Origin of the sequence: Mycolicibacterium moriokaense, assembly GCF_010726085.1 — a bacterium.
Classification (GTDB): Bacteria; Actinomycetota; Actinomycetes; order Mycobacteriales; family Mycobacteriaceae; genus Mycobacterium; species Mycobacterium moriokaense.
The window spans coordinates 5,971,332-6,028,872 of record NZ_AP022560.1 but is presented as its reverse complement, the minus strand read 5'-3'; the positions used below and the strand labels follow the sequence as shown (position 1 = coordinate 6,028,872).

General features: G+C 65.7%; 53 protein-coding genes and 3 pseudogenes (2 of these 56 only partly in view). 24 read left to right on the top strand and 32 right to left on the bottom strand.

Annotated features, from left to right (window positions below):
* On the bottom strand, positions 1-64 hold the 5' portion of the coding sequence (locus tag G6N43_RS29425; RefSeq protein ID WP_083156490.1) for a Na+/H+ antiporter subunit A. 2,822 nt of this gene lie to the left of the window's left edge; 64 of the gene's 2,886 nt are visible here — the first part of the coding sequence; it begins with the start codon at positions 62-64; its stop codon lies beyond the left edge, outside the window.
* Between the two features lie 130 nt (positions 65-194).
* Here G6N43_RS29425 and G6N43_RS29420 point away from each other — a divergent pair, with 130 nt between their 5' ends.
* Entirely contained in the window at positions 195-1,619 is a 1,425-nt protein-coding gene (locus G6N43_RS29420) for an FAD-dependent monooxygenase (protein WP_083156373.1), read from the top strand.
* Here G6N43_RS29420 and G6N43_RS29415 read toward each other — a convergent pair.
* Together G6N43_RS29415 and G6N43_RS29410 are read right to left on the bottom strand one after the other, a co-directional pair.
* Entirely contained in the window at positions 1,610-2,896 is a 1,287-nt protein-coding gene (locus G6N43_RS29415) for an ArsB/NhaD family transporter (protein ID WP_083156374.1), read from the bottom strand. The genes G6N43_RS29420 and G6N43_RS29415 overlap by 10 nt on opposite strands.
* A gap of 12 nt (positions 2,897-2,908) precedes the next feature.
* Complete coding sequence (locus G6N43_RS29410; RefSeq protein WP_083156376.1) at positions 2,909-3,367, bottom strand: CBS domain-containing protein; 459 nt, start codon at positions 3,365-3,367, stop codon at positions 2,909-2,911.
* 210 nt (positions 3,368-3,577) lie between these two features.
* On the opposite strand from G6N43_RS29410, the gene G6N43_RS29405 reads away from it, so the two are divergent.
* A complete protein-coding gene (locus G6N43_RS29405; protein ID WP_083156377.1) occupies positions 3,578-4,432 on the top strand; it encodes a sensor histidine kinase in 855 nt (284 codons plus the stop codon).
* Entirely contained in the window at positions 4,432-5,088 is a 657-nt protein-coding gene (locus G6N43_RS29400; protein ID WP_083156379.1) for a response regulator, read from the top strand. The genes G6N43_RS29405 and G6N43_RS29400 overlap by 1 nt, the downstream gene beginning before the upstream one ends.
* Here G6N43_RS29400 and G6N43_RS29395 read toward each other — a convergent pair.
* The 6 genes from G6N43_RS29395 to G6N43_RS29370 form a co-directional block, all read right to left on the bottom strand.
* Positions 5,055-5,465 carry a DUF1707 domain-containing protein gene (locus G6N43_RS29395; protein WP_083156380.1) on the bottom strand — a complete coding sequence of 137 codons (411 nt, stop codon included), beginning with the start codon at positions 5,463-5,465 and terminating at the stop codon, positions 5,055-5,057. The genes G6N43_RS29400 and G6N43_RS29395 overlap by 34 nt on opposite strands.
* Positions 5,466-5,621: 156 nt before the next feature.
* A complete protein-coding gene (locus G6N43_RS29390) occupies positions 5,622-7,835 on the bottom strand; it encodes an AAA family ATPase (RefSeq protein WP_083156382.1) in 2,214 nt (737 codons plus the stop codon).
* Position 7,836: 1 nt separating this feature from the next.
* Positions 7,837-8,688, bottom strand: coding sequence for a CDP-diacylglycerol--serine O-phosphatidyltransferase (pssA, locus tag G6N43_RS29385; protein WP_083156383.1), 852 nt, complete (start codon positions 8,686-8,688; stop codon positions 7,837-7,839).
* Complete coding sequence (locus G6N43_RS29380; RefSeq protein ID WP_083156385.1) at positions 8,685-9,416, bottom strand: phosphatidylserine decarboxylase; 732 nt, start codon at positions 9,414-9,416, stop codon at positions 8,685-8,687. The genes pssA and G6N43_RS29380 overlap by 4 nt, the downstream gene beginning before the upstream one ends.
* A 40-nt stretch (positions 9,417-9,456) precedes the next feature.
* Positions 9,457-10,665, bottom strand: a complete 1,209-nt coding sequence (gene moeA, locus G6N43_RS29375) for a molybdopterin molybdotransferase MoeA (protein ID WP_083156386.1) — start codon at positions 10,663-10,665, stop codon at positions 9,457-9,459.
* Positions 10,665-11,585 carry an SDR family NAD(P)-dependent oxidoreductase gene (locus G6N43_RS29370; protein ID WP_083156388.1) on the bottom strand — a complete coding sequence of 307 codons (921 nt, stop codon included), beginning with the start codon at positions 11,583-11,585 and terminating at the stop codon, positions 10,665-10,667. The genes moeA and G6N43_RS29370 overlap by 1 nt, the downstream gene beginning before the upstream one ends.
* A gap of 53 nt (positions 11,586-11,638) precedes the next feature.
* On the opposite strand from G6N43_RS29370, the gene G6N43_RS29365 reads away from it, so the two are divergent.
* From G6N43_RS29365 to G6N43_RS29340, 6 genes are read left to right on the top strand one after another with little or no spacing between them, the layout of a single operon-like run.
* Positions 11,639-12,115 (top strand): PH domain-containing protein, encoded by a 477-nt coding sequence (locus G6N43_RS29365; RefSeq protein WP_083156389.1) that lies wholly within the window; start codon positions 11,639-11,641, stop codon positions 12,113-12,115.
* Positions 12,112-13,584 carry a PH domain-containing protein gene (locus G6N43_RS29360; RefSeq protein ID WP_407664860.1) on the top strand — a complete coding sequence of 491 codons (1,473 nt, stop codon included), beginning with the start codon at positions 12,112-12,114 and terminating at the stop codon, positions 13,582-13,584. Before G6N43_RS29365 ends, G6N43_RS29360 begins: the two co-directional genes overlap by 4 nt.
* Positions 13,585-13,609: 25 nt before the next feature.
* Positions 13,610-14,425 carry an HAD-IIA family hydrolase gene (locus tag G6N43_RS29355; protein WP_083156391.1) on the top strand — a complete coding sequence of 272 codons (816 nt, stop codon included), beginning with the start codon at positions 13,610-13,612 and terminating at the stop codon, positions 14,423-14,425.
* Positions 14,426-14,427: 2 nt separating this feature from the next.
* Positions 14,428-14,709: an addiction module protein gene (locus G6N43_RS29350; RefSeq protein WP_234810233.1), complete on the top strand. Its 282-nt coding sequence runs from the start codon at positions 14,428-14,430 to the stop codon at positions 14,707-14,709.
* 36 nt (positions 14,710-14,745) lie between these two features.
* Positions 14,746-15,237 (top strand): SRPBCC family protein, encoded by a 492-nt coding sequence (locus G6N43_RS29345; RefSeq protein WP_083156392.1) that lies wholly within the window; start codon positions 14,746-14,748, stop codon positions 15,235-15,237.
* Positions 15,238-15,291: 54 nt separating this feature from the next.
* Positions 15,292-16,425 carry a BTAD domain-containing putative transcriptional regulator gene (locus tag G6N43_RS29340; RefSeq protein WP_083156394.1) on the top strand — a complete coding sequence of 378 codons (1,134 nt, stop codon included), beginning with the start codon at positions 15,292-15,294 and terminating at the stop codon, positions 16,423-16,425.
* A gap of 2 nt (positions 16,426-16,427) precedes the next feature.
* Here G6N43_RS29340 and G6N43_RS29335 read toward each other — a convergent pair whose 3' ends face one another.
* The 3 genes and pseudogenes from G6N43_RS29335 to G6N43_RS31160 all read right to left on the bottom strand — a co-directional run.
* A complete protein-coding gene (locus tag G6N43_RS29335) occupies positions 16,428-18,101 on the bottom strand; it encodes a DEAD/DEAH box helicase (protein ID WP_083156395.1) in 1,674 nt (557 codons plus the stop codon).
* A 96-nt stretch (positions 18,102-18,197) separates the two neighbouring features.
* Entirely contained in the window at positions 18,198-18,704 is a 507-nt protein-coding gene (locus G6N43_RS29330; protein WP_083156397.1) for a cupin domain-containing protein, read from the bottom strand.
* A gap of 109 nt (positions 18,705-18,813) precedes the next feature.
* Positions 18,814-19,053 (bottom strand): annotated as a pseudogene (locus G6N43_RS31160) (hypothetical protein); the annotation flags it as partial.
* On the opposite strand from G6N43_RS31160, the gene G6N43_RS29320 reads away from it, so the two are divergent.
* Positions 19,032-19,595 carry a TetR/AcrR family transcriptional regulator gene (locus tag G6N43_RS29320; protein ID WP_083156400.1) on the top strand — a complete coding sequence of 188 codons (564 nt, stop codon included), beginning with the start codon at positions 19,032-19,034 and terminating at the stop codon, positions 19,593-19,595. The pseudogene G6N43_RS31160 and the gene G6N43_RS29320 overlap by 22 nt on opposite strands.
* Positions 19,596-19,775: 180 nt before the next feature.
* Positions 19,776-21,401, top strand: a complete 1,626-nt coding sequence (groL, locus tag G6N43_RS29315) for a chaperonin GroEL (protein ID WP_083156401.1) — start codon at positions 19,776-19,778, stop codon at positions 21,399-21,401.
* Between the two features lie 115 nt (positions 21,402-21,516).
* On the opposite strand, the gene G6N43_RS30975 is transcribed toward groL, so the two are convergent.
* From G6N43_RS30975 to G6N43_RS29295, 4 genes and pseudogenes are all read right to left on the bottom strand, one after another.
* Positions 21,517-21,954 carry an endonuclease domain-containing protein gene (locus G6N43_RS30975; protein WP_308206526.1) on the bottom strand — a complete coding sequence of 146 codons (438 nt, stop codon included), beginning with the start codon at positions 21,952-21,954 and terminating at the stop codon, positions 21,517-21,519.
* A 474-nt stretch (positions 21,955-22,428) separates the two neighbouring features.
* A complete protein-coding gene (locus G6N43_RS29305; protein WP_083156495.1) occupies positions 22,429-22,803 on the bottom strand; it encodes a hypothetical protein in 375 nt (124 codons plus the stop codon).
* A 199-nt stretch (positions 22,804-23,002) separates the two neighbouring features.
* Positions 23,003-23,222, bottom strand: a pseudogene (locus tag G6N43_RS30970) (carboxymuconolactone decarboxylase family protein); the annotation flags it as partial.
* 48 nt (positions 23,223-23,270) lie between these two features.
* The gene (locus G6N43_RS29295) at positions 23,271-24,998 is read right to left on the bottom strand and encodes an N-acyl-D-amino-acid deacylase family protein (RefSeq protein WP_083156405.1); all 1,728 of its coding nucleotides are present in this window, start codon (positions 24,996-24,998) and stop codon (positions 23,271-23,273) included.
* A 22-nt stretch (positions 24,999-25,020) separates the two neighbouring features.
* Between G6N43_RS29295 and G6N43_RS29290 the strand changes: the two genes are divergently transcribed.
* From G6N43_RS29290 to G6N43_RS29265, 6 genes are all read left to right on the top strand, one after another.
* On the top strand, positions 25,021-25,410 hold the full coding sequence (locus tag G6N43_RS29290; protein ID WP_083156406.1) for a VOC family protein: 390 nt from the start codon (positions 25,021-25,023) through the stop codon (positions 25,408-25,410).
* Positions 25,411-25,428: 18 nt separating this feature from the next.
* Entirely contained in the window at positions 25,429-25,944 is a 516-nt protein-coding gene (locus tag G6N43_RS29285; RefSeq protein ID WP_083156408.1) for a mycothiol transferase, read from the top strand.
* Positions 25,941-26,495, top strand: a complete 555-nt coding sequence (locus G6N43_RS29280) for a phosphatase PAP2 family protein (RefSeq protein WP_234810234.1) — start codon at positions 25,941-25,943, stop codon at positions 26,493-26,495. The genes G6N43_RS29285 and G6N43_RS29280 overlap by 4 nt, the downstream gene beginning before the upstream one ends.
* 27 nt (positions 26,496-26,522) lie before the next feature.
* Complete coding sequence (locus G6N43_RS29275; RefSeq protein WP_083156409.1) at positions 26,523-28,034, top strand: aldehyde dehydrogenase family protein; 1,512 nt, start codon at positions 26,523-26,525, stop codon at positions 28,032-28,034.
* Between the two features lie 122 nt (positions 28,035-28,156).
* Positions 28,157-29,011: a hypothetical protein gene (locus G6N43_RS29270; RefSeq protein ID WP_083156411.1), complete on the top strand. Its 855-nt coding sequence runs from the start codon at positions 28,157-28,159 to the stop codon at positions 29,009-29,011.
* Positions 29,012-29,030: 19 nt separating this feature from the next.
* Positions 29,031-30,017, top strand: a complete 987-nt coding sequence (locus tag G6N43_RS29265; RefSeq protein WP_083156412.1) for a DUF2889 domain-containing protein — start codon at positions 29,031-29,033, stop codon at positions 30,015-30,017.
* On the opposite strand, the gene G6N43_RS29260 is transcribed toward G6N43_RS29265, so the two are convergent.
* Both G6N43_RS29260 and G6N43_RS29255 read right to left on the bottom strand, forming a co-directional pair.
* Entirely contained in the window at positions 30,004-30,906 is a 903-nt protein-coding gene (locus G6N43_RS29260; protein WP_083156414.1) for a crotonase/enoyl-CoA hydratase family protein, read from the bottom strand. The genes G6N43_RS29265 and G6N43_RS29260 overlap by 14 nt on opposite strands.
* A gap of 56 nt (positions 30,907-30,962) precedes the next feature.
* Positions 30,963-33,050 (bottom strand): acetate--CoA ligase family protein, encoded by a 2,088-nt coding sequence (locus G6N43_RS29255; protein ID WP_197745397.1) that lies wholly within the window; start codon positions 33,048-33,050, stop codon positions 30,963-30,965.
* Between the two features lie 152 nt (positions 33,051-33,202).
* On the opposite strand from G6N43_RS29255, the gene G6N43_RS29250 reads away from it, so the two are divergent.
* The 5 genes from G6N43_RS29250 to G6N43_RS29230 all read left to right on the top strand — a co-directional run bounded on the left by G6N43_RS29250 (position 33,203) and on the right by G6N43_RS29230 (position 40,502).
* Positions 33,203-33,871 carry a GntR family transcriptional regulator gene (locus tag G6N43_RS29250; RefSeq protein WP_083156417.1) on the top strand — a complete coding sequence of 223 codons (669 nt, stop codon included), beginning with the start codon at positions 33,203-33,205 and terminating at the stop codon, positions 33,869-33,871.
* A gap of 166 nt (positions 33,872-34,037) precedes the next feature.
* Positions 34,038-35,639, top strand: coding sequence for an acyl-CoA carboxylase subunit beta (locus G6N43_RS29245; protein ID WP_272937668.1), 1,602 nt, complete (start codon positions 34,038-34,040; stop codon positions 35,637-35,639).
* A gap of 8 nt (positions 35,640-35,647) precedes the next feature.
* A complete protein-coding gene (locus G6N43_RS29240) occupies positions 35,648-37,645 on the top strand; it encodes an ATP-binding protein (RefSeq protein WP_083156420.1) in 1,998 nt (665 codons plus the stop codon).
* Between the two features lie 13 nt (positions 37,646-37,658).
* On the top strand, positions 37,659-39,404 hold the full coding sequence (locus G6N43_RS29235; protein ID WP_083156422.1) for an acyclic terpene utilization AtuA family protein: 1,746 nt from the start codon (positions 37,659-37,661) through the stop codon (positions 39,402-39,404).
* 51 nt (positions 39,405-39,455) lie between these two features.
* On the top strand, positions 39,456-40,502 hold the full coding sequence (locus G6N43_RS29230; protein WP_083156423.1) for a TIGR03617 family F420-dependent LLM class oxidoreductase: 1,047 nt from the start codon (positions 39,456-39,458) through the stop codon (positions 40,500-40,502).
* A gap of 6 nt (positions 40,503-40,508) precedes the next feature.
* On the opposite strand, the gene G6N43_RS29225 is transcribed toward G6N43_RS29230, so the two are convergent.
* The 11 genes from G6N43_RS29225 to G6N43_RS29175 all read right to left on the bottom strand — a co-directional run bounded on the left by G6N43_RS29225 (position 40,509) and on the right by G6N43_RS29175 (position 51,606).
* Entirely contained in the window at positions 40,509-41,678 is a 1,170-nt protein-coding gene (locus G6N43_RS29225) for a CaiB/BaiF CoA transferase family protein (protein WP_083156425.1), read from the bottom strand.
* Between the two features lie 8 nt (positions 41,679-41,686).
* Positions 41,687-42,091 (bottom strand): VOC family protein, encoded by a 405-nt coding sequence (locus tag G6N43_RS29220; RefSeq protein WP_083156426.1) that lies wholly within the window; start codon positions 42,089-42,091, stop codon positions 41,687-41,689.
* The gene (locus G6N43_RS29215; RefSeq protein ID WP_197745396.1) at positions 42,088-42,873 is read right to left on the bottom strand and encodes an SDR family NAD(P)-dependent oxidoreductase; all 786 of its coding nucleotides are present in this window, start codon (positions 42,871-42,873) and stop codon (positions 42,088-42,090) included. The genes G6N43_RS29220 and G6N43_RS29215 overlap by 4 nt, the downstream gene beginning before the upstream one ends.
* A 67-nt stretch (positions 42,874-42,940) precedes the next feature.
* Positions 42,941-43,690 carry an SDR family NAD(P)-dependent oxidoreductase gene (locus G6N43_RS29210; protein ID WP_163658262.1) on the bottom strand — a complete coding sequence of 250 codons (750 nt, stop codon included), beginning with the start codon at positions 43,688-43,690 and terminating at the stop codon, positions 42,941-42,943.
* 65 nt (positions 43,691-43,755) lie between these two features.
* Positions 43,756-44,682, bottom strand: coding sequence for a cyclase family protein (locus G6N43_RS29205; RefSeq protein WP_083156431.1), 927 nt, complete (start codon positions 44,680-44,682; stop codon positions 43,756-43,758).
* A 36-nt stretch (positions 44,683-44,718) separates the two neighbouring features.
* Positions 44,719-45,489, bottom strand: coding sequence for an enoyl-CoA hydratase-related protein (locus G6N43_RS29200; protein WP_083156432.1), 771 nt, complete (start codon positions 45,487-45,489; stop codon positions 44,719-44,721).
* 16 nt (positions 45,490-45,505) lie between these two features.
* Positions 45,506-46,336 carry a phytanoyl-CoA dioxygenase family protein gene (locus tag G6N43_RS29195; RefSeq protein ID WP_083156434.1) on the bottom strand — a complete coding sequence of 277 codons (831 nt, stop codon included), beginning with the start codon at positions 46,334-46,336 and terminating at the stop codon, positions 45,506-45,508.
* Between the two features lie 86 nt (positions 46,337-46,422).
* Positions 46,423-47,910 carry a long-chain-fatty-acid--CoA ligase gene (locus G6N43_RS29190; protein WP_234810235.1) on the bottom strand — a complete coding sequence of 496 codons (1,488 nt, stop codon included), beginning with the start codon at positions 47,908-47,910 and terminating at the stop codon, positions 46,423-46,425.
* 124 nt (positions 47,911-48,034) lie between these two features.
* Positions 48,035-48,769: an SDR family oxidoreductase gene (locus G6N43_RS29185; RefSeq protein ID WP_083156437.1), complete on the bottom strand. Its 735-nt coding sequence runs from the start codon at positions 48,767-48,769 to the stop codon at positions 48,035-48,037.
* A 51-nt stretch (positions 48,770-48,820) separates the two neighbouring features.
* On the bottom strand, positions 48,821-49,897 hold the full coding sequence (locus tag G6N43_RS29180) for a nitronate monooxygenase (protein ID WP_234810236.1): 1,077 nt from the start codon (positions 49,895-49,897) through the stop codon (positions 48,821-48,823).
* Positions 49,898-49,938: 41 nt separating this feature from the next.
* Positions 49,939-51,606 carry a flavin-containing monooxygenase gene (locus G6N43_RS29175; RefSeq protein ID WP_083156499.1) on the bottom strand — a complete coding sequence of 556 codons (1,668 nt, stop codon included), beginning with the start codon at positions 51,604-51,606 and terminating at the stop codon, positions 49,939-49,941.
* Between the two features lie 202 nt (positions 51,607-51,808).
* Between G6N43_RS29175 and G6N43_RS29170 the strand changes: the two genes are divergently transcribed.
* Positions 51,809-52,525, top strand: coding sequence for an IclR family transcriptional regulator (locus G6N43_RS29170; protein WP_083156440.1), 717 nt, complete (start codon positions 51,809-51,811; stop codon positions 52,523-52,525).
* A gap of 38 nt (positions 52,526-52,563) precedes the next feature.
* Here the strand turns inward: G6N43_RS29170 and G6N43_RS29165 are convergent, their stop codons facing one another.
* The 3 genes and pseudogenes from G6N43_RS29165 to G6N43_RS29155 form a co-directional block, all read right to left on the bottom strand.
* Positions 52,564-53,670: an acyl-CoA dehydrogenase family protein gene (locus G6N43_RS29165; protein ID WP_083156441.1), complete on the bottom strand. Its 1,107-nt coding sequence runs from the start codon at positions 53,668-53,670 to the stop codon at positions 52,564-52,566.
* A gap of 31 nt (positions 53,671-53,701) precedes the next feature.
* A complete protein-coding gene (locus tag G6N43_RS29160) occupies positions 53,702-54,862 on the bottom strand; it encodes an acyl-CoA dehydrogenase family protein (protein WP_083156443.1) in 1,161 nt (386 codons plus the stop codon).
* 99 nt (positions 54,863-54,961) lie between these two features.
* Positions 54,962-55,713: pseudogene (locus G6N43_RS29155) on the bottom strand (acyl-CoA dehydrogenase family protein).
* 439 nt (positions 55,714-56,152) lie between these two features.
* On the opposite strand from G6N43_RS29155, the gene G6N43_RS29150 reads away from it, so the two are divergent.
* On the top strand, positions 56,153-57,541 hold the 5' portion of the coding sequence (locus G6N43_RS29150) for a flavin-containing monooxygenase (RefSeq protein WP_083156444.1). It continues 264 nt past the right edge of the window; only the first 1,389 of its 1,653 coding nucleotides appear in the window; its start codon is at positions 56,153-56,155; its stop codon lies off the right edge, out of view.

The window sequence follows — 57,541 nt, the reverse complement described above, 5'->3', positions numbered from 1 at the left end:
ACCTGTACACAAGCAGGGGCGCCAGCGCGGTCGCGACCGCGTGGGCGATGAGGACGGCGAGCAAAGGCACTCCGTTTCTGTCGTGGGCTCGGCAATCAGCCGTCGGCGAAGGGGCAGATAGCGGGGTGTCAGCCGGGTGAATGCTCTGGCTTTACGCCATTCTACGTGGGCCGATAGAGCTACCATCCGGCGTAGTGGACACAGCGGATGTGGTAGTGGTCGGCGCCGGGCCGACCGGCCTGATGCTGGCCTGCGAATTCGCGCTGGGCGGTCTGGCGGTGCGCTTGCTCGAGGAACGCGCCTCGACACCCAACATCACCAGGGCGTTCGCCGTGCATGCCCGCACCCTCGAACTGCTCGACGCCCGTGGAATGGCCGACGCTCTGATTCCGCTCGGTGTATCGGTGTACGACGTTGCTCCACCTGGTGGGGCGACGTTGGATCTGCGGGAGCTGCCCGGCCGGTACGCGATGTTGTTGATCGTTCCGCAGAGCGGCACCGAGCAGGTGCTCGAGGGGCGCGCCGCCGAACTCGGCGTGCCGATCGTCCGGGGCGCCGAGGTGGTGCGGCTGGCGCAGGACGACGACGGCGTCACCGTGGAGTGCGCCGACGGCCAGACCGTTCGGGCGAAGTACGTGGTGGGCTGCGACGGCGCCCACAGCACGGTCAGGAGCCAGGTCGGCATCGACTTCGTCGGCAAACAGTACGAGACTCACATCCTGCTGGCCGACGTCGCGCTGTCGCGGGCACCGGAGGACACCTTGACCGGGGTGACCAACGAACGCGGCGTCGTGCTGATGATCCCGTTCGGCGACGGCTGGTTCCGCGCCATCGGCTGGGACCGGCTGCGCGAACAGGCGCCGCTGTCCGAACCCGTCACGCTCGACGAGATCCGCGATTCGTTCATTCGGATCGCCGGTGACGACTACGGCATGACCGACATGAGGTGGAGTTCGCGCTTCCTGTCGGAGCGCAGACAGGCACGGCACTACCGGTCGGGGCGGGTGTTCATCGCGGGCGACGCCGCGCACGTGCACTCCCCGCTCGGGGGCCAGGGCATGAACACCGGCATCGGGGACGCCATGAACCTCGGCTGGAAGCTGGTCGCCGCCGTCAACGGGTCGGCGCCGCCGGGGCTGTTGGACAGCTACGAGTCCGAGCGGCATCCGGTCGGTGCGGCAGTGCTGCGCACGACCGACGCCTTCAACCAGGTGGTGCTGGGACGTTCGAAGGTGCAGCGGATCGCGCGCAACATCGTCATCGGAACGCTGACAAGGGTCCCGAAGACCCGCCGAATCCTGCGGGAGTTCCTCAGCGGTATCGGAATCACCTACGCGCACAAGCGCGGCGACCATCGGATGGTGGGCCGACGGATGCCGGACATCGACTGCGACGGCACCCGGCTCTACGAACTGCTGCGGGGTCAGAAATTCGTCATGGTCACCGCGACGCCTGCCCAGCTCGATCGCTCCGACGTCGTACACGTCGTCGGCAGGCATCCAGAGATTCCCGACGCTGTCCTCGTCCGCCCGGACGGCTACGTGGCGTGGGCGAGCGACCGGGTGCCGAGTGCAACCGAACTCGTTGCGGCGATCGACAACTGGACTCATCAGAAGTAGCGCAGCCAGATGTAGAGCCACGCCAGCGCGGTGGACAGAATCGTCACCACGATGCCGTAGCGGGTGAAGCGCCAGAAGCTGATCGCATGGCCGGCGCGCTGCGCGATGCCGATGGCGACCACGTTGGCGCTGGCGGCGATCGCGGTGCCGTTGCCCGAGAAGCATGCGCCCAGCGCGAATGCCCACCACAGTGCCCGGCCGGACTCGGCGTCCGGCGCCTGCGCCACCATGTCCTCGACCACCGGCGTCAACGTCGCCGTGTACGGGATGTTGTCGATGAACGCGCCGAGCACCGCCGAGCCGAACATCAGCCCGGTGGCGGCAAGGAAGAAGTTGTCACTGAACAGGTGCACCGCCGCGTCGCCGAGCCAGCCGATCACGCCGGTGTGCACCAGGCCGGAGACCATGGCGAACAGGCCCATGAAGAACACCAACGTCGGCCACTCGACCTCCGGAAGCACTTCGGCGACGTCGATATTGGTGACCAGAAGCATGGTGCCCGCCCCCAGCAGGGCGACGATGGACGGTGCGACGTGCAGCACCGAATGCAGGCAGAAGCCGACGATCACGACCGCCAGCACCACCATCGAGCGGATGAGCAGTCGGGTGTCCTTGATGGCTCGCCGTTCCTGCAGCGCCATCACCTTGTCCAGGCGCATGTGGTTGGAGCGCAGGTCTTTTCGGAACAGGAATCTCGTGAAGAACACGAACAGGACGAAGATGACGACGACGATCGGCGCCATGTTGACCAGAAAGTCGTTGAACGTCAGGCCCGCTCGGCTACCGATGATGATGTTTGGCGGGTCGCCGATGAGGGTCGCCGCGCCGCCGATGTTCGACGCCAGCACCTCGGCGATCAGGAACGGCTGGGGTGCGATCTCCAGTCGGTCGCAGATCACGAGGGTGACCGGTGCGACGAGCATGATGATCGTGACGTTGTCGAGCACCGGTGAGGCCACGCCGGTGATGGCCATCAACATCACCATGAGCCGAAATGGACTGCCCCTGGACCGTTTTGCCGCCCAGATGGCCAGGAAGTCGAACAGGCCGGTCTGTTTGACCACGCCGACGATGACCATCATGCCGAGCAGCAGGAAGATGACGTTCCAGTCGATGCCCTCGTGCTCGGAATAGAAGATCTTCACGCCGGGGGTGAGGCCGAGCAGCGTCATCAGCCCGGCGGCGACGAGGACGGTCTTTACCTTGTTCGCGCGCTCGGTCGCCAGAAACCAGAACGCGACGACGAATATCGCCAGCGCCAGTAGTGGAGCCAGCACGGGGTCGGGGGTTCAGTCGTTGGGGCCGGCTACGGCCAAGCTGGTGAGTAATCGCTCGAGCGTCACTGCACCCACGAGTTTCCCGCCGCGATCCACCACCGCGATGAGCGGGCTGCGCTTGGTGGCCATCACGGTGGCGACCTCCAGGAGGGTCGCGTCCGGTGCCACCGTCACCGGTTTAGCGACCGGTGACGGCAGGCAGTCGCCGACGGTCAGCTTGCCTGGGCCGTGCCAGAACAGGTCGGCGTGAATCTCGTCGACGGTCCGGACCAGTGCCGGATCGTCGCGGTAGGACTCTGGGATGGTCAGCCGCAACACCTGGGTGCCCGGCAATACGGCGACGGGGTGGTCGGATTCGTCGACCACCACGAGGCCAGGCAGTCGGTTCACGACCATCAGTTGGATGGCCTTGGACACCGGATCGTCCATACGCACCGTCGGTGGGGTCACGGCGATCTCATGTGCTTGCATGACGGTTTCTTTTCGGGCGGTCCATCTAGTGCCGGCGGTATCTGCGGTAAGCGTCATCGTCCTCGTTCTCCGGTCGGCTGCGAAGCACTTTGTGCATGGTGAGGTCAGTCTCGGCGGGGCATCGGCGCAGCACCATCGGGTCTGACACCCATTCGGGTGGGGGAATGACCTGTATGGACAAATCTCGGTTCGACGGTCCACGCTGGGGATATGAAAGGGGCGCGCACCCGGGCCAATGCGCTGTTCCGGCGTGTCTTCGTGATCAACGGGATGATCTTTGTCCTTGGAACCCTGGTGCTTGCGCTCTCCCCGGCAACGGTGTCGTCGCGCATCAAGCTGACGGAGATCCCGGTCCTCGTCGTCGGGCTGGCGGTGATGCTGACGGCGAACGGGCTGCTGCTGCGATCGAGTCTGGCCCCGATGCTGAAGTCCGCGCGCACGACCGCGGGCGCGACGGCGCTGGCCGCGCAGGAGAACGAACGGCAGCGCATCGCGCGCGAACTGCACGACGAGATCGGGCAGACCCTCACCGTCGCGCTGTTGATGCTCAAACGCGCCGTCGACCGCGCGCCCGTCGAGATCAAGAGCGAGCTGGCCGGTTCGCAGGAGGCGGTGCGGGCCAGCCTCGACGAGGTCCGCAGCATCGTCCGCCGGTTGCGTCCGGACGCACTCGAGGATCTCGGACTGACCAGTGCCCTCAACGCCCTGTGCAGCGACTTCTCTCAGGCCACCGGTTTGAAGGTGGTCAAACACATTGCGTCGCATACTGATCGGCTGCCCGCCGACGTCGAGCTGGTGTGTTACCGGGTCGCCCAGGAGAGCCTCACGAACATCGCCAGGCATGCGGGGGCGAACAAGGTGTGGCTCGACATGCACTCCACCCCCAAGCGGCTCACGTTGCGGATCGCCGACGACGGATGCGGTGGCGTCGCGGAGGAGGGCGCGGGAATCAACGGGATGCGTGAGCGGGCGGTGCTGGTGGACGCGGCGCTGACGATCACCTCCCCCAGGGACGAGGGCACCGAGGTCAGGCTGGTGATCCCGTTGCCCGGACGGGACGACTGATGCTCGCCTCGCCCGCGCGGATCCTGCTCGCCGACGACCACGCCCTGGTGCGCAGCGGTCTACGGATGATCATCGACGCCGAGCCGGACCTCACGGTGGTGGCGGAGGCCGCCGACGGGCACGAGGCGCTGGACGTGCTCGATCGCATACCCGCTGATCTGGCGATTCTCGATATCGCGATGCCGCGGATGACGGGTCTGCAAGCGGCGCGGGAGATGAATCGCCGACATCCGCACGTGCGGATCCTGATCCTGTCGATGTACGACAACGAGCAGTACTTTTTCGAGGCGTTGAAGGCGGGCGCGTCCGGCTATGTGCTCAAGTCGGTGGCCGACCGCGATCTGCTCGAGGCGTGCCGCGCGACGCTGCGGGGTGAGCCGTTCCTCTATGCGGGGGCGGTCAACGCGTTGATCCGCGACTACCTGCACCGGGCGCGGCAGGGCGATTCGCTGCCGGACACCATCCTCACACCGCGGGAGGAGGAGGTGCTCAAGCTGATTGCCGAGGGCCTTTCGACGCGCGAGATCGCCGCGACGCTGAGCATCAGCACCAAGACCGTCGACCGCCACCGCACCAACACGTTGGCCAAGCTCGGTCTGCAGGACCGGGTGGCGTTGACGCGCTACGCGATTCGGGCGGGCCTGATCGAACCGTGAATCGGCAGCGCGTGGCCGAGGACTCCGATGCCCGCGCCGAGGATGGGCCAGATCGGCCAGAAGTACCAGGCCCCCGCGGTCAGGCCGACGGTTAGCCATACGGCCAGCACGATGACGACCATCGCCAGGTAGGCGCCGAGGTGGATCCGCACACCGCGCCGGGCCGCCGCGCGAAGTGCCTGCCTGCGGGCCGGGTCGTTGCGGCGGATCCGGTCCAGCGGTAGGTCGGCGACGAGTTCGTGCAGTTCGTCGGTGGTGTGAGCGGCGAACGTGGCCTGCAGTCGGGGCTCGTATTCGTCCAGCGTGAGGTAGCCCTGCGCCAATGCCTGGCCCAGTTGATTTGCGGTCCGTTCGCGTTCGAGATCGCCGGCTCGCATTGTGCCTCCCGATAGTCAATCTTGACAGTGGCTAGTTCTGACTATGCACCGCTAACTAGCCACTGTCAAGATTTAGTTCCGAACCCGCCGAGTCTGAGGTTGTGCGCAAGAAACGGCCGGTTTGCCTGCAGAGCTTCAGACTCGGCGTACGGCGGGTCAGCGGGCGGCGGAGAAGGCCCGCAGCGATTCGACCTGAACGGGGTCGAGAGACGGCCGCACACTTTCGCGGGCCTTGGCGACGTCGGCCGCCGTGACGGCGGCGGCGTCGATCGAGCGTCGCATCGCGGTGAGCGCGGACTCGCGCAGCAGCGCCACGCAGTCGGCGGCGCTGTAGCCCTCCAGGTCCCCGGCCAGCGCGTCGAGGTCGACGTCGTCGGCCAGCGGGACCGATTTGCCTGCGGTACGCAGGATCTCGCGACGCGCCTCGGCGTCGGGCGGCTCAACGAACACCAGCTTCTCCAGTCGGCCCGGTCGCAACAGCGCCGGGTCGATCAGGTCCGGCCGGTTCGTCGCGCCGAGCACCACCACGTTGCGCAGCGGCTCGATGCCGTCGAGTTCGGTGAGCAGCGCCGCGACCACCCGGTCGGTGACGCCGGAGTCGAAGCTCTGCCCGCGCCGCGGCGCCAACGCGTCGAGTTCGTCGAGGAACACCAGCGACGGCGCGGAGTCGCGCGCGCGGCGGAACAGGTCGCGGACCGCCTTCTCCGAGGCGCCGACCCACTTGTCCATCAGCTCGGCACCCTTGACGGCGTGCACGCTCAGGCGTCCCGAACTGGCCAGCGCCCGCACCACGAACGTCTTGCCGCAGCCCGGCGGGCCGTAGAGCAGCACGCCGCGCGGCGGCTCGACGCCGAGTCGCTCGAACGTCTCCGGATGCTGCAGCGGCCACAGCACCGCCTCGGTGAGCGCCTGCTTCGTCTCGGCCATGTCGCCGACGTCCTCGAGCGTCACCGAACCGACCGACACCTCTTCGGTGGCCGAGCGCGACAGGGGACGGATGACGCTCAGCGCGCCGGTCAGGTCGTCCTGCGTCAGCTCCGGCGGCTTGCCGTCCGTGCTGGCCCTCGCCGCCGCGCGGAGTGCCGCCTCTCGCACCAGGGCGCAGAGGTCGGCGACGACGAAACCCGGTGTGCGTTCGGCGACCTCGTTCAGGTCGAGTTCACCGGACGGGACGTCGCGCAACAGCACTTCGAGCAGCTGCCTGCGGATGGACCCGTCGGGCAGGCTCAGGCCGAGCTCACGGTCGCAGAGGTCGGGCGCCCGTAGTCGCGGGTCGACGTTGTCGGGCACCGCCGAGGTCGCGACGAACGCGACGCCACGGGTGGCGACGGCGATGCGCAACTCCGTGAGGATCAGCGTCGCAACGGGTTCCGCGGGTGAGGGGAGCAGTGCGTCGATATCGGTGATCAGCAGCACGCCGCCGCCGTCCCGCACGGTGGACACCGCCGACGACACACTGGACAGTCGATCCTCGGCGCGCAGAGCACCCACCTCGGGTCCGTCCAGCTCGACGAGCCTGCGGTCGGTGCAGACCGTCCGTACTAACGTGGCCTTGCCGACGCCCGCCGGTCCGGACACCAGCACGCCGAGATTGGCTGTGGCACCAAGAGTTTCGAGTAGCTGGGGCTGATCGAGGGCGAGCTTGAGCCATTCGGTCAACCGGGACGCCTGAGCGTGTGCGCCCTTGAGATCGTCGAAGCTGACGGCGGGCGCCTTCTCGCCGGCGGTGACGGTCGGCTGGGCCGACGACGTCGCCTGCGCGGGAGTCACCCCGTCGCCCCAGCTCACCAGTGAATTGGGTTGTACGCTCACCGTTCCCGCGGGATCGACGCCGGTCACGGTCAGCAGTTCGGACGTCCATGTGATGCCCACCGACGAGGCGAGCGCGGACGTCGCCGCCGACGTGGGGATGTCCGGGCCGAGTTCGCGCGGCAGCAGTGAGACCGTGTCGCCCACCGTCATCACCTTGCCCAGCAGCGCCTGACGCAGCGTCGCCGGCGAGATCGACTGGGTGGCGAGGTTGGAGCCCGACAACGTCACCGAACGCGCGCCGTACACGGTCACCGGCGCGACGAGCACCGGGGCGTTCTCACGAACACCGGCATTGGAGAGCGTCACGTCGTCGAGCAGCGCGGTGCCGGTCGGTGTGCCCGACGGTGCCACGCCCGCCACGGCGGCGGTGGTGCGGGAGCCCGTCAGCGAGACGGCATCCCATTCACGAATACCAAGCGCGGCAATCACTTCCGGATGAAGCCTGACCACACCGCGGCGGCTGTCCAGCGCCGATGTGTTCAGCCGAGCGGTCAGTGTGAGCTGCTGTTTGAGGGCGGGGCCCTCGGTTGCGGAGCGCCCCGAGTCGAAACCGGTCACGTCAGGAACCCGGCCTCCGCAATCCGAGTCGCATCACGGACCTCCGGTGCGGCTGCGCGCGTCGTATCGCCCGGCGCGCGGCCCGTTGCTGTCGAGGTTTGTCGTCCCACACCTCGGGGTGCGCGGCCAAGAAGCGCCGGGTGCGGATCGCGAACGGAATGTGGATGACGTACGCGAGGATGATCGCCAGGATCACGATGTAGCCGTAGAGGATCGACGCGGCGACACCGATGGCCAGCAGCGCCAGCAGCGGGGCGACCATGTTCGGTGACACCGAGAAGGTGTGGATCTTGCGCATCGGCAGGGTGCTCACCACCAACAGCGAGACGCCGACCATCCAGATGACCACCGCGATTTCGGACGTCCACCAGCCCTCGCCGAACTGCATCTTGGCCGCCAGCGGACCGATCGCACCGATCGCTCCTGCGGGTGCGGGCATACCGACGAAGTACTCCTTTTCGTACGCGGGCTTGGCGACATCGAGCATCGCGTTGAACCGCGCCAGCCGCAACACGATGCACACCGCATACAGCAACACCACGATCCAGCCCACCCGCGACGTGGACAGCAGCGTCGCGTAGACGATGAACGCCGGTGCCACACCGAAATTCACCGCATCGGCGAGTGAGTCGATCTCCTCACCCATGCGGGACGTGGCCTTCAGGATCCTGGCCATGCGACCGTCGAGTGCATCGAGGATGGCGGCGACGGCGAGGAATGCCATCGCCTCGGTCGGCCGGCCGTCGAGCGCGAACTTCACCGCGCTCAACCCGAGGCAGATGGCGGCGACGGTCATCGCGCTCGGCAGGATGCGCAGGCTCACTATCGGCGCCCTGACGCGGGGTTTGATCATGCTTGAGCCGTCCGGCCGGTGTCATCGGGTCCCACCTCGGCCAACACCGTCTCCCCGCCGACTGCGCGCTGGCCGACGGTGACCAGCAGGTTCGAGCCCGCGGGCAGGTAGGTGTCGAGCCGCGAGCCGTACCGGATCAACCCGTAGGTCTCGCCGATCGCGAGCTTGTCGCCCACCTTCGCGTCGCACACGATGCGGCGGGCCACCAGGCCCGCGATCTGCACCGCGATCACCTGTGCGCCCTCCGGCGTGCGGATGACCACGCTGTTGCGTTCGTTGAGCTCGCTGGCGGCCTCCAGTTCGGCGGAGTGAAACTTTCCGGGCCGGTGGGACACCGCGACCACCTCACCGCCGACCGGCGCGCGCTGCACGTGCGCGTCCAGCACCGACAGGAAGATGCTGACCCGCGGCAAAGGCGTTGCGGGCAGGCCGAGTTCGGTGGGTGGTATCGCGTCCTGGATGAGGCAGATCAGTCCGTCCGCCGGCGCGACGACGACGCCGGGACGGCTCGGTGGCACCCGTGGCGGATGCCGGAAGAACGCGGCGTTGGCCAATGCGGACGCAACCCCGACGCGGCGCAGCCACCGATTCCGGTATCCGAACGCCGCGATCGCGAGGCTGCCACCGACGAACGGCAGACCCGCCGGGTGCATCGGGGGTATAGAGCTGCGCACCAGCGCGGCGAACCGTGCGGGGCCGGATTTGTTGTTGTCGGGGCGTCTGGCCATCGTGCGCCGATTCTACGGGCGGGACGTGCCGCCAATAGGGCTATGCCAAGTCCCAGACCTGAACGGGTGATCCAGCGGCGAGTTCGACGACATCCTCGTCGATCTCCAACAGACAGTTCGCCGACGCCAGCCAGCGCAGGTGATGCGACGCGGGCGGCCCGTAACTGGTGACCGTGCTCCGCCCGGTGTCCTGGTCGGTTTCGAACACGCCGCGCCGAAACTGGCGCTTGCCGCGAGGGGACTTGAGGTCCTCGAGGAGCACCGCCGTGCGCCGTGGGCGCTCGGGATGGGGCAGCCCCATCGCGCTCCGGAGCGGTGCGCGCAGGAACACCTCGAACGACACCAGCGCGCTGACCGGGTTGCCCGGCAGCGTGATGATCGGGGTGCCGTCGACGACGCCCGAACCCTGCGGCATGCCGGGCTGCATCGCGACCTTGACGAACTCCACCTGCCCTTCGCCCAAGGCATCCTTGACCACCTCGTACGCACCTGCGCTCACGCCGCCGGTGGTGATGATCAGATCGGCGTCACCGCGATGGCGGTCCAGCGCGTCGCGGAACACCGCGACGTCGTCCACGGCCGTCGGGGTGGCGACCACCTCGGCGCCGGCATCGCGCAGGGCCGCGGCGAGCATCACCGCGTTGGATTCGTAGATCTGGCCCGGCTGTAGCGGGGTGCCGGGTGCGACGAGTTCCGATCCCGTCGACATCACCAAGACCCGCTGGCGCGGAATGACCGACAGCTCACTCAATCCGAGTGCCGCCGCCAGACCGAGCGCCGCGGGGGTGACCACTTGTCCTGCCCGCAGCACGATGGTGCCCGCGGTGACGTCCTCGCCCGCGCGGCGGATGTGCTGTCCCGGCTTCGCGCTCGCGCGGATCTCGACGGTGTCGGTGGCGGCGTTGGTGGACTCGACGGGGATCACGGCGGTGGCACCGCTCGGCAGCGGCGCCCCGGTCATGATCCGGTGCGCGGTACCGGGCTTGAGCGTCAGCGGATCGGTGCGGCCCGCCGGGATGTCCTCGGCGACGGGCAGCAGCACGGGCTGCTCCGGGGTCGCCCCCGAAATATCCTCGGCGACAACGGCATACCCGTCCATCGCGGAATTGTCGAAGCCGGGAAGCGATAGCGGAGCCACCACATCCTCGGCGAGTGCCAGGCCCAGGGTGTCGGCGAGCGGCGTCGTGACCGGCGGCCTGTGGGAGATCAGGCCGGCGACGACGCGCTGGTGTTCTTCGACGGATCGCATCAGACGGGGAACGTCACGCCGGTCAGTTCCTCAGACACCGTCCACAACCGACGCTGAATGCTCTCGTCGTGTGACTGTGCGCTGGAGGCAACGACTTTCGGATGGCCTCGCTGTTCCTGGAAGCCACTGGGACCGTAGTACTCCGCGTTCTTGGCGGCCGGATCCGTCGCTGCGCGCAGCGTCGGCTCGGCCCCCATGTCAGCGCTCTGCGCTATGAACGTCGACCAGACGAACTGGCCGACCTGCCGGATACCCGGGGGCATGTTGCGCAGCAGTTCGGTGTCGGCGGCGCCGGGGTGCGCCGCGGTCGCGACCGTCGGCGCGCCCTTGGCCTCCAGTCGCCGGGCGAGTTCGTAGGTGAACAACAGGTTGGCGAGTTTGGACTGGCCGTATGCGTCGACGCGGTTGTAGTTGCGGTCGAGATTGATGTCGTGGAAGTGGATCTTGGCGCGGATGCGGTGGCCGATGCTGCTGACGGTGACGACCCGCGAGCCGTCCACCGGCAGCAGCTTGTCCAGCAGCAGGCCGGTGAGCGCGAAGTGGCCCAGATGGTTGGTGCCGAACTGCAGCTCGAAACCGTCCTTGGTCTGCGCCTTGTCCGTGTACATCACGCCCGCGTTGTTGATCAGCAGATCGATGCGGTCGAATTTGGTCCGCAGTTCGTCGGCGGCGGCGCGGATGTTGTCCAGCGAGGTCAGGTCGAGATGTTGGACCGTGACGGTCGCGTCCGGGCTGTCGCTCTTGATGCGCGCTGCAGCGTCGTTGCCCTTGTCGACGTTGCGCACCGCCAACACCGCGTGTGCACCCTTCGCCGCGAGAACCTTCGCAGCTCCGAAGCCGATTCCGGTGTTCGATCCGGTGATTATCGCGACTCGCCCGGATTGGTCGGGCACGTCGGCCGCGGTCCATTTGGCGCTCATGCGATCAACATACTCAGACGTTTTGGTCTTGCGTCAGCGGTTAGTTTCGTTCTATGGAGGACCCTGCGAATCCACCGAGCCGCAAGGCGCCGCTGGTGTGGGCGCTGGGGGCCGCGATTCCGTGGACGATGTTCGCGTTCGGCCAGCTGGTGTGGTTCGTCATCGACCACAGCAAGTGGTGGCTGAACGCGCTCGTGGCGGTGGCCACGGCAATCGGTGTGCTGCTGTTCGTCGTGGTGGTTCCGTTGTGGCGGTTCCGTGTGCACCGGTGGGACGTGAGTCCGGACGCGGTGTACACCCGCACGGGATGGCTTGTGCAAGAACGCCGCATCGCCCCGATATCCAGAGTTCAGACCGTCGACACCGAACGGGGGCCGCTGGACCGCCTGTTCGGCCTCGCGAACGTCACGGTGACGACGGCGTCATCGGCCGGTGCGGTGCGCATCGTCGCGCTGGATGTCGACGTCGCAGACCGCGTCGTCGCACAGCTCACCGACATCGCGGCGATCGGCCGTGAGGACGCGACGTGAGTGCGCCCGTCGACGGAGACTGGAACCGGCTCAGCGCCCGCATGCTGTTGGTGCATCCCGTTCACGAGGTGCTGCGGCAGATCCCGGTGATCATCGGCACGCTCGTGCTGGGTTCGGCGACCGGGAATCCGATGTATGCGATCGCGGTTCTCGTATTGACCGTGGCCTTCGGTGTCGCCCGGTGGTTCACCACTAGCTACCGCATCGGTCCTGGCGACGTGCAGCTGCGGACGGGCATCCTGCAACGTAAGGTACTTTCTCTGCCGCGCAACAGGATTCGATCGGTGTCGACCGATTCCAGGCTGCTGCACCGGCTGCTCGGCCTGACCGTCGTACGCGTCAGCACCGGTCAGCAGGCCACAGGGGACAACGCATTCGCCCTCGACGCGGTCGCGGCCGACGAAGTGCCGCGGCTGCGCGCGATTCTGCTGGCCGACTCGTTGGTGTCCGATATCGAGCAGCCGACGGTGACGCCGGGGCGGGTGCTCGCACGCTGGCAGCCGTCCTGGTTGCGATACAGCCCGTTGAGCTTCACCGGTCTGGCGATGATCGCCGGTGCGGCGGGGCTGGCGTATCAACTGGGCGCGGCTGCGGCACTACAGGATTCGCGGATCGAACAGTCCGGCGCGGCGTTGGCCAACCACGTCGGAATCGCGGTGATCGTCACCGTCGTCGTCGTGGTGGTGCTCGTCGCGTCGTCGGTGCTGTCGGTGTTGCAGTCCCTGCTGACGTACGGAAATCTCGATCTGCGGCGTGATGCCGACGTCCTGCACCTCAGGCACGGACTGCTGCGGGTGCGCGAGCACACGTTCGACATGCGCCGGTTGCGTGGCGGAACGCTGCGAGAGCCGTTGCTGGTCAGGCTGTTCGGCGGTGCCCGGCTCGACGCGGTGATGACTGGCGTCGGCGGTGCAGGCGAAGCGTCGACGTTGTTGCCGCCTTGCCCGAGGGCGACCGCGGAGGCCGTCCTCGCCGAACTGATCGCCCAACCCGACGCGGTGTCCGGCGAGCTGCGACGGCATGGCCCCGCCGCTACCCGCAGGCGGTGGACGCGTGCCCTTGTTCTACCCGCGTTGGCCGCGATCGTGCTGCTGATCGTCGGAGTGCCGGCATGGGCCTGGGTGGCGTGGTCGCTGTTCGGGGTCTGCTGCGCTCTGCTCGCCTACGACCGCTCTCGCGCACTCGGGCACCGGGTGGGTGACGGCTGGCTGGTGGCGCGCACCGGGAGCCTTCATCGCAGGCGCGACTGCATCGCCGCGCCCGGCATCATCGGATGGACGGTGCGGCAGACCCTGATGCAGCGCAGGGCCGGGGTGGCCACGCTGATCGCCGCCACCGCGGCGGGTGTCAAGCACTATCAGGTGATCGACGTGCCCGCGGATACCGCATGGTCCATCGCTGCGGCGGCGTCGCCGTGGGTGGTGAACTGCAAATGGGCAGGTGACTTGGGTAACCCCGAGTTGCATTGATTCCGCCGCGGTTTACTGTCGGGCCATGGCGATCGGTGGTGTGTTGTTCGACATCGACGGCGTCCTGGTGACCTCATGGGAGCCCATCGCGGGCGCCGCGGAGACGTTGCAAGCCCTGAACGAGCATCAGATCGCATGCTCGTATCTCACGAACACGACGACGAAGACCCGGGTGCAGATCGCCGAGCTGCTCACCAACGCGGGCATGGCCGTGCGCTCCGACGAGGTGATCACCGCGGCGGTGCTGACCGCGGACTACGTCCGGAGCCGCTACCCCGATGCGCGGTGCTTCCTGGTCAACAGCGGTCAGATCGCCGAGGACATGCCCGGCATCGACATCGTGTACTCCACCGAGTTCAGCGGACCCGAGGCGCCGGAGGCACCCGATGTGGTGCTGCTCGGCGGGGCGGGTCCGGAGTACAGCCATCTGACGCTGTCGTGGGTCTACGACTGGATGTCCCAGGGCATACCGGTGGTGGCGATGCACCGCAGCACGGCGTGGACCACCAGCGCCGGTCTGCGCATCGACACCGGCATGTATCTGATCGGCATGGAACAGACGTCGGGACGCAAGGCCACCGCCGTCGGCAAGCCCGCACCCGAGGGGTTCCTCGCCGCCGCAAGCCGTCTCGGTGTCGACCCGGACGAGATGTACATGATCGGCGACGACCTCAACAACGATGTGCTGCCCGCGCAGGTGGTGGGAATGACCGGGGTGTTGGTGCGCACCGGCAAGTTTCGTCAGGACACGTTGGACCGGTGGGCGGCCGACGAGTTCGCGATGCAGCCCAATCACGTCATCGATTCGGTCGGCGACCTGCCGAGGTTGCTAGGGTTGTAGCGATGTCTGCGCCGGGGATGTGGCAGCGTGTCGAGCGGATGCTGCTGCAGCGGGGGATCAACACCTATCTGGAACTCGCACTGTGGATCACGTTGGTCTACATCGTGATCGGTGTGGGATACACCGTCTTCCACGTCGAGTTGATGAGCGAGCTCCAGGCGGCGCTCACCGGAACCTTTCCGATTTTCTCCGACATCGCGGCACTGGTGGTGATGGTCGCGGCCTGGCCGTATCTGTGGGTGACGTCGTTCCTCTGCGGTGTCGCCGGCTGCGGTTTGTTCTGACGATTACTTCCGGTATCGGCTGCGGTCTGTATCAACATGGCCAATGAACGCGTGCACGCCGTGGTGACCGTCAACGCACCCCCCGAGGCGGTCTTCGACGTACTGGCGGATCCTTCGACGCATCAGGCGATCGACGGCACAGGATGGGTCCGCGAACCCCTCGACAGCTCACCACTGACGGAGGTGGGCCAGATCTTCCGGATGGCCATGTACCACGACAACCATCCCGAGAAGGACTACGAGATGGCCAACCGGGTCGAGGTGCTCGAACCGCCGCGCGCCATCGCGTGGCAGCCGGGCCAGGGTCCGGACGAGCGTGGCTACCTGTTGCACGGCACGGAGCGCGAATTCGGCGGCTGGATCTGGCGTTACGACCTTGAACCGGTCGAACAGGGCCAGACGCGGGTGACGCTGACTTACGACTGGTCAGGGGTTCCTGCACACATGCGCGACATCGGGTTTCCGCCGTTCGAGCTGCAGCACCTGGACAGTTCGCTGAAGAACCTGGCCGGGCTGGCAGAGCGCTAGCGCCGGAAGCCGTATCGTTGGCTGTCGTCACTTCTCGCCGAGGGGTAGCAGCCGATGTCGCAGAGGGACCCTGTGTTTGGTCTTCTCGGGCCGTTGCAGCTCTCCGTCAACGGCAACGCGGTGCCGATCGGCACGCCGAAGCAGCGGGCGGTGTTGGCCGCGCTCATCATGAACCGCAACCGGCCGTTGGCGGCCGATTCCCTGATCAATGCCGTCTGGGGTGAGGATCCGCCGTCCGAGGCCCGCGCGAGTCTGCACGCCTACGTGTCCAATCTGCGGCGACTGCTCTCCACGGTCGGTTTCGACGGTAAGAGCATGCTCGAGAAGGTGTCGCCGGGATACCGGCTGAACGTAGCGGAGCTGGACGTCGACCTCGGGCGGTTCATCCACGAGCGCAACGAAGGTGTGCAGGCCGCGACGGCAGGCCGGTTCGACGAGGCGAGTAGGCATTACCGGGCGGCGCTGGCCCAGTGGCGCGGTGAGATGCTCGAGGACCTTCGCGGGTTCGACTTCGTCTCGGCGTTCGCGACCGCGATGGCGGAGGACAGGATCGCCACCCACATCGCCCTCGCCGAATCCGAGATCGCATGCGGGCGAGCCAAGAACACGATCGGGGATCTCGAACGGCTCGTCACCGAGCACCCGTTCCGGGAGCCGGCATGGGAACAGTTGATGATCGCCTACTACGTCTCGGCCCGGCAGTCGGATGCCCTCGATGCGTTTCAGCGGTTGAAGACGGTCCTGGCCGAGGAACTCGGTATCGACCCGAGCCCGCCGCTACGGGACCTTCACGAACGGATCCTGAGGCAGGAGCCGATGGACACGAAGCTCGGTTCGGACACCACGATCCGCGCGACCTTCATCAGCCTGGCGAACCGTACCGCTATCAACACCGGAAAGGCGCGCGCACAGCTGCGGGCCGACTCCGGTGAGTGTTACGAGGTGAAGGGCGTGGCGACGCGGATCGGCCGGCGATCCGACAACGACATCGCCCTCGCCGATCCGAGGGTCAGTCGCCACCACGCGGTGATCATCGACACCGGGACCAGTTTCATCCTCATCGACGCGCGATCGGCGAACGGAGTCGAACTGGACCACAAGCGAATTCGCGGCAGCGCTCCGCTTGTCGACGGGTGTCACGTGCGCATCGGCGACAGCCATTTCCGCTTCGAGATCAAGTCCCAATAGCGTCAGAGATCGCGCACCGCTTCGATCCGCGCGCGCAGCTGGTCGCTGGTCGCCGCCGCGATCGGCGGGCCCCCGCAGATCCTGCGCAGCTCGTTGTGGATCCACCCGTGTGGTTTACCCGTGCGGTGATGGGCGATCGACACCAGCGCGTTGAGTTCGCGGCGGAGTTCGCGCAGCTGTCCATGTGTCGACGGCCGGGGCACCTCGCCGGAGGCAGTGCGCTTGGTGAGCTGCTCCTCCTGCCTTCGCCGCAACAGGTCGCGCATCTGCTCCGCATCGAGCAAACCCGGGATGCCGAGATAGTCGGCCTCCTCCTCGCTGCCGGCGGGTGTCGCCGTGCCGAACGAGGAGCCGTCGAAGATCACCTGATCCAGCTCCGCGTCGGCGCCCAGATACTCGACGCTGTTGTCCAGTTCGCTGGGCTCACTCTGGCGACGCTCGACGTACTCCTCGTCGCCCTCGGTCTCCCGGTGCGGCTTGCCGAGCACGTGATTGCGCTGCGCCTCCATCTCGCTGGCGAGAAGCAGCAGATTGGGCACCGACGGCAGGAAGATGCTCGCGGTCTCGCCGGGCCTGCGCGACCGGACGAAGCGTCCGATCGCCTGGGCGAAGAACAGCGGGGTGGAGGCGCTGGTGGCGTACACGCCGACGGCCAGGCGGGGGACGTCGACGCCTTCGGACACCATCCGCACCGCGACGAGCCAGCTGCTGGTGCCCGCGGAGAACTGGCTGATGCGGTCCGACGAGCCGGGATCGTCGGACAGCACGACGGTCGGGGCCTCGCCGGTGATCTTGGTAAGGAGTTCGGCGTACGCGCGGGCGGCGGTCTGGTCGGACGCGATGACCATGCCGCCGGCGTCGGGCACATGCTGGCGCAACTGCCGCAGCCGGGTGTCGGCGGCGGCGATGACGGCGGGCATCCATTCGCCGGCGGGGTTCAGCGCGGTGCGCCAGGCGCGTGCGGTCTGCTCCGCGCTCAGCGGCTCACCGAGGCGGGCCGCGTGTTCCTCGCCCGCGCTGTCACGCCAGCGCGCCTCCCCGGAATAGGCGAGGAACACCACCGGGCGGACGACACCGTCGGCCAGGGCCTCCGCGTAGCCGTACGTGTGGTCGGCCTGCGAGCGCAGCAGCCCGTCGGCGCCGCGTTCGTACCGGACGAACGGGATCGCGCTGTCGTCGCTGCGAAAGGGGGTGCCCGTCAGTGCGAGCCTGCGGGTGGCGTCGCTGAACGCCTCCAGCATGGCCTCGCCCCAGCTCTTGGCGTCGCCGCCGTGGTGGATCTCGTCGAACACGACGAGCGTGCGGTGGTTCTCGGTGCGCACCCGATGTCGCGTCGGGTGACTGGCGACCTGAGCGTAGGTGACGACGACACCGTGGTACTCCGACGAGGTCTGCGCCGACGAGTTGGAGAACTTCGGGTCGAGCGCGATGCCGATCTTCGACGCCGCGAGTGCCCACTGGATCTTGAGGTGTTCGGTGGGTACGACGACGGTGATCCGCTCGACCACATTGGTGGACAACAGCTCTGCGGCGACCCGGAGGGCAAACGTTGTCTTACCCGAACCGGGGGTCGCGACCGCCAAGAAATCGCGCGGCGCAGCGGTAAGGTACCGCACCAATGCCCGACGCTGCCAGCCCCGCAAAGCCTGGGTGTCGGGCGCTGAACTAGCCCGCACCCAAAGCTCCTTGATCTGATCGGAACGCGATCGGAGCGAGCCTAGCGCAACGGATTACGACTGCGCACGTTTCGGCGTGTCGGGCCTAGCGTGTCTCTAGACCCAATGGTTGTCGTTCTTGATGAACCACTCTGAGCGTTCCTCGTCGGACAGCTCGGCGAGTTGGGCGAAGCCCTCGAAGTAGGCCTCTCGCGGCGCGCCGGGAGCAAACAACATCAGGATCGAGACGGGCGCGTCGGCGTCGTTGCGGAAACCGTGGATACCCCCGGGCGGCACGTAGAGGAAGTCGTTGGGATGCCCGTCGATCCAGTTGTTGCCATCGTAGAGCCTCAGTGTTCCCGAGAGCACGAAGAAGGCTTCGGACATGGTGCGGTGAAAGTGCGGTCCTGGTCCGCCCCCGTTGGGGGCGATGTCGACGCGGTACAGGCCGTAATCCCCGTCCGTCGCTTGCTGATTCGCCAGATAGTGGTATTTGACGAGAGCGAACGACTCGTAGTCCGGAGGGTCAGTGCCTGGCCGCAGCAACGCACTGACCTCGGGCTCGTCGGCGGTGTAGCGGGCCGGCGGATACGGAGGGACGTTTCGGGGATCCCAGAGCGACATCACTTGCCAGCCTGCCACATTCGGCCGATCAGCCGACCGGATACACGACCTTCGTGAGTTCCTCGGAAACCGTCCACAGCTGTTGCTGTGCGTCGGGGTCGTGCGAGGCCGCGCCGGACGCCACCACTCTCGCGGCTGCGGTCCCGTATCCCAGGCCGGTGTTGGCGCCGGTGACGACGGCGGTGCGGCCGGTCTGGTCGGGAATCTGAGCGGTTGTCCACTTGGACATGAGGACTTCTCGGTAAAGTGGTAAGCGGAGCGTACGCCCCGGTTGATGACGACTATACGGAACGCACGTCCCGCTTAGCCCATTCTCGGGGGGAGAAGTTGACCCAGACCGAACGACCACTACGTGCGGACGCGGCCCGCAACCGGGCCCGTGTGCTCGAGGTCGCCTATGACACGTTCGCGGCGGAGGGCCTTTCGGTGCCGATCGACGAGATCGCGCGGCGGGCAGGCGTCGGTGCCGGCACCGTGTACCGCCACTTCCCGACCAAAGAGGACCTTTTCCGCGCCGTCGTGGAGGACAGGATCCGCGGCGTCATCGCCGAGGGTCGGCGGCTGTTGGCCGAGGCCGAACCTGCGGACGCGCTGTTCGAGTTCCTCAGGGCGATGGTGCTGACGTGGGGTGCGACGGACCGGGGTCTGTCCGAAGCGCTCGCGGGTGTGCGCATTGACGTCGAGAAGGCGCTGCCCGAGGCGGAGGGCGAATTCTTCGCGATGCTGGGTGAGCTGCTTTCGGCCGCGAAGGACGCCGGGACGGTGCGCCGCGACGTTTCGGTACGCGACATCAAGGCGATCCTGGTCGGACTGCAGGCCATGCAGACTTATAACGACGAGGCCGCCGAGCGGCTCACCGACGTCGTCTTGGACGGGCTTCGCCCCCGGTGAACGATCTTGCACTCGCCATGGTTGAGTGCTAAAAATGCAGTTGGCACTCGCGACCGGTGAGTGCTAGGTCGGGACGGTGAGGCCGGGGCCGCACACGCGGAGCACATCCCTAGCCGTCCGTCGCGGGCACTGCACCCGGCCGACATACGTGCATCCCCGATCCGGAGGAAACACTTCGCAATGGCCAAGACAATTGCGTATGACGAAGAGGCCCGCCGTGGCCTCGAGCGGGGCCTGAACAGCCTCGCCGACGCCGTAAAGGTGACGTTGGGCCCCAAGGGTCGCAACGTCGTCCTCGAGAAGAAGTGGGGCGCTCCCACGATCACCAACGATGGTGTGTCCATCGCCAAGGAGATCGAGCTGGAGGACCCGTACGAGAAGATCGGCGCTGAGCTGGTCAAGGAGGTCGCCAAGAAGACCGACGATGTCGCGGGCGACGGCACCACCACCGCCACCGTCCTGGCTCAGGCGCTCGTTCGCGAGGGTCTGCGCAACGTCGCCGCGGGTGCCAACCCCCTCGGCCTGAAGCGCGGCATCGAGAAGGCCGTCGAGAAGGTCACCGAGACGCTGCTGAAGTCGGCCAAGGAGGTCGAGACCAAGGAGCAGATCGCTGCCACCGCCGCGATCTCCGCCGGTGACACCCAGATCGGCGAGCTGATCGCCGAGGCCATGGACAAGGTCGGCAACGAGGGCGTCATCACGGTCGAGGAGAGCAACACCTTCGGCCTGCAGCTCGAGCTCACCGAGGGTATGCGCTTCGACAAGGGCTACATCTCGGGTTACTTCGTGACCGACGCCGAGCGTCAGGAAGCGGTCCTCGAGGATCCGTACATCCTGCTCGTCAGCTCGAAGGTCTCGACGGTGAAGGACCTGCTTCCGTTGCTGGAGAAGGTCATTCAGTCGGGCAAGCCGCTGCTGATCATCGCCGAGGACGTCGAGGGCGAGGCCCTGTCGACCCTGGTGGTGAACAAGATCCGCGGCACCTTCAAGTCCGTCGCCGTCAAGGCTCCGGGCTTCGGCGACCGTCGCAAGGCCATGCTGCAGGACATCGCGATCCTGACCGGTGGCCAGGTCATCAGCGAGGAGGTCGGCCTCTCGCTCGAGACCGCTGACATCGCTCTGCTCGGCCAGGCCCGCAAGGTCGTCGTCACCAAGGACGAGACCACCATCGTCGAGGGTGCCGGCGACAGCGAGGCCATCGCAGGCCGCGTTGCCCAGATCCGCAGCGAGATCGAGAACAGCGACTCCGACTACGACCGCGAGAAGCTGCAGGAGCGCCTGGCCAAGCTGGCCGGCGGTGTTGCGGTGATCAAGGCCGGCGCTGCCACCGAGGTGGAGCTCAAGGAGCGCAAGCACCGCATCGAGGACGCCGTTCGCAACGCGAAGGCGGCCGTCGAGGAGGGCATCGTCGCCGGTGGCGGCGTCGCGCTGCTGCAGTCTGCTCCGGCGCTGGAGGAGCTGAAGCTCTCGGGTGACGAGGCGACCGGTGCGAACATCGTGCGTGTGGCGCTGGAGGCTCCGCTGAAGCAGATCGCCTTCAACTCGGGTCTCGAGCCCGGCGTCGTCGCCGAGAAGGTTCGCAACTCCGCTGCGGGCACCGGCCTCAACGCCGCGACCGGCGAGTACGAGGACCTGCTCAAGGCGGGCGTCGCCGACCCGGTCAAGGTGACGCGTTCGGCGCTGCAGAACGCGGCGTCCATCGCGGCGCTGTTCCTGACCACGGAGGCCGTTGTCGCCGACAAGCCGGAGAAGGCGGCCGCACCTGCGGGCGACCCGACCGGTGGCATGGGCGGCATGGACTTCTAAGTCTGTCCAATCGGAAAAGCCCGGTTCCCCATTGGGGGCCGGGCTTTTTCGTGCGCGTCCTGTCGCAATGTCACGCTGAGAGCGCCGTCGCGCGCATATATGCATGGAAACGCTCTCACACTGACGTTGTGGGCGGCCTTTGATGTTCTCTCCGTCGAATCACCGATCGAATGTCCTCGATCACAACGGCCCAGCAGTCCACAACATCTTCATAGGTCAGCCGAATCACCAGATACCCCAGACCGGTCGCGACTCTGTCCCGCGTCCGATCCACTTGGTACTTCGCCAAATGGTGTTCACGGCTGTCGGCCTCGATGATGAGGCGGGTGCCCACGAGAAAGTCGACGCGGCCGACCCCCGGGATCATCACTTGACTCCGCAGCTGTATTCCCTCAGCCCGTAGTCGCAATCTGATCATCGATTCGGTACCCGACTCGCTGCTGGCGTCGCATCGCTCGGCGAGGTTCAGGCGTGCATAACGCGACGCCGCCACAATCGATTTCGCATCGGCCATGTCGATCATCCGCTTGTTCAGCATTGAGTCCAGCACCACGACCAGCCCCTCCGCCCCAAGGCAATTGGCTGCGCACGCAACGGCGACTTCCATCGCGTCGACCGCCCCGACAACGGGTGGATCCAGCAGGCGATACGGATGGCACGAGCGAACTCCTCGACGTGACCGGCGCGCCCGTGCCGAGTAACGGATGTGCAGTCGGGAATCGGGAACCCAGACGCGGCTGAGGCGCAGAGCGGAGGCGCAACTCAATACACCTCCCGCGGTAACGGCTCGAACGACCTGAGGGTGGGCGGACGGAGTGGCGTACCAACCCCGCCGTACCGCTCGCCAACCCTGCGAAGGCAGCTTTCTGATTTGCGAATGCGTCCAACCTGCCGTGCGCAACTGACCCGCAGACACGACTCCGCCATGTGCTGCGAGGATGCGTTCGATTTCCGCCACGGCTTTATCGCATCCCACAATTGCGGTGGTCGAAAGGGGCCGATCCCAGGCTGTGGATAAGTCGGCGGGCTACTGCTTCAACGGCAGGCAGTCGTGCAGGCCATCGGGGCTCGTCGCCGCGGAGTCGGACGTGGCTCTGCGGTGCAGAATCGCTTTCGTGGGTGTGACGGTTATGCCGCCATCGGCCACCTCGGCGCGACCGTCGACGATCAGTGTGTAGCCGCCGGGCTGCGCGGGTGGCCAGATGACGGTCACATTGGGACGCTCGCCCGCGTTGCGGCGCGTTCCCGAACCCATCTGGCCGACGTCGAACACGCCCTCGGCGAGCACCGGCTCGACGGCCACGGTGTGCGCGCGGTAATCGTCGCCGACGGTGATCAGGTAACCGAACGAGAAGTCCGCCAGCGCGTCGGCGAGTTTGTCCAGATCCACCTTGACGCTCATAAGCGACAGGATACGAGCCGCGGGGAAGAATTCCATCGCATCGCAGCGTTGAGCGAAAACACGACGTCAATGAGGGCGATCGGATCATGGCCCACCGACTCCATCGACGACCCACAGTCGATGCAGGACATCACGGTCGACCTGCCCGAGCTACGTTCCCGCGATGTGTTGGTTCGCGTCCACGCGGTATCGGTAAACCACCCCAGAACGCGGCCTGCCCACCCCACTCGTATTCGCATCGCAGGAGCGCACAGATCCGCAGGATGGCAATCGTGCGCACCCCGGGGCGGCAAAAGCGCATCGACGTAAAGGGATTCGCCGAGCTTGCGCAGCCGCGAAGCCAGATTGGGATGCCGCTGAAGACAGCGAACCAGCAGCAGCGGTTCATACGTGCGGTCGGGATGGCCCCAGCTGTTGATGCCCGCGGCATCCTCGTCGCTCCACGGCGGAGCGACAGGAGACTCTGCTCATCCGTCGGCGGGCGCGGGCTGACGACCCCGGATCAGCTTGCCGGGACGCGCGGCGGTGGGCTGTCCGCTCTCCGCGATGACCTCTCCCGACACCATCGTCATCACATAGCCGTCGGCGGTCTGGTCCAGGCGACGTCCGCCCGCGGGCAGATCGGTCTTGACGACCGGCCGGTGCAGGTGCAGCGCATCGGCGTCGATGACGTTCACGTCGGCCTTGTACCCGACGGCGAGGCGACCCCGGTCGTGCAGACCGGCGATCCGGGCGGGCACCGACGTGAGTTCCTTGATCACCTGCTTCAGCGGCAGCCGCCCGGACTTGCGATCGCGGACCCAGTGCGTCAGTAGGTACGTGGGATAGCTTGCGTCACATATCATTCCGTAGTGCGCACCGCCGTCCCCGAGGCCGAGTATCACGTCGTCGCGCTGGATCAGATCAGCGACGGTGTCCAACGAGCCGTCGCGGAAGTTGGCCAGTGTGACCAGTAGCATCGCGTGCCCGTCGTCGTCGAGGAGACGGTCGTAGGCCTCCTCCAACGGGTTCACCCCGCGCGCCCGGGCCCGGGCACCGATCGAATCCGACGGTGCCGGCTCGTAATTCGGCGGATCGCCGAGCGGGAACATGTAGTCCCACGCCTGGGCGGCGAACATCAGCGGATGTCCGTCGCTACTCGGATGGTCGTTCAGGATGCGTTCGCGCACTTGCGGATCCCGCATCCTGGCGACACGCTCGGCCAGCGGCAGGTCCGCGATCTCCTGATAGGACGGGTACATCACGAACGGGTTGCCCGACAGCTCGAGCCCGAGGATCAGGCCGATCGGCCGCGGGAAGATCTGGCCTGTGACATCGCCACCGTTCGCATTGGCCTTCTCCACCATCGTCAGCGCGTCGAGGTGGATCGGCGGGCCTGCGTTGCCGATCGCCATCGTGAACGTCACGGGCAGCCCGACTTCGCCCGCGACGTCGAACACCGCACCCAGGGATTCCTGGTAGTCGCTCGCCATCAGGTCGGGCACGAACTGCAGCAGCCCGCCGCCCGCGTCTTCGATGCCGCGCGCGATCGCCTCGATCTCGGCGTAGTCGACGTCATAACTCGGAATGGGTTGACCCTGAATGGTTTTGTGCAGTGTCAGGCGCGACGACGCGAAACCCAGCGCGCCGGCGCGTACCGCTTCTGCGGCGAGCTTGCGCATCAGCGAAAGGTCTTCGGCGGTGGCGGGTTCGCGGTCCACGCCGCGCTGCCCCATCACGTACACGCGCAGCGGGGAGTGCGGGAGAAAGGCGGCCACGTCGATGTCGCGACGGCGTGAATCCAACGCGTCCATGAACTCCGGGAAGGTCTCCCAGGTCCACGGCAACCCGTCGACCATCACGACGCCGGGGATGTCTTCGACACCGGCCATCACGTCGACGAGCACGTCGTGGTCCTCGGGGCGGCACGGGGCGAAGCCGACGCCGCAGTTGCCCATCACTGCGGTCGTCACGCCGTGCGCCGACGACGGGTTCATCCGGTCGCTCCAGATGGCCTGCCCGTCGTAGTGGGTGTGCAGGTCGACGAAGCCGGGCGTGACGAGCAGGCCCGTCGCATCGATCTCCCGCTCGCCCGTACCGTCGACGGTGCCGACGGCCGCGATCACCCCGTTGGAGACGGCGACGTCACCGACGTATGGTTCGCCGCCCAAACCGTCGACGATGGTGCCGTTGCGAATGACCAAATCGAATGTCATATATCGAATCTACGATGTCCGAGTGATCGACCACTTCGGAATCAACTGTGCAAACTGGGATGAATCCAAAGCCTTCTACGACAAGGTGCTCGGGGTGCTCGGATATACCCGCCAAATGGACTTCGAGGTGGCTATCGGCTACGGCAAAGAGGGCAAACCCGATTTCTGGATCGCCGATATGAACGCGGGCGACGCGGCTGGGCCGAACCGTGAGGTGCACTTCGCGTTCCAGGCCGCCGACACCGCCGCTGTCCAGGCGTTCTACGACGCCGCAATCGAGGCGGGGGCCGAGTCCCTGCACCCGCCACGGCTGTGGCCGGAATATCACCCCGGCTACTACGGCGCATTCGTGCGCGACCCGGACGGCAACAACGTCGAGGCGGTTTTCCACGGCGCGGCCCCCGAGAGCTGAACTGGGTACGGTCGGGGAATGGCTACCTCTGATGCGGCGGCGGTCCGCGCACTGCTCCGGGATTGCTTCACCAGGCTGATCGAGCACGTGGAGGACCTGACCGACGGGTTGACAGACGAGGTCGCGTTCTTCCGGCCGACCGCGAATGCCAACAGCATCTCGTGGCTGATCTGGCACAGCGCCCGTCAACACGACCTTCAACTGGCCCACATCGCAGGCACCGAGCAGGTCTGGTTCACCGACGGCTGGGTCGACCGGTTCGGCCTCGACCTGCCGCGCCACGCCATGGGTTACGGCGACGGGCCCGACGAGGTCGCCCGCGTGCGCGCCTCGGCGGATCTGCTCGCCGGCTACTACCACGCCGTGCACAAGGTGACGCTCGAGTACATCGCCTCGGTCACACCCGAGGAGCTCGACCGCGTCGTCGACGACAGCTGGGACCCGCCGGTCACGGCGGGTGTGCGGCTGGTGAGCATCTTCGATGACAGCGCACAGCATTTGGGCCAGGCGGCCTACATACGCGGCATCGCGTGAAACCCGGTCAGTGGTGGCCGCCGATCGGGGTGGCGGCGATGATCCTGCTCGGGTTGGTCGTGGGTCACGGGGCCACGCCGCTTGACGACTGGTTCCTGCACTTCCGCCACACGCCCGTCCGGTGGCTCGCCTACTTCGCTTACCCCCTGTCGCTTCTCGTGATCGGGTGCATCGTGGTCGGCGTCGCCGCCTATCGGCGGTGGTGGCGGTTCGCGGCGGCCGGGATCGTGCTTCCGCCGTCCGCCTATCTGCTCGTGCAGCTGATCAAGCCGTTCTTCGGACGCACCAAGGGCGGCGGCCTCGCATATCCCAGCGGGCACATCACGATGACGACGGTCGTCATCGGACTCGTCGTCATCGTGGCGGGCGGCGCGCTGTGGAGCGTGCTCGTCGCGGCCGCCTACATCGCGCTGGCCATGGTCGGGGTGGGTTCCACATTTCACTACTTCACCGACACCATCGGCGGGCTGCTGCTCGGGTCGTCGGTCGTGTGCATTGCGGCTTACGCCGCCCGCCGCGACTTGACACCTGTCAACCCCAGTGCGATCTAGATCACATTCGGTGGCTAACATAAGGCCATGACCGCAACACCGGATGTCGAGCTGCCCGACGCCAGGACCGTTCACAACCCCGCGACCGGCGACGTGGCCGGCACCGTGCGATGGACCGACCCCGCCGACATTCCGCGCATCGCCGCGGGACTGCGCACGGCGCAGGCTCAGTGGGAGTCCCGCGGCGCCGCCGGCCGCGCCAAGGTGCTGGCCCGCTTCGCGGTGTGGATGGGTGAGCACCGCGACGAGATCGAAGAGCTGCTGATCAAGGAGACCGGCAAGTCGGCGACCGACGCCGTGCAGGAAGTGCCGATGCTCATCATGATCGCCTCCTACTACATCAAGACGATGGAAAAGGCCCTGGCACCCGAAACCCGGCCTGCCGCACTGCCTTTCATGGCGGTCAAGAAGGTCGAGGTGAACTATCGGCCGCGACCGGTCGTGGGCATCATCGCGCCGTGGAACTTCCCGGTCGCCAACGCGATGATGGACGCGCTCGGCGCGCTGGCCGCCGGCTGTGCGGTGTTGCTCAAACCGTCCGAGCGCACACCGCTGACGGCCGAGCTGCTGCTGCGCGGCTGGCATGACTCCGGGGGGCCTGAGGTGTTGGCCCTCGCGCAGGGGGCGCGCGAGGTCTCCGAGGCGATCATCGACAACTCCGACTTCATCCACTTCACCGGCTCCAGCCGAACCGGCGCCAAGGTGATGGAGCGGGCCGCGCGCCGGCTCACGCCGGTCAGCCTCGAACTCGGCGGCAAGGATCCAATGATCGTGTTGGAGGACGCTGACGTCGAACTCGCCGCGCAGGCCGCGGTGTGGGGCGGCATGTTCAACGCCGGCCAGATGTGTGTCTCCGTGGAGCGGGTGTACGTCCTCGAGCCCATCTATGACCAGTTCGTGGCCGCGGTGGTCGCCGCCGTCGAGAAGCTCAAGGTCGGTGCGGGCGAGGGCAGCCACTTCGGATCGATGATCGACCAGACCCAGGTCGAGGTGACCGACCGGCACGTGCGCGAGGCGCTGGCCGCCGGCGCCCGGGCGCTGACCGGCGGCGAGCGCGGCGAGGGCAATTTCTACCCGCCGACGGTGCTCGTCGACGTCAACCACTCGATGAGCTGCATGACCGAGGAGACCTTCGGTCCGACGCTACCGATCATGAAGGTCTCGTCGGTCGCCGAAGCGGTCCGCCTGGCCAACGACAGCCCGTACGGGTTGAGCGCATCGGTGTTCTCCCGCGACGTGAAACGCGCGAAAGACGTTGCGCTGCAGCTGGATGCCGGCGCAGTCAACATCAACGACGTGGTGGCGAACCTGATGTGCATCACGGCGCCGATGGGTGGCTGGAAGGAGTCGGGCATCGGTGCCCGCTTTGGTGGCGCCGACGGCATGCGCAAGTACTGCAGGCAGGAGACGGTGGTCACGCCGCGGACGAACGTCGGCGCCGGCGGCAACTATTACAACAACTCCCTTAAGTCGCTGAAGCGGACGACCAACATGATGACCAAGCTGGCGCTGCTGCGTCCGCGGCGGGTCGCCAAGTAGTCCGCCTCCCGTTCACCGTTCACGCTGCACGCGTGAACGCCACTTCACGTGCGTTGAGTAAGTTCGACTCGTGGGGGACGAGCCGCAGCGGCGGCGACACCCGGTCTGGCTGAGGAGGACGTGTGCGGTTCGTCGCGACCTTGTTCCTGTGGCTTGTCACGACCGTTCTGCTCGCGGTCGCGGTCCCGACGATGTGGGCGCAACGGAATGTGGTCAGCGAGGACGGGTACGCCGCACTGGCGGCCGCCGCGGCCCACGATCCGAAACTGCAGCGGGCGATGGCCACCGAGTTGACGACGCAGATCATCGCCTTCGCCGCGAAGAACGGGTACGGCACGCTCAACCGCGACCTGGTGTCCGGCGTGGTCACCTCCTATACGCAAAACGACGGATTCCCCGGCCAGTTCGCGCAGGCCAATCGCATCGCCCATCGCTGGATGTTCACGAACTCGGTTCAGCCCGAGGACGGCTCGGGGGACCGCTGGCTGGTCGACATCGCGCCGATGCTCAACGATCCCTCGATCAAGCAGACCCTCGGCGATCTCGACCTGGATGTTCCGCAGACGCTGACGGTGCCGCTCACGGTGCCCGAGTCCTCGGCGTTGCGGCCCGGTCAGTTGCGGGCCGTGTCCACGTGGGGGCCGTGGATCAGTGTCGGGTCGACCATACTCGCGGGCGTTTCGGCGCTGCTCACGCTGGCATCGGCCCGCTCACGTGGTAGAGCCCTTGCGGCGCTGGGTGTTTCGGCACTGCTCGTAGGAGCCGGCGGATGGGCGGCACTGGAGGTGTCGCGGCGCTACGTCGACGCCGCCCTGAACCAGACCGTGGGTGATATCCGATCCGTCGCCGAGGTGATGGTCGCCCAGGCCGAGGCGAGCATGCACCAGTGGCTGAACCTCACGCTGGCCGCGGGCGGTGTGCTGGTGGTGTTCGGCGTTGCCGTGTCGCTGCTCGGTGGTCTGCGCCGGCGGGAGTAGGCCCAGGTACCGTTCTGCCATGCCATTCGTCTCGGACTTCGTGGGCCCGCAGCGGCCCGTCCAGACGCCGGTGGGACTGGCCATCGGTACGCTCCGTCGCACCAGCACCATCGACACCCATCCCGCGGGACCGGGCGACTCCGATGTCGACCTGCGGGCGCGCGATGTGGTGGCCGGACAGGACGGCGTCGACGTCCTCGGCGAGATCCGGGTGCGTGCGCACCTGTCCGAGCGCGTGATCGACGACATCGATTGCACGCCGCACGACGATCGGCTGGCGGCGCTGCGCGGGAGTCGGGTCGGCCCGGGGTTCCGCTCGTCGATGAACACCTTGCTGCCGGGGGAGGCCCAGCGCGCCAGCCTGCTGCATCTGCTGCTCGACGACTGGGTCGGGGCGGCCCTGGTGTCCGGCTACTCGACGCAGCATCAGGCGATCATTCTGGGAACCGAGGAGAAGTTGCCTGAGGGAACCGTCGACCGGATAGCGGGTATCTGCGCCGGGTTCGCCCCAGAGGCGTCGCTCGTCGGGTACGCGCGTCGCGTCGGCATCATTCCGTCGGTGCACGGGCCGACGGCGCCACCTCTCGACGGGCGGCATCCCGTCGAACCGCTGCGCGCGCACGGGATGCGGCGATACCGACGGCTGGATCTGCATCCGGTCGACGTGTCGTCTGCGACGGTGGGTTTCGACGCGCATTTCCGCGATTCACACGTCGACGGTGAGGGTGTGGAAACGATCGTGCACGAGTACACCGTCGAGGGCACGGTGGACACGTCGACGCGCACCATCGCCTCGGTCACCGCCCACGTGCGCGTGCTGCCGTGGCAGGAGTGCCCCGGTGCGATCGGCAGCGCCGCCCGGGTGCAGGGCGTGACGCTGTCAGAACTGCGCGAGCGAATCCGTAGCGAGTTCGTCGGCACCAGCACGTGCACGCACCTCAACGACACACTGCGCGCAATCGCCGATCTCGATGCGCTGCTGGATCTGCGCGTTAGGGCTCGATGATGTGGTTCGGGTCGGGTCGCCGCTCCGGCGGTGCCTGGCTGTAATCGCCCCACGGGCCGTCTCGCTGTTCGATTGCCGTCCGAACCCCTTGGGACGCAGCGGTTTCGATCCATTCGAGCGCATCGGGGGTGTTGCGCATCAAGCCGTCGAGGATGGAGCCGAGCGTCTGGGTCGAGGCCAGGCCCATGTTCTCGTAGGTCTGGTTGACGATCAGCTTCTGAGCCTGCAACTGCGACAACGGGATTCGGGCAAGCTTGTGCGCGATCTCCTTGACCCGCGCCTCGAGATTCTCGAACGGCACCGACTCATTGATGAGTTCGACTGCGGCGGCTTCCTTTCCGGTCAGCGGCTCCCCGGTCAGTGAATGCCACTTCGCCTTCGCCAAGCTGAGCCGGTAGATCCACATACCGGTCAGGTAGGCGCCCCACATGCGGGCGTACGGGGTGCCGATGACGGCGTCGTCGCTGGCGATGATGATGTCGGCACACAACGCGTAGTCACTGGCGCCGCCCACACACCAGCCGTGCACCTGCGCGATGACGGGTTTCGACGCCCGCCAGATCGCCATGAACTTCTGGTTGGGGCTCGTTTCGCGCGTCGTCGTCATCACGAAGTCCTTGCCCGGGTCCCAGCGACCGTCGGTGTTCATCGCGTCGCCCCAGTGCGTGAAGCCGCCGCCGAAGTCGTAGCCACCGGAGAACGCGCGCCCGGCGCCGCGCAGCACGATCACCTTGATCTCGGGGTCGCGTTCGGCGAGGCCGATCGCCTTCTCGATCTCGTCGGGCATCGGCGGAACGATCGTGTTGAGGTGCTCGGGCCGGTTCAGGGTGATGGTTGCGATCGGGGGCTCGGGCTTGTAGAGCAGCGTTTCGAACGTCGTCGTCGGCATAGCAGCAGTCTGGCAGAGGCCGTGGCTGGTAAGCCTTCAGTGGCCAGCCCCTACCGTCAGGCCGGGTCGGCCCAAGCCAGCAGGACGTCGACGGCCACCGCTTCGGTCTCGCCGACGACGAGCGGGTTTACCTCGAGTTCGCGCATCCCCGGGATGAGGGCGGCCCGGCTGATCCTTACGATCGCGTCCACCGCCGCTTCGACGTTGGTGGGTGCGGCGCCACGGTAGCCGACCAGCAGTGGCCAGCAGCGCAGGGAGCCGAGGATTTCGCGCGCGGTTGCCGAGGTCACCGGAGCCAGAGCGTGGGCGATGTCGTGGTGTATCTCGGTGTGGGTTCCACCCCAACCCACTGTGAGCACGGGTGGCCACCCATCGCGCCCGCCGTCGACCGAGACGAGGAGTTCGACTCCGGCGGCGACCTGTTGCTGGACAAGGACCGCACGCGCACCGGGCACGGTACGTGACAGGTGTGCGGCGACAGTCTCCGCGTTCGCGGCGCTCACGCCTAGTCGCACGGCACCCGCTTCGGTCTTGTGCTCCAGTTCTGGCGCGACCGCCTTGAGGACGGCGGTTCCCCCTACCTCGGCCACCGCCGCGGGGGCGTCGCGGGGGTCGTCGATCAGAACGGCGGCGGGCCGGGCGACACCGAGTGCCTTCAGCAGGTCCCAACCGTCGTGGATCGATGGTTCAGACGAGACCTCGACCTCGACCGCGGCCGGTGGCACAGGGCGCGGCGTGGCTGCGGCGAGCACACGGGTGGCCAGCGCGATCGAGGGGAAGACGGGCACGCCCGCATCCCACAACACCCGCCGTGCGTCGGCGGTCGCATCATCTCCCGCCATCCACACCACCGCGACCGGGGGTGCTCCCGGGAAGGCCTCGGTGACGGTCCGACTGAGTTCGCGTGCCAGGGCCTGCGCGGTGTCACCGACGAGCATCGTCAGCAGTATCAGGACCACATCGACCACTGGGTCCGCGCGCACGAGCGCACACACTTCTCCGAAGCCGCCGGCTCCGTCGTTGAAGAGCTGGGCGGTGACATCGACGGGGTTCCCCTCGGCGCCGAAGGCGGGCACGATCCGTGCGAGCTTCTCCCGGGTCGCAGCGCCGAGCTCCGGTACGGCCAGCCCGACGTCCGCGCAGCGGTCTACCGCCAGGATTCCGGCGCCACCGGAGCTGGTGACCACCGCCACGCGGTTGCCTCCGGGCCTGGCGCATGACCTGAGAAACATTGCGGCCATGAGCAATTCCTCGACGTCACTGACGACGACGACGCCGTGCTGACGCGAGACGAGATCGAATGCGGTGTTGTTGTCGAGCATCGCGCCGGTGTGCGAGAGGGCAGCACGGCGCCCGCTCTCGCTCTGACCGGCACGCAGGACGATGAGTGGAGTGTTTGATGCGCGCGCCTCTTCAGCGAGGGCGGCATAATCCCTGGGCGAGGGGAGCGCCTCGACGTAGATTGCCAGAACTCGTACGTCGGGTTCACTGACGAGTACCCGTCCGATCTCGGTTACGTCGATGTCTGCCTGGTTGCCTGTGCTGACCCAGGCGGTGAGGTCCAGCCCGCGAGAGGCGGCGACATCGAGGACGGCTCCGCCGATGGCGCCGCTCTGACCCACGTAGGCGATGCCGCTGCTGCCCAGGAGGGGGCGCTCACCCGCAGCGGTGAAGGTGGCGAACAGGCCGCTACGTGCCAGGTAAATGCCCTGACAGTTGGGCCCGAGCACCCTCACCCCGGTCCGAAGCGCGGCGGCAGCGAGTTCCGCCTGAAGCGTCACGCCCTCGGGGCCGGTTTCGGCGAACCCGGACGCGAACACGATGACTGCGGCCGCGCCGACTGCACCCGCCTCTTCGACGATCGTGACCGCGCGATCGGCTGGCACGAGGGACAACACAAGATCCAACTGACCGGGCACGCTCGCGAGGTCGGGATAACACGGCAGGCCCCCGAGCTCAGTATGCTTCGGATTAACTGGAATGACGCGTCCGGTGAAACCGCGATCGCGCAGCCACGTCAACGGGCGGGCCATCGGGTGGCCCTGCCGGCTGGAGGCACCGACCAGCGCAACAGAGCGCGGCGCCAGAATTCGCTCCCAATCGGTCAGTGCCGAACCCGCAGCTGTTCCGAGGCCTCGACTCACCGGGCCACCTCCTCGTAATTGCCGTCGGCGCAGGCCGGAAAGTTGGTGTTCCACGACAATACTGCACACAATTTCGTATCCAAAATTTTCGGGAACGCGCCACACAGCTCTTGAGTGCAGTCGCTTTGCTAAGCTCTCGCCGGAGGTGGCAAATGCCCGGTATCAAATCTGACACGACTGGGCGTTCCACCAGCGTCGCACGTGTCATCGATGAAATTCGCACAATGCTGCGTACGCGCGAGCTGGTCCCCGGCCAGCAGGTCCGCCAGGAGTCTCTTGCCACACGACTCGGCGTGAGCCGGATACCAGTCAGAGAGGCCCTCAAGTCGCTTGAGTCTGAGGGCGTGATGCGTCACCAGCCGCACGTCGGCTATACCGTGACCCGTCTTGACGCCGACGAACTTGCGCAGATCTACCTAATGCGTCGAGCGCTGGAAACCGAAGTCCTCCGGGCACTTCCGCGCCTATCCGGCACCCAGCTCAAAGAACTGAGCAATCTTAACGATGCAATTGGCTGCGCGGTCGAGCAAGCCAATGTCCTCGAGATCGTCACCTGCAACGAAGCGTTCCACTTCGCTATGTTCAGGCTTTCCGGCCTCGACATCGTGGTCGCTGAGATCGAACGCCTCTGGCGCTTGACCGAGCCGTACCGGACGGTGCATCTATACGACAGCGAGGCGCGCAAGCGGATCGTGCGGGAGCACCGCAAGATGATCACTGAGTTGCGGCGAGGGGACACCGAGGCGGTGGTGGCATTGATGAACACCCACCGCGACCTCACAGTGAGCGACCTCGTTGAGGCGCTGAACCCTCACCGCTGATGCTAGTGCAACTGTAGGCAAAATTGTATCCAATTTATGGACGAGTCGCCGGAGATGTCCTACACTCCTGACCGAACTCGGGTTTGCAGCAGCGGAGCGGCGACCCGTCCTCGCAGGAGACGATGATGACAGCCGAGCACACGATGACTCCGATCGACAGAGGCCGCTGATGGCCGTCCTGGTCTCGCAACTCGACACATCCTCAGAGGCCTACGCAAGCAATCGGGCGCACCAACTTGACATCATCGCTGCGCTCGACGAACAGCTCGAGCTGGCCGTCGCCGGCGGCGGGCACCGTCAGGTGCAGCGGCACCGCGAGCGGGGGAAGCTCACGGTCCGTGAGCGACTGGCCCTCCTGGTCGACCCCGATTCACCGTTCCTGGAGCTTTCAACCCTGGCGGCCTGGGGCACCGACTTCACCGTCGGAGCTTCGGTGCTGACTGGGATCGGCGTGGTGTCCGGTGTGGAGTGCGTCCTGATAGGACACGACCCGACCGTTCGCGGCGGCGCGATGAACCCCTATACGCTGCGAAAAATCCTGCGCGCCTTGGAGATCGCCCGCACCAACCGCCTGCCGGTGATCAATCTGGTGGAGTCGGGCGGCGCCGACCTGACGACACAGGCGGACCTGTTCGTACCCGGCGGCCGAATCTTTCACGAGCTCACCGAGTTGTCCTCGATGGCGATCCCCACGATCGCGCTGGTGTTCGGCAATTCCACAGCCGGTGGTGCCTATGTCCCAGCCATGTGCGACTACGCCGTGCTCGTCGATCGACAGGCGAAGGTATTCCTCGGCGGTCCGCCGCTGGTGAAAATGGCAACCGGCGAAGACGCCGACGAGGAGTCCCTCGGTGGCGCTGAGATGCACAGCCGGACCTCCGGGCTCTCCGACTACTTCGCCGCCGACGAGCGGGACGCTATCCGGCTCGGCCGTGCGATCGTCGCCCGCCTGCAGTGGCGGAAGCTCGGCCCACCGCCATCGCCGAATGCCCCACCGCCCCAATACGATCCAGAGGAGATCCTCGGGATCCTGCCCGTGGACCCGAAAGTGCCTTTCGACCCGCGCGAGGTTTTGGCCCGCACTGTCGACGGCTCGGAGTTCGATGAGTACAAGCCGCTCTACGGCACGTCACTGGTCACCGGTTGGGCCTGTGTTCATGGCTACCCGGTCGGGTTCCTTGCGAACCACCGCGGGGTGCTCTTCGGGGAGGAAGCGAAGAAGGCCAGCGAGTTCATCCTCCTCGCTAATCAGTCCGACGTGTCGCTTGTGTTCTTGCAGAACACAACTGGCTACATGGTCGGCCGGGACTACGAACAGGGCGGGATCATCAAGGACGGGGCCAAAATGATCAATGCCGTGACAAACAGCGCGGTTCCCCACCTCACTATCAACATGGCGTCGTCGTTCGGTGCCGGCAACTACGGCATGTCCGGACGCGCGTACGATCCGCGGCTGTTGTTCTCCTGGCCCGCATCGAGGGTCGCCGTCATGGGCTCTGCGCAACTGGCGGGTGTGATGTCGATCGTCGGCCGCGCGTCGGCGGCGTCCCAGAATCGTGAGTATGACGAGGAGGCCGACGCCGCGCGGAGGCAAGCGATCGAGGCCCAGATCGAGGCGGAGTCCCACAGTTTCGCCATCTCCTCGCGCGTGTACGACGACGGGATCATCGACCCCCGTGATACCCGCACGGTGCTGGGCATGTCACTTTCCGCCGTGCATTCAGGCACAGTCGCCGGCCGCCGCGGTTTCGGCGTCTTCAGGATGTGAGCCGGCACATGCCCAATAAACGCGCCATCACGAAACTGTTGGTCGCCAACCGGGGGGAGATCGCCGCCCGCGTCATGCGCACCGCGCACGACCTCGGAATCGCTACCGTCGCCGTGTATTCCGACCCCGATGCCGAGGCTCCGTTCGTCACTCTGGCCGACGAGGCGGTGCGTCTGCCCGGCGCCACGCCGTCCGAGACATACCTGCGTGGGGACGCCCTCATTGCGGCTGCTCGCAGAACGGGCGCGAACGCGATCCATCCGGGATATGGATTCCTCTCGGAGAACGCCGCCTTCGCCCAGGAATGCAACGCGGCAGAGCTGATCTTCGTCGGACCGGGGCCCAAGGCCATCGCTTCGATGGGATCGAAGCTCGAGGCGAAGGCGCTGATGCACGCCGCGGGAGTGCCGGTTCTGCCTGGGGCCACCGTCGATGCAGCCACTGACCTGGGCCTTGTCGCCGAGAGAATCGGTTTCCCGGTGCTGGTCAAGGCCGCGTTCGGAGGTGGCGGGCGAGGGATGCGGATTGTGCGGGCCGCCGCCGACCTGGCTGCCGCTGTCGACTCGGCCCGTCACGAGGCGGAAGCCGCGTTCGGCGACGGCACTGTCTTCCTCGAGCGCTTCGTCGAGGATCCTCGCCATATCGAGGTGCAGATCTTCGGCGACTCGCTCGGACAGGTCGTGCATCTCTTCGAGCGCGAGTGCTCGATACAACGCCGCTATCAGAAGATCGTCGAGGAGAGCCCCTCGCCCGCGGTCGACGACCGGCTGCGCGTCGAACTCGGAACAGCCGCCGTGGCGGCGGGCAAGGCGATCGACTACACCGGCGCCGGCACGGTCGAGTTCGTCCTCGACCGAGATGGAGCCTTCTTTTTTCTCGAAGTCAATACACGACTACAGGTAGAGCATCCGGTGACGGAGATGGTCACGGGCCTGGACCTGGTGGCGCTGCAGCTACGGATCGCCGAAGGGCACCCGCTACCGGTCGAGGCCACCGAAGCCCGGATCGACGGGCATGCCATCGAGGTCCGGCTCTACGCGGAGGATGTGCCGACCGGGTACCTGCCGTCGACGGGCACATTGCACCGCTTCAACATTCCCCCACTGCCGGGCGTGCGGGTCGATTCCGGGGTCGTCGATGGCTCCGTCGTCGGCCCGCATTACGACCCAATGCTGGCCAAGGTCATCGCATACGGTCGGACGCGGACCGAAGCCGCTCGCACACTCGCCCGTGCCCTCGCACAGGCCGAGATTCACGGGCTCACGACGAACCGAGACCAGCTCGTCGGGATCCTGCGCGACGAGGAGTTCCTTGCGGGGCACGTCGACACCGGATACCTCCAACGGCATCCCGAGCTTGTCGCGGCGGAGCCCTGTGCCGCCGAACGGATTCACGCAGCTGCGGCAGCCCTGAGTCGCCAGGCCGAGCACCGCGCGGGGGCAGCGGTGCTCGGCGGGCTACCGTCGGGCTGGCGCAACGTCTGCGGCCCCCCACAGACCGTCACCTATACCTGTGGCGATCGGGCGCTCGAGGTCACATATGCATTCGGGCGCTCGGGACCGGCCGGTCCGGTGGTCGACCTTGCCGTCAACGGGGAACCGCTCGACGTCGGCCTGCTCACCGCCTCCCCAGGGCTGGTCACCCTCGAGGTTGAAGGAGTGCGCCGGTCGTACCGGGTGCATCGGGCCCAGGGGCAGACCTTCGTCGACGGGCCGGACGGCTCGAGCGCATTCACCGACGTGCCCCGCTTCGCCAACGCGGCCGCAGCCGCACCCGCCGGGTCACTGATCGCGCCGATGCCCGGGGTAGTCGTGCGGGTACTGGCGGACGCCGGTGACGCGGTAGTCGCCGGACAGCCACTCATCGTGCTCGAGGCCATGAAGATGGAACACACCGTCGTAGCACCGGTCGACGGGGTGGTCACGCAGCTTTCTGTGGTATCCGGCGACCAGGTCGCGACGCGGCAGGTGCTCGCCATCATCGACGATGCCCCTTCGAGCACGTGACAGGAGTTCGGTAATGAGTCACGTTTTGTCGCACCGTGCGGACCGACCGGTCCGGATCGGCAACTGTTCAGGTTTCTACGGTGATCGCCTGACCGCGGCACGAGACATGCTGGATGGCGCCGGGCCGGGCATCGACGTCCTTTCCGGCGATTACCTCGCCGAGCTCACGATGCTGATCCTGGCCAAAGCCCAGGCCGCGGATCCCGCAGGCGGGTATGCGAAGACGTTTCTGGCCCAGATGCGCGACGTCCTTGCAGACTGTGTAGCCCGCGGCGTCAAGGTGGTGTCGAACGCGGGTGGGCTCAATCCGGCTGGTCTCGCCGCCGCGATCGAGGACCTCGGCACCGGTGCGCGCGTCGCCTACGTCGAGGGCGACGATCTGCGCGGTGCTCTGGCGGCGATCACCCCCTCCGTCACCGGGAAGCCGCCGGTCTCCGCCAACGCTTACCTCGGGGGATGGGGCATCGCCGAGGCGCTCTCCGCCGGCGCCGACGTCGTCGTCACCGGGCGGGTCACAGATGCATCGCTGGTCGTCGGACCGGCTGCGTGGTGGCACGGATGGGACCACGAGGCATTCGATGAGTTGGCGGGCGCCGTGGTAGCCGGTCACGTGATCGAGTGCGGACCCCAAGCCACCGGCGGGAACTATGCGTTTCTCGACGAGATCACCGACCGCCGCTACCCGGGATTCCCGATCGCCGAGGTCGCCGCCGACGGCACCTCGGTGATCACCAAGCACCCCGACACCGGCGGCCTGGTCTCGGTCGGGACCGTCACCGCGCAGCTCCTGTACGAGATCGGTGCGCCGGCATACTTGGGGCCGGACGTCACGGCCCACTTCGACACGATCCGTCTCGCCGAGATCGGTGAGCACCGAGTCGCGATCACCGGTGTCCGCGGAAGTCCACCTCCGCCCACCCTCAAGGTCGCCCTCAATGAATTTGGCGGCTACCGGAACACGATGACGATCGTCCTGACCGGGTTGGACCTGGAGGCCAAGGCCGCACTCGTGCAGGACCACCTCTTTGCGGCACTCGGGGGTCGCGAGCGGTTCGCCGAGGTCGACGTGCGACTGCTGCGTTTCGATCACCCGGACGCTCCGAGCAACGTGGAGGCCACCGCGCACCTGCAGGTCACCGTGAAGGACCCGGACCCGCGTGTCGTGGGCCGCGCTTTCTCGAACGCGACGATGGAAATCGCCCTGGGCGGCGTCGCAGGCTTCCACACGACAACGCCGCCGACCGCGGAGTCGGCCTTCGGGGTGTACCGCGCAGCGGCGGTACCGCGTACCGCAGTAGTCCACACCGTCGTCCTGCCTGACGGCGAGCGACGCACGGTGGGGGACCCGCCGACAGCCGTGGGCGCCCCCGCTGTCGCCTCACCCCCCGCCGCCGCGGCGCCGCGGCCGGAGACGACCGGACCCACGGTGCGCCTGCCGTTGGGCACCATCGTGGGTGCCCGCTCGGGTGACAAGGGTGGCGACGCGAACATCGGGCTCTGGACACGGACCGACGCCGAGTATGCCTGGCTGCGGAGCTTCCTGACTGTCGAGCGGGCACGTGACCTACTCGGAAAGGAATCCGCGAACCTCGAGCTACAGATTTACGAGTTCCCCAACCTGCGTGCGCTCAACGTTGTGGTCCAGAACCTGCTCGGCGACGGCGTCGCGTCCTCGACCCGTCCCGATCCACAGGCCAAGGGTCTCGGGGAGTACCTCCGCAGCCTCCTGGTCGATATTCCACGCGCCCTGGTGGAGTAGGCGACAGCGCCCGACCGCCATCAGTCGATGACACCCGCGAGAGGACGACGAATGAAGTTTCCGGACGAACGGGACGGGCGCTTGACCGGCGCCCCACACCGGGGATGCAGTCTGAGGATCGATGCACGGCTACGCAACGACCTCGCGACCGCCGCGGAGGACATCCGCGCCTGCGAGGAGGTCGGTTACGACGGCGGCTGGAACACCGAGAACATGGCCGACCCTTTCCTGGCGCTCACTCTGGCTGCCGAGCATTCGTCCCGGGTCGAAATCGGTCCGTCGGTGGCGATCGCATTCGCCCGGACTCCAATGACCGTTGCCTATCCCGCGTGGGATCTCCAGCGATTCTCCGGCGGACGGCTCGTGCTCGGCCTCGGCAGCCAGATTCGTCCACACATCACTCGAAGATTCGGCATGCCCTGGTCGCGGCCGGTGGCGCGGATGCACGAGTTCGTCAGGGCGCTGCGAGCCATCTGGCACGCGTGGGACACCGGGGAAGGACTCGAACATCGCGGTGAGTTCTACGACCACTCGCTGATGACCCCCGCCTTCACCCCGAAGCCCAACCCGTACGGGCCGCCGAAGGTGTTCCTCGCCGCTGTCGGACCGCAGATGCTGCGCACCACTGCCGAGGTTGCCGATGGATTGTTTGTGCACTCGTTCTGCACGGATCGCTATATCCGTGACGTAATTCTTCCGGCGACCACCGCACACCGGCCGCCAGGAGCCGCTCCGTTGGAGATTGCACATTCCCCGTTCGTGGCGCTCGACGAGCAGGACCGCGAAGCGGTGCGAAGGCAGATCTCATTCTACGGTTCAACGCCCGCCTACCGGCCGGTCCTCGAACTGCACGGCTGGGGTGATCTGCAGGACGAACTGAATGTGCTGTCCAAACAAGGCCGTTGGGACGAGATGGTGCCCCTGATATCCGACGAAATCTTGGATGCCATGTGTGCAGCGGGCACCGTGGGGCAGGTGGCAGAGACCTTGCGGACCCGGTTCGACGGGCTCGTGCACCGCATCAGGTTCAACCGACCCGGTGACATCCCGCCTCCGCAACGCTTCGCTGAACTCGTGGACGCCATGCGTGCGGCGTGACCGGCGTCAGGTGCGAAACACGGTCCGGTTCGCAAGCAGGCCCTCGATCCGGGACTGGGAATAGCCGATTCCGCGCAGCACATCCACGGTGTGCTCACCCCGCAGTGGCGGTCGTTCCGGTCTCGGAGGAGCGGCGGAGCCGAAGCGCGGTGCCGGCGCTGGTGCTTCGACTCCGTCGACCTGAATCAGCGCATTTCGCGCGGCGTGGTGCGGATACATCGCCAACTCGTCGCGGCGCAATACCGGAGTCACACACGCGGGTACACCGGCGAATTCCTCAAGCCATTCCGCTTGTGTCTTGGTGGCGAAGACAGCCGCAAGTTCTCGTTTGAGAAAGGGCCAATCAGCCTCCCGCCGCTCACGCCACTTGTCCGACTCGGACAGCCCGAGCGTCGTGACAAGCGCCAGCCAAAACTTGTCCAACAATGCACCCACCGCAATGTGGCGATGGTCCGCCGTCTCATAAACCTCATAGAACGGCGCTCCCGAGTCCAGCAGATTCGTTCCCCTGGGGCCACCGGGTTCGAATGCGTACGACGCCGACATGAGCAGCATCGCACCGTCACACATCGAGGCATCGACGACCTGTCCCCGCCCCGATCGCCGTGCTTCGACAACTGCGGCAAGCGCGCCGACGACAGCCAGCATCGCCCCACCCCCGTAGTCGCCGACCAGGTTCAGCGGCGGTGTCGGCTTCTGCCCCTTGCGGCCGACGGCATCGAGCACGCCGGACACCGCAATGAAATTGATGTCGTGGCCGACTTCCGTGGCCATCGGCCCGTCCTGTCCATAGCCGGTCAGTCGCACGTAGACCAGAGCCGGATTACGCGTCAGACAGGGCTCTGGACCGATGCCAAGACGCTCAGCGACGCCGGGCCGGAAGCCCTCGATCAAAATCTCGGACTCGGCGACCAGATCCAGCACGACATCGCTGGCGCCCTTGGCTCGCAGGTCCAGCCCGAGCGAGACCTTGCCCCGCCCAAGGACATCCGCGCGAGAACGGGCCTCTTCTGGCACCGCGGGCCCCATCGGGCGGTCCACGCGGACCACCGAGGCGCCCAAATCGGCGAACATCATCGCGGCGAAGGACACCGGGCCCATCGCCGCGAGTTCCAGCACGCGCACCCCGGTCAACGGCCGCGGCCGGCTGCCGCCATCCGGATCGTCTGAGCCCATGGTGCGCGCTAGTCGATGACCTGTGAGTCGACGAACTCGACCCAGTTTCCGTCGGGATCTTCGACGATGACCATGCGCCGGCCCGGTTCGTATTCCGTGATCGGCACGACGATGGGTATGCCTGCCGCTTCGCAGGCGGAGACCACCTCGTCCACATCTGACACCGAGATCGTCCAATACCTGCACCCGGTGGAGGCGTAAATACCGCCGGCAGGAGAGCGCGCCGGAAGCGGCTTTCGCAGTGCGAGCAGCTTCACGGTAGAAGTCCCACACTGGAGCCGGTAGCTCATACCGCCGGCGATGCTGGTCTCCCCGACGCACGAAAGGCCGAGCTGGTCGCGATAAAACCGCAGCATCGGCTCGGCATCGTTGGTGACGATGCCGATGTCCAGGGAATCCTTGGTCAGCCTCATGTGCCGCTCAACCCGCCATCGACGAAAAGCGTTCCCGCCGTTGCGAAAGCCGATTCATCGGATGCAAAGAACAGCAGGGCGCCTGCAATGTCTTCCGGGCTCGCCGGTCGCTTCGCCGGGGTCGCCTGGACAGCGCCAGCAAACATCTCCGGCGGGATCGCCCGGGCGAGCGGTGTGTCGATCACACCTGGGCTCACAGCGTTCACGCGAACACCGGCTGCGGCGTACTCGACGCCGAAGGCGCGTGTCAACGAAACCAACGCCGCCTTGCTCGCGGCGTAGGCCGCCAAGAAAGGCATGGCCTTCTCCGTAGACGCGGAGGTGATGTTGATGATCGAGCCGCCACCGCCGTCGATCAGGATCGGGATCGCAGCACGCATCGCGTAGAACGGGCCAAGGAAGTTGACATCGAATACCCGCTGCATGTTGGCGTCCGAGATCTCGGCGGCGGGAGTCAGATCCCCATCGACCCCAGCGCAATTGACCAGCACATCAAGCGTGCCGAACTCGGTGACAGCCGTGTGGATCAGGGCTTCGACCTGGTCGCGCTGCGTAACATCGACAGACACGGCCACCGCAGTTGGTCCGATCTGATCGGCGACGTCACGCTCCTGGCCGGAGATATCTCCGAGCACGACTCGGGCGCCCTCGCGGCTGAACAACTCAGCGGTCGCGCGTCCCAAACCTGAACCGGCCCCGGTAATCACGGCAGTTTTGCCGGCTAATCTCTGCATCAACGGATTCGCTCCATACGTCTGGGTGTTGGTATCGAACAATGGCAACTTGGCTTGAATCGTGGATGTCGCTTGAATCGTGAATGTCGCTTGAATCGTGAATGTCTTTGTCGCGTCATCCGACCATCGTCATTCCGCCGCTGACGCTGATTACCTGACCGGTGATGTATGCCGCGGCCGGCGAGGCCAAAAACACGATCATTGGGGCGACGTCTTCTGGCCGGCCGAGCCTTCTCATCGGAATCGACCGCTCACGCGAGTCGTTTCCGGAGCCGACGATGGAACGCATCAACACGGTGTCGATTACTCCGGGACACACGCAGTTCACCGTGACCTGGTGCCGTGCGCCCTCACGGGCCAGCGACTTGGTCAGTGCGATGACCGCGCCCTTGGCGCTTGAGTAGAGCGCCTCGTGGTAACTGCCTACTCGCCCGGCCTCGCTCGCGACATTGACGATGCGCGCGCCTCCGGGCATGTTGATCATGTCGCCGAAGAACTGGTGGGTCACGAGCAGCGTGCTGACGAGATTGACATCTAGAACCCGCTTCCAGTACAGCGGATCCGTTTCGGTGAAGGGCATCGGCCGGTCCCAGCCAACGTTGTTGATGAGAATCGTCGGCGGGCCGAAACCCGCGACGATCTCCTCCTTCGCGACACGCACCTCTTCGTGAGAGGTGACGTCGGCGATGAAGGCACCGATGTTGGCATCAGGCCCTAGGCTGTTGACCGCGACCGCCATGGCGGCACGATTGCGATCGAGGATGGCAACCGTTGCGCCACACTGGAGAAGCGTCTCGACGACGCCGAGTCCGATTCCAGACGCGCCACCGGTGACGACGGCGATTTCGCCTTTGAGATCGATCATCGATACTCCCATTTCGTTGTTGAATAACCTTGCGATCCACTCGTCACCACATCCGCAACCGTTCGCTACACAATCGCTATGGGGTTAACCGGAGAACCGGTACCGCCCGTGATCTGCAAGGGGCTCACCGTGAAGAGAAACTCCCACCGTCGTTCCTCGGCGCAGACGGCCGCAAGCCGCGACAGATCTAGGTTGTCGAGCAGGTGAAGGCCCATCGCGACGAGACAACAGACGTGAATGGGCAGGGGCCAGCCGTTGGTGTTGGGCGGCATGATGTCATTGGCCCCGTCGTTACCGAGCAGGACGAGGTCGCGTTCAGCCAACCACGGGATGCATTCCGCGTCGAGGCCGGCGAGGCCGTGACCGACATCCCATAGACCCATCGCCTCCCGACGCTTGTCCCGGCCGGTGGACACCAGCAGAATGTCGCCTCGGCCGACAATCACACCCTCGGCATCGCACGCGGCGTCCAGATCGTTCGGTGTGACTGCTTCGCCCGGTTCGAGCCACTCGACGCCGCGGACGCGGGGAATGTCCAATAGCACGCCACGAGAGCAGATGCCGCCGGCCGCCGCGATCACCGAATTCTTGCAGGCCCCGGTACTCATGACCTCCGATGCTAGGAAGCCGTTGTACATGACGCCGTGGTGGAAGACGTGGCACAGGGCGTCGAGATGCGACACTCCCAAGCCGTGGAAAGCGAGACCAATGTAGTCGATCGACGCTTCAGCGCCTTCGACACCGGTCCCATGACGCGCATCTCCCGCGAGAATCATCATGTGCTGCGCTGGCACCGGATTCTCAACGGAAGGGACCACCGGGAGCACTCGGCCGCAATTCACAGTGCGCCCCAGCACTTTTCGGGTGGCTTGTGCGGTGTGCTCAGGCGTCAACAGGTTCAGAGTCCCACGTTCATCGTCGGTGCCCCAACGGCCCCAGTTCTTGACCTGCTCAAACAGCTCTTGCATACGGCTGTCGCTGACACGTTCCACCGTGACCTCCCGGTCAGTTGATATTGATAGTCGGATCTAGTTCTTTTCTGTTGCATTGCAGGGCTTTCGATCGGATGTCGGCCATTGGTGGTCGTCCGAGACTTGTCCGGCGACGAGGCCGAAAGGGACGATCCACGACGCCGAGGACCGGAGGTTGGCATTGATCGCCACCTTCGATGCGCGTATAGCGCGTTGGTTTCCCTTCGCGAGTCGGACAGCGAGTTCCATTGCTGCCGACTCCGGGTCGTCATCGACCACGAAGTTGACGAGGCCCAGCCGCTCAGCCTCTACAGCTGAGATGGTGTCGCCGGTCATCAGGTAGTACTTCGCCCAGTTTGGGCCGGCGAGTGCCGGCCAGATCAGCTGCGCACCGTCGCCTGCTCCCGCTCCGATCAAGGCATGGGTATCGGCGAACGTTGCGTGGCGGTGGGCGTAGACGACGTCACACAGGAATGCCAACGTCACACCCAGTCCGCGAGCGGGACCGTTCACAGCGGCGATGACCGGCTTGTCGCAGGCCAACATGTTGTCCACGACCTGGCGACCCACCTTGTACGTGGTCGCCTCGGGTCGGGTGTCCATCGGGTCTCGAAGGTCGCCGCCAGCGGTGAAGGCGCGGCCGGCGCCCGTGATCACCAAAATATTGACGTCAGGATCCAGATCCACATCGAGCGGAAGCCGCGAGATTTCGTTGTGTAGGCGATCATTGATTGCGTTCAGGCGGTCAGGGCGGTTAAGTCTTGCCAAGAGCACACCGTCGCTGTGCAAAGCGAGTTCAATATGTTCATAACAAGATTGATCGATCATCGATCTTCTCCTGTAGTCAGTCGCCGGGTCGCCAGATCACCGGGAATCGCGGATGGTCGAGTGGTTCACCGATATCGACCACCTGCTCGATACCGCCGCGAACTAAGCCGGTGTACACGACGTCCTCCGGTATATAGAGGTTGATCAGATTCCATCGTGGTTCGTCGGTGAAGTTTCCCGGCGACTCGTGCACGGTGAGCATCGTGTGGGCCGTGGCATCACCCGGCATCAGGTGCAGCGGCTCGGATTTCGGACAACGTTCGGCGAGGTCCGGATACACCTCGAGCAATGGCCGGCCGTTCGGTGAAAGATTGCCCTCCTTGTCGCGCCAGCCCAACGGGCCTTCGTGATGGGATCCGCTGTAGAAGCGCAGCGAACCGCGCTCGGGTGGGATCTCGTTGAGCGCGATCCAGAAGTTGACGTACCCCATCCGGTCGAAGACTGCGGCGGAGAAGTCCTGGTGCGGGGGCGCTGGCTCGGACTTCCGCCCGCCCGCAGGATGCCTGCACACGACCTGATCACGCATGTACCGAACGCCGACATCGCGCCGTACGCCGAGCGCGTGGGCGGCCTTGCCGACCGCGGGATCGAATGCGACAGACCGAAACGGCTCGATTCCTTCGTAGCCGGGAAGTTGGTATTCGGAGAACCAGCTGAAGTCGATGTCGACTCCGCGGCGGGCGGTGTGGCCGGTTCCGTCAGGTCCCAGCAGCCTCTTGGCGCCCTCAAGCAGCTCCGCCGCGACGTCTGTCGGTAGGAAGTTGTCGAGCTTGACCCATCCGTTCTCTCGGAAGGATGCACTTTCCTCGACCGTGATTTCTCGCACACCTGTGGTGGGAGCGCTCATGTCGTGCCTTTCTCGTGTGGATGATCTGTGCACAGGGGCGGTCGTCTCGGCCGCGCTGATGATGTGTTCTGGGAATGCCGCTACCGTCAGCTGGCCGTGCCCGTTCCTCGGTTGGCGCGCTCGCGAAGCTCCCTTCTGAGTACTTTTCCTGACGCAGTTCGCGGCAGTTGGTCGATGAACTCGATCTCTTTCGGCACCTTGTACCGAGCGAGGTATTCGGACGCGAAGAGCTGTAGCGTCGCGGCATCCACGGCGTGCCGCCGGACCACGTATGCCTTTGGTACTTCGCCCCACTGCTGACTTTTCATTCCGACCACCGCCGCTTCGATCACGGCGGGGTGCTCGGCCAGGACACATTCGATTTCAGCCGGATAGACGTTCTCGCCTCCGGAGATGAGCATGTCTTTGATCCGGTCCTTCAGGAAGAGATATCCATCCCGGTCGAAGTAGCCGGCGTCGCCGGTGTGGAACCAGCCGTTCGCGTCGACGCAAGGATCGACGGCACCGTCGCTGCCCCAATACCCCAGCATCATCGCTGAGGACCGGACGCAGATCTCGCCCACCTCGCCGGCTGCGACAGGGTTTCCGTCCGGGCCGAGGACCTCTGTGTCCATTCCCGGTGTACGGCGGCCGACCGACATCATTCGCTCGGCTTTGTCGACACCGTGGTCGTCTGGTCCGAGGAGACAGATGATGGAGTGTTCGGTCATTCCGTAGGTCTGGGTGAACCTGCAGCCGAAGGTCTCCATACACTGCTTCAGCAAGGCCTGTGACATCGGAGCAGCGCCGTAGTAGATGTATCGGAGCCCGCTGAAGTCGACTCCAGCAGTGCGTGGGTTGGCCAGGATCATCTGCAGCATCTCGGGCACGGCGACGAAGGCCGCCGCCGAATGGGCCTCGATAGCATCGAGCACGTCATCCGGCGTGAACTTCGGCATCAGAATGATCGTTGCCCCCTGCAATGTCACCCAGAACGGGAACAGTGAGCCACCGACGTGGAAGTTGGGCATGGGGCAGAGGATCGATTCGCCGTTCGCCCACCACAGCGGGCGGCCCGGGACCTGATGTGCGAGACGCAGCATCTCCGTGAAGGTCCTGTGCGGGATCACCGCCCCTTTCGGAAAGCCGGTCGTTCCGCTGGTATAGACCTGGATGACCGGATCATCAACGGAGACATCGACATTGATGGGGTCGCTGCCGCGCGCATCGCGCCACTGCGCGTAATCGTCTTCTCCGGCACCGCCGATGACGCGAATCCGCGTTGCGGTCGTTCCCTGCGTCGCCTCCTGCGCGAGAGTGAGCATCGCGGCGTCGGTCACGAATGTCTTGCTCCCGCTGTTCTTCAGGATGAACCGAACTTCGGGGGCGGTGAGACGATAGTTGACCGAGACCAAGACGATCCCCGCTTTGGCGCAGCCGTAGAGCATTTCGTGAAAGAACTCCGAGTTGTTTCCCATGAATGCAACCCGGTCACCGGGAGCCACGCCGTCGGCCAGCAGCGCCGAAGCGACGCGATTCGACCGCTCGTCCAGCTCGCGAACGCTCGTCCGTCGATCCTCACACCAGATCGCCACAGCGTCAGGTTCGCGTTCGGCGCGTGCTGTCAGAACAGAGTGGATGGTCTGAGCACGCGTAGCCGTTGAAGTGCATGTAGCCGTTGAAGTGTTTGTCATCTCCACTCCGTTGCATGGTTTTCGATCATTTCGCTGGCAACCGCAATCCGCCGTCGAGCCTGATGACTTCGCCGTTGAGGTACGGATTCAGCACGATGTGCACCACTAGGTCTGCGAACTCCGCGGGATGGCCGAGTCTCTGGGGTTGGGGGACGGACCTGGCGATATCCGCAGGCAGACCGGCTGCTTTCGGAGTCGCGAACAGCCCGGGTGCGATGGTGCATATCCGTATTCCCGCCGGTGCCAGGTCGCGTGCGGCGGGCAACGTCATCGCGGCAACGCCACCTTTGGCGGCCGCGTACGCCACCTGGCCCACCTGCCCGTCGTAGGCCGCCACGGAGGATGTGTTGACGATGACGCCACGTTCATCGTTGACGTCGGGCTCGTTTCTGGTCATCTCCGCCGCCACCAGTCGCATCACATTGAACGGCCCGTAGATTCCTTCCTTGACGATGCGATCGAAATCCCCGAGCGGATGCACCGCCCCGAATCGATCAACCAGGCGTCGCGAGGCGGAGACACCGGAGATCGACACGGCCGTTCGCACCGGGCCGTACCGGCGGGCGGTATCACACACCCGCGCTACCTGAGCCTCGTCGGTCCAATCGTTCTTCACGAAGACGACGTCGCGGTCGTAGCCCTGATCGTCCGGCCCGGCGACAATGACGGTCGCGCCGTGCCTCCGCAGCGCGGCATGGGTGGCCGCCCCGAGTCCGGAAGACTCGTCAAAGACGATTGCCACCGTGCCATCGAGCGTCACTGTCCATCAGCCTTTCGAGAAGTCACAATCCATGGGCGCATTCTTGCCTGTTCAGCCTTGGGTAAGCGCCTCTCCGAGGGCCTCGACGCTGCTGATGTATTCCTCGACCATGTCGAGAAGTAGGCGCGCAGATTTGTTGATTCGCCCGAACTGCCCGATGACTTGCCCTGCGGGGTAGGTCAGAAGATCGAGTCCACCGCCTTCCCTGAGGCGTGCGGCCCGTTCGATGCGGCGCAGCGCATCCTCGACCAAGATGCCCTGCTGCGGCATGGGCAGCGGCCTCGGCGAATCCTCTGCTTCCCACAGATCAGACCAGGTCGAGCGTAGAATTCGGCACGGTTTGCCGGTGAGTGAGCGGGATCGAACGGTTCGCCACGAATCAGCGTCGATGAGTTTCTGCTGCATCTCCGGGCTGAGGTCGGATTCCTCAGTCATCAGCCACATCGAACCGGTCCAGACCCCTGCACCGCCGAGGGCCATTGCCGCCGCCATTTGTCGACCATTCGCGATGCCACCAGCCACGAGAACCGGGATGGGGGCGACCGCGTCCACCACTTGTGGCGCCAGCACCATGGTGGATACCTCACCGACATGCCCGCCGGCCTCCGAACCCTGGCACACGATGATGTCTGCGCCTTCGGCCACGCTGCGGATTGCGTGTTGGGGTTTGCCGGCGAGGGCGGCGATCAGTCGCCCTTCGGCATGCGCTCGTTCCACCACGTGGCGCGGCGGCGAACCCAGCGCGCTTGCGATCAACTTGCAGTTGGGATGCCGGTAGACAACTTCAAGTGCTTCGTCGTAGTCGCCGTAGTCGATGCCGCGGTAGGTCGGACGTTCCTCGTCGGTTACCTCGGGGACGACCGAGATGCCGTGTCGGCTCAGTATGTCGTCGACGAATATCCGATGCTCCTCGGGCACATCCTCGAAAGAGGAGTCTGCCGAGGACGTGGAAGACCGCGTCGGGAAGGCGAAGTCGATTCCGTATGGCGCATCGCCACAATTCTGGTCGATCCAGTCGAGTTCGACCTCCACCTCCTCGGCGGTGAACGCGCTCGCGCCCAGTACGCCGAGACCACCGTTTGCAGATACCGCAGCCACGACGTCACGGCAGTGGCTGAAGGCGAACACCGGGAACTCGATGCCGAAGGTCTTTGCGATGTTTGTGGTGTTCACTTCAACAGAGCCTCGCCGTGGTGGGAACGATCTGACTCCGGTTTGCGCCGCGTGGTGAGGATGAACCCCTGGTATCCCTTCTTGGCGATGTCCGAGCACAAGTTACGGAAGTAGCCGAAGTGGCCCCAGTAAAAGACGTACGCGCGTTGCTTCCCTGGAATGTTCGCGCCATTGATCCACGAGTCAGCGCGCGAAATCATCGACTTCTCGGCTTGCTCGTTCACCTGTCGCATCCACTCCTTCTCCGCCTCCGGGTTGGCCTCGATCTCGTCGATGTCGTTGTCCCTCAGGTGGTTGATGCAGTCCGAAATCCATTCCACATGGGTCTCGATGGTGAGGGGCAAGTTCCCGAGGGTGCTCCCCGGTCCGGTGATCGTGAACAGGTTGGGAAAGCCGGCGGTTTGCAGGCCGAGATAACCCGAGGGTCCCTCCCGCCAGGCGTCGTTCAGTCGCAGCCCACCGCGGCCGCGGAAATCGATGCCGAAGTACGGCCCGGTGACCACGTCAAACCCAGTGGCCAGGATCAGGATGTCGATCGGGTGTTCGGCGTCGGATGTGCGCACCCCGGACGCGGTCAGCTCGATGATCGGCGTCTCGTTGACATCGACCAGTGTCACGTCATCACGGTTGTAGGTCTCGAAGTAGTCCGTGTCGACGATCGGTCTCCGGGACATGAATGGGTGCTGCGGTATGAGCTTCTCGGCGAGCGCCGGATCCTTGACGGTCTGGCGGATCTTTTCGCGGATGAAATCTGAGACGGTGCGGTTGGCTTCTTCGTCGGTGACCAGATCACGGAAGGAACCGTTGGCAAACCGAACTCCGCCCTGGCGCCATAGATTCTCGTAGATCTCCTGCCGCTCTTCGTCGGACACCTCCATCGCGCGCTTTCCGTTGTGCTTCCACGGAAAGCCGCTCGCCGAAACCTTTGCGTGTTCCCAGATCTCGTCGTAGTTGGCCTTCACCTCGCGCCAGAAGTTTTCGTCGACCGTCTCGTGGCGCGCGGGGATGCTGTACTGGGGGGTTCGCTGAAATACGGTGAGATGGTTCGCCTGCGAGGCGACGACGGGGATGCATTGGACCCCGGACGAGCCCGTTCCGATCACCCCGACCCGCTTTCCGCTGAAGTCGACCGGCTCGTGCGGCCACGATCCCGTGTGGAACCACTGTCCACCAAAGTTCTCCAGCCCTGGAAGGTCAGGCACATAACGGGCGATCGACATGTGGCCGATACCAGTGATCAGGAACCGAGTCGACACGGTCTCTCCGCTATCGGTGGTGACTGTCCAGCGCGCATTCTGCTCGTCGTACTCGGCGGCGGTGACGCGAGTATCGAAGGTGATGTCGCGGCGCAGGTCGTGGCGGTCAGCGACGTGCTCGAGGTAGCGCAGCAGTTCCGGCTGGGCGGGGTACTTGCCGCCCCACTGCCACTCCTGCAGCAGCTGCCGGTCGAACGAATAGCAGTAGACGAAACCGTCGGAGTCGCAGCGGGCGCCCGGGTAACGGTTGTAGTACCAGACGCCGCCGACTCCACCGGCGGCCTCGAACACACGCACCTGAAGCCCAAGGTGATCGCGGAGCCGATGAAGCATGTATAGCCCTGCGAAACCAGCGCCTATCACCACCGCGTCCAGTACCGTGTCAGCACGGTTGTTCACGTCTCTCATGTCGGCGAACACTAGGAATCGCCGTAAATTGCGGTCAACGACTGGTGCCGATCAGCGGCACAGCCCGACGAAATCGACTGTGCGGTAGTCTCGCCGCCATGCTTGAGTTCCGGCGTGACTGCGAACATCCCGTAACAGCGCGACCAACGACTGCCTGACGGTGACTAACGATTTGCCGCAGTCGGTTCTCGGGAGGGCTTTCATGCTCCTGGATCTGATTGCCGCGGCACCCGAACCTATGGGTTCGAGTGAACTCGCGCAAATCACCGGGCTGCCCAAATCGACGGTATTTCGATTGGCCCGGCAACTGGTCATGCTGGGGGCGTTGCGCCAGGGTAAGGGTGGCTACCAGATCGGGCTGACCCTCTTCGAGATTGGTAACCGGCACTACCCATCCGACGTCAAGGAAGCCGTGCAGCCCTACCTGGCGGACCTTTGCCGCGCCACCGGACTCACGGTGCAGGCAGGGCTGTTGGACGGCGCCGATGTCGCATACCTGGAAAGGCACGTTCCCAGACATGGCGTTGCAACTGTGCGCCGCACCGACTTTCGTGTGCCCGCACGTCGGTCGGCCGCGGGCAGGGTGCTGCTCGCAGCACTGTCGCCACGCAAGCTCACCGCGTTACTCGGTGATGCAGATGCTCAACCGAGGGGTCTGACCGCCCGGGATCAACGTCTGCTGACTCAGCTGCACCAGGTCCGGCAGGACGGCTACGCACTCGAGCAGGGTGAGATCGACCCGGCGTTGGCATCGGTTGCCGTTCCGATACCGGTCCCCGGCTCGCGGGTCGTCCACTCTGCGCTCGAGTTGCGCGGATCGCGTGAAACATTGCGGCCCGATCAGGTGCTGAGCGCGGCCAGGATCACCGCCTCCGCGATAGCCAGGGTCGCGTCACGCGCCCAAGCGCGGCCGCGATGATTAACCTGGAACAGGCTGGAACGTCATGGGCCGAGGAGTCAGGCCCAACCGGTCTGATCGAAGCCGATAAGCGCGTCCCACAGGTTGCCGCCGCGTGCGGTGTTCAGTGCGACACTGCCGAGCCGTCGGCTATACCGCCCGGTGCTGCCGAACTCACCGATCCAGCTGAGCGCACGGGTGGTCGACGACCACAGTTGGTGCTCGATGGTGACACCGATGGCGCCGTGTAGCTGGTGCGCGACGGTGGCGACCGATGGGACCACTCGGCCGAGCGTCACCTTGGCGATCGTGACCGCGTAATCGGCTTGCGCACTGGCAAATCCGTGATCGGCAGTGGCGGCGACCGCTAGCGTCGTGGTAGCCCTGGCACGCTCGATCTCGCCGGCCATTCCGGCTAAGGCGTGCTGCACCGCCTGGAACTTGCTTAGCGCACGGCCAAACTGGACGCGGTCGCGCGTGTGCGCAACGGATAGTTCGGCTGCGGCATCGAGTGCGCCGATGGTCTGCACACAGCGAGCCCATGCGCCGCGTCGCGTCAACTCGTCGGCGACCGAGGCGTCGAGGATGTCGAACGACGTTGCCGGCAAATCGAAAGCGACGACGTCACGTGGTTCGCCCGCCAGATTGTGGCCATCGGTGATGGTGATGTCGCCGTCCGAGACGCGCCGGACCAGCAGACCGGTGGGTGCTGGCACCGCCAGCAGCACGGCATCGGCGGCGCGGGTCCACGGCACATCGCGAGCCGTGCCGCTCACCCGATCCTGGTTCACACCCGTGAAGGCGTCGGCTATCGCGACGGTCAGTGGTCCCACCTCGGGCAGGTCGATACCGGCCTGCGCACCAAGCCAGGCGGCGAGGATATCCGTTTCCGCGACGGGGACCGCCCCGGAGTGCCGCGCCAGCCCGCGGAGCACGATGGCAGATTCGGTGGGGCCCGCACCGAGGTCTGACGTACTGGTGAGCCGGGTCAGCCCGGTCTGCTCCAGATTGCGCCACAGGACATCGTCGAACGTCTCGGGTATGCCCCGGTGTCCGCGACGGGCGTCGACGGACTGTGCACCGAGGTCATCCACTAGCTCCCGGAGCTGCGTCTCCTCGTCTGTTGCTGCGCCCGTGGCGAACACACCACCGGCCAATACGCTCATTGCACTGCCTTTCTCTTGCTCGCTGGAGCGCTCATCGCAGGCCCATGCCGCGCGCGACCACTCCGCGCAGCACCTCGTTGGTTCCCCCTCGCAACGTGAACAGCGGCGAGTGAAGGGTCGCGCTGTTCAGCAGCGCCTGCAGCTCGGACGTCAACGGTTCGGTCCCGTCGCGGTAATCGATCAGCTCTCGAACCAGCTCGACGGAATCCTGTTCGAAGCGGGTGCCCAGGTCTTTGACGAGGGCGGCTTGATTCGCGGCCGAGCCGCCGGTGGACAGGACCCGTGCCACCGACACCGACAGCTGACGGAGCGAAAGCAACCGCGCGAGTAGCTCGCCCACTGCGCCCTGGGTGCGGCCCTCGACATCGCCTGACGTGGCCAGCATCTCGATCGCTGCGAGGATGAGGGCGGTGGTGGACAGGATGCGCTCAGGGCCACTGCGCTCAAACGAGAGCTCGGAGGTGACCTGGTGCCAACCGTTGCCGAGTTCGCCGAGCACGTCGGCGTCGGCTACGAAGACGTCCTCGAAGCTCGTCTCGTTGAAGTGGTGCTGGCCGTCCATCATGACGATCGGATCAATTGTCAGTCCCGCAGAATCAGTGGACACCAGGAACTGGCTGAACCCCGCGTGGCGCGTCTCGGGATCGAGGGAAGCCGTCCGCGCGAGCACAACGATCTGGTGTGCGTGGTGGGCCCCGCTGGTCCATGTCTTTCGGCCGTTGAGTACCCAGCCGCCGTCGACCCTGGTGGCACGGGTGGCACAGGCGGCCAGATCCGAGCCGGCCCCGGGTTCGCTCATCCCGATCGCGGAGAAGAACCGCCCTGCCGCGATTCGGGGCAGAATGCGTTGTCGCTGCTCGTCGTTGCCGTACGACAGCAACGCGGGCGCAACCTGGCGGTCGGCAATCCAGTGCGCCGCCACGGGCGCGCCTGCCACGAGCAGCTCTTCGGTCACGACGTATCGGTGCAGGTGACTGAGGCCGCGGCCCCCGTACTCGGGCGGAATAGTCAGACCCAAATAGCCGGCATCGCCCAGCCGCGCGCTGAACGCCTCGTCCCAGTGCGACAGCCAGGCGTCCACGGACGGTCTCCACCCGAACTCTTCACGATCGGCGACCAGGAACTCGCGGATCGAGGTACGCAATTTGGCCAGCTCTGGTTCGTTGGCACACAGCGCGTCGAATTCGCTCATATGTTGCTCAGTCTTTCGGCCGTGGGCAGCGCATCGTCTTCTGCCCGCTTCGCGACGATCAGGTTTCAACTGACGGTCTTCACCGTTCATCCACGCCTGTCAGAACCCCATCGAGCGGCTCGTCAGGTCCTTCATGATCTCTGACGTTCCACCGTAGATTCGCTGCAGTCGCGCATCGCGCCACAACTGCGCGATCTCGTATTCGTTGATATATCTATATCCGCCATACATCTGCAGACAGCGGTCCAGATCTGCCACTGCACCTCGGAGGTGCACCATTTCAGGGCGGCTGCATCCTCCGCGGTCAGCTCACCGGCGTTGAGCGCCAGGACGTACTGATCCAGATAGATCTGGGCCGCAACGAGTTTGGTCTGCATCTCCGGCAGGAAATGGCGGCTGACCTGATGTGTGCCGATAGGTTGGCCGAAGGCCGTCCGTTCGAGCGCATAGGACTTGATGAATCCACGCCCTCTATGCGCAGAAGGTGAAGCAGCAGCACAAGCGATTTCGACGTGCTCTTTCGAAAGATGCGACTCATCTGTGGTGAGATCGCAGAGGTAAAGCACCAAAATGTCATTGTGCACGCCCAGTCTGATCCCGATCGCCCCCGTCGCGAACATCGCCTCGGCGACGATTTGCTTGAACCAGAAGTCGTCGACACCTAGGCCGTCATGCGCCTCGGGCAGGGCCCAGTCGAGCAACCCGTGCTCGCTAGCGGCTTCCCACGCCTCACGGCTGACCTTGCCATCACGTTCCCATTTCGCGGTGTTCGGGACGCACTCGCACTCGAAAAACGCACGGGCGGCGGCCCGAAAGTCGTCGTGAAACTCACCGACAATGTTCCGGCGCATGCTGAGACTGTACACATACCGATGCTGGCGGCCAGTTAGCAATCCACGAATTGACCTGCTGTGAAACAGCATTCGGCGATATGAGCTACATCGACGCAGTAGTCACCGGCTTCACGGGCTGAGGCAACGGACCTTCACTTGGCCAGTTCGCCCCTCTGCGATGCAGTCGGATGCAGATCTAGCAGCATTCGAAACGCGAGTCTTCCAGTAGTCGCTGAGACTTTCTCTCAGGGTTCAGTAAGCGGCCGTGCCACTGAATGGCACACGCCGTTGACCACTGTCGGCGCAGATTCCTACCGTCTGCGCCATGAGAGACCCGAACGGCAGCGGTGATCAGCGTCGAGGGGGCGCTGATGGGGCTGCTCGCGCGAACTACCAGCTGGCCAGGGAAACACCCGCCATCTGTACGCCTCGGTCACACATACGGAGAGGTTGATCAATGACGGCGAGCGTGCACAGCTCCGAGACTGAGAACGCGAAATCGGCAGACTACGAAGTACTGATCGTAGGCGCTGGCGTCACCGGGCTGTACCAGCTGCACCGTGCCCGGGAGCACCGTTGGTCGGTCCGCCTGCTTGAGGCGGGATCAGGGGTTGGAGGTACGTGGTACTGGAATCGCTACCCGGCAGCACGGACCGACTCCGAGGCATACACCTACGGATACTTCACGCCGAAGGAGCTTCTGGCGGAGTGGAATTGGACCGAGCACTTCGCATCTCAGCCGGAGCTGGAAGCCTACTTCAACAAGTTCGTGAACGACTATGACCTTCGAAGAGATATCGAGTTCGACGCCCGCGTCGTTTCCGCTGTCTACAGCGAGGTCGGCTCCCTGTGGACGGTGACGACCTCGAATGGGAAGAAATTCACTGCAACGTATCTAATCGCGGCCAGCGGCGTTCTCTCCGTACCCTTCTACCCTTCCTTTCCAGGAACAGACACCTTTCGGGGACTGACCTGCCACACCGCGACGTGGCCCCGGGATGGGGTCGACCTGGCCGGCAAGCGGGTCGCCCTTATCGGCACGGGATCCAGTGGCGTGCAATTGGTGCCGGCGATCATCGATGAAGTCCAGTCGTTGACGGTATATCAAAGGACGCCGAACTGGGCTATGCCCCTGAACAATTGCGCACTCTCGGCTGCCGAACAGGAGGAGATCCGATCCGGTTACCCCGCCCTGTACGAGCGACTGCAGAGGACCTCCGGCGGGTTCTTACACGAGGACGCGACCAAGAACGCGTTCGATGACACCGTTGAGGCTCGGCGTGCGCATTATGAAGATTTGTGGAATGGGCGCGGAATGCGCGCCATGTTCAGTACGTACGCTGACGTGCTCACCAATCCGGCGGCGAATGCGGACTTCAGCGAGTTCCTCGCGCAAAAAATCCGCTCGATCGTGAAAGACCCAGAGACGGCGGACAAGCTTATTCCAAAGGATCACGGCTTCGGGATGAAACGACCACCGCTGGAGACCGGCTACTACGAGGCCTACAACAAGCCGAATATCGAACTCGTAGATCTCCGAGAGAATCCCATACTCCGGTTCACCACCACGGGCATTGAATCTGCAGACACGACGCGTGAGTTCGATGTCATCATTTACGCAACCGGATTCGACGCGTTCACCGGGGCCCTGACCCGAATGGGAATCCGCGGGCTCAACGGTGTATCTCTGGAGAAGTATTGGGCGGAGGGCCCGTTCACCTATCTCGGCGTGGCTGTTCCGGGGTTCCCCAACCTCCTGATCGACAGCGGACCGCACGGCACTTTCGGAAACATCCCACGCTCGGCCGAGGTCCAGGTCGACTTCGTCACCGGGCTCGTCAACCAT

Coding starts and splice junctions, on each gene's coding strand:
- G6N43_RS29410 (WP_083156376.1), bottom strand. CDS start 3,367: ATGCAAGCACATGAGATCGCCGTGACCCCACCGACGGTGCGTATGGAC.
- G6N43_RS29405 (WP_083156377.1), top strand. CDS start 3,578: ATGAAAGGGGCGCGCACCCGGGCCAATGCGCTGTTCCGGCGTGTCTTC.
- G6N43_RS29400 (WP_083156379.1), top strand. CDS start 4,432: ATGCTCGCCTCGCCCGCGCGGATCCTGCTCGCCGACGACCACGCCCTG.
- G6N43_RS29395 (WP_083156380.1), bottom strand. CDS start 5,465: ATGCGAGCCGGCGATCTCGAACGCGAACGGACCGCAAATCAACTGGGC.
- pssA (WP_083156383.1), bottom strand. CDS start 8,688: ATGATCAAACCCCGCGTCAGGGCGCCGATAGTGAGCCTGCGCATCCTG.
- G6N43_RS29380 (WP_083156385.1), bottom strand. CDS start 9,416: ATGGCCAGACGCCCCGACAACAACAAATCCGGCCCCGCACGGTTCGCC.
- moeA (WP_083156386.1), bottom strand. CDS start 10,665: ATGCGATCCGTCGAAGAACACCAGCGCGTCGTCGCCGGCCTGATCTCC.
- G6N43_RS29370 (WP_083156388.1), bottom strand. CDS start 11,585: ATGAGCGCCAAATGGACCGCGGCCGACGTGCCCGACCAATCCGGGCGA.
- G6N43_RS29365 (WP_083156389.1), top strand. CDS start 11,639: ATGGAGGACCCTGCGAATCCACCGAGCCGCAAGGCGCCGCTGGTGTGG.
- G6N43_RS29355 (WP_083156391.1), top strand. CDS start 13,610: ATGGCGATCGGTGGTGTGTTGTTCGACATCGACGGCGTCCTGGTGACC.
- G6N43_RS29350 (WP_234810233.1), top strand. CDS start 14,428: ATGTCTGCGCCGGGGATGTGGCAGCGTGTCGAGCGGATGCTGCTGCAG.
- G6N43_RS29345 (WP_083156392.1), top strand. CDS start 14,746: ATGGCCAATGAACGCGTGCACGCCGTGGTGACCGTCAACGCACCCCCC.
- G6N43_RS29340 (WP_083156394.1), top strand. CDS start 15,292: ATGTCGCAGAGGGACCCTGTGTTTGGTCTTCTCGGGCCGTTGCAGCTC.
- G6N43_RS29330 (WP_083156397.1), bottom strand. CDS start 18,704: ATGTCGCTCTGGGATCCCCGAAACGTCCCTCCGTATCCGCCGGCCCGC.
- groL (WP_083156401.1), top strand. CDS start 19,776: ATGGCCAAGACAATTGCGTATGACGAAGAGGCCCGCCGTGGCCTCGAG.
- G6N43_RS29305 (WP_083156495.1), bottom strand. CDS start 22,803: ATGAGCGTCAAGGTGGATCTGGACAAACTCGCCGACGCGCTGGCGGAC.
- G6N43_RS29295 (WP_083156405.1), bottom strand. CDS start 24,998: ATGACATTCGATTTGGTCATTCGCAACGGCACCATCGTCGACGGTTTG.
- G6N43_RS29285 (WP_083156408.1), top strand. CDS start 25,429: ATGGCTACCTCTGATGCGGCGGCGGTCCGCGCACTGCTCCGGGATTGC.
- G6N43_RS29275 (WP_083156409.1), top strand. CDS start 26,523: ATGACCGCAACACCGGATGTCGAGCTGCCCGACGCCAGGACCGTTCAC.
- G6N43_RS29265 (WP_083156412.1), top strand. CDS start 29,031: ATGCCATTCGTCTCGGACTTCGTGGGCCCGCAGCGGCCCGTCCAGACG.
- G6N43_RS29260 (WP_083156414.1), bottom strand. CDS start 30,906: ATGCCGACGACGACGTTCGAAACGCTGCTCTACAAGCCCGAGCCCCCG.
- G6N43_RS29250 (WP_083156417.1), top strand. CDS start 33,203: ATGCCCGGTATCAAATCTGACACGACTGGGCGTTCCACCAGCGTCGCA.
- G6N43_RS29240 (WP_083156420.1), top strand. CDS start 35,648: ATGCCCAATAAACGCGCCATCACGAAACTGTTGGTCGCCAACCGGGGG.
- G6N43_RS29235 (WP_083156422.1), top strand. CDS start 37,659: ATGAGTCACGTTTTGTCGCACCGTGCGGACCGACCGGTCCGGATCGGC.
- G6N43_RS29230 (WP_083156423.1), top strand. CDS start 39,456: ATGAAGTTTCCGGACGAACGGGACGGGCGCTTGACCGGCGCCCCACAC.
- G6N43_RS29225 (WP_083156425.1), bottom strand. CDS start 41,678: ATGGGCTCAGACGATCCGGATGGCGGCAGCCGGCCGCGGCCGTTGACC.
- G6N43_RS29220 (WP_083156426.1), bottom strand. CDS start 42,091: ATGAGGCTGACCAAGGATTCCCTGGACATCGGCATCGTCACCAACGAT.
- G6N43_RS29210 (WP_163658262.1), bottom strand. CDS start 43,690: ATGATCGATCTCAAAGGCGAAATCGCCGTCGTCACCGGTGGCGCGTCT.
- G6N43_RS29200 (WP_083156432.1), bottom strand. CDS start 45,489: ATGATCGATCAATCTTGTTATGAACATATTGAACTCGCTTTGCACAGC.
- G6N43_RS29195 (WP_083156434.1), bottom strand. CDS start 46,336: ATGAGCGCTCCCACCACAGGTGTGCGAGAAATCACGGTCGAGGAAAGT.
- G6N43_RS29175 (WP_083156499.1), bottom strand. CDS start 51,606: ATGAGAGACGTGAACAACCGTGCTGACACGGTACTGGACGCGGTGGTG.
- G6N43_RS29170 (WP_083156440.1), top strand. CDS start 51,809: ATGCTCCTGGATCTGATTGCCGCGGCACCCGAACCTATGGGTTCGAGT.
- G6N43_RS29165 (WP_083156441.1), bottom strand. CDS start 53,670: ATGAGCGTATTGGCCGGTGGTGTGTTCGCCACGGGCGCAGCAACAGAC.
- G6N43_RS29160 (WP_083156443.1), bottom strand. CDS start 54,862: ATGAGCGAATTCGACGCGCTGTGTGCCAACGAACCAGAGCTGGCCAAA.